Genomic DNA, 56,478 nt, shown 5'->3' on the forward strand with positions numbered 1-56,478 from the left:
GCCCACCCCCGCACCTATCAGCGAGGTCATAAACCGTCGCCGCCGCCAAAATACCCCTTCGGGAGTTATTTCAGAGTAAGGCTGTTGCCAGTCGGGGTGAGCTTTAAAGAAAACCATGCTCAAGTTTAAGGATGAGGGGGATGGGCCTGGCGATCGCTATCTTCCTCTATCCTTTCACAACCAGTTCCTCTGTGGATGAGGCCAGGGTGAGAAAGCTAGCGTCTGAACCGTCACTGAGCTGATTACGCCTGATCTAGCGAAAAATTTATGTAACGTTTCTATCTCTACCCCAGGGAATATACGGGCATTGAATCCAAAGATAGCCGGGAATTTCACATTTTCCTTGGAAGAAAAATAAGATTTCGGCGGTCAACCCGCCAGAAAGCAGATCGTTTGACTAAAAATTCATAGAGCTGTGGGTATTTCATGAATAAGCCGGAATCCTTTATGGCATAAGGGTTGGCCATAGGCCAAAACCTCTTTGGACGGCCTTGGTAGCCACTTCAGGCGTCAATTTTTCGCCACCGCCGCTACTGCTTTTGAGAATAGAATCGTCAGATTCTATACTGAGTAGGCGAGTCCAGGGCTGATCCGTAGTTCCGCTATTGTGAGCTTTCTCCCCTAACCTTAGGCTGATATCACGAGCACACCATCTTTCCATATGCCGCCTCGTAATCAACAGCGCCAACAGCGATTGACAAGGGCAGGGCAGCAGGTATTTGCCTGCGCCCATAGCCGGTAGTTCACCGCCTTGGTGCCAGGGTTACTCCACTTGGGGGCACAGTTCTCGGTTATCCAGTTGGATTTGACGTTTCCTGAAAACGCTATGGTCGCTACTTCTCGGTTTCACGCTAAAGGCAATACTCTAGAGCTGCTGCGGCAGTATCAAAGCAACCCTGATCTCAACTTACGCAACCAGCTGGTACAGCTCAACATTGGGTTAGTGCGCCGCGAAGCCTATCGCTGGCTACAGCAGACTACCGAAACCTTTGATGACCTGATGCAGGTGGGTAGCCTGGGGCTGATTCGGGCTATCGAGCGGTTTGATATGGCCAAGGGCTATGCCTTTAGCTCTTTCGCTATTCCTTATATTCGGGGTGAAATTCAGCACTACCTGCGCGACAAGAGCACGTCTATGCGTATTCCGCGACGGTGGCAGGCACTGCAAAGTCAGTCAACCCGCGTGATTCGCCAGATGCAAGCCGAACTGGGCCGAGGCCCTACCGATGCCGAAATTGCCGTTGCGCTTGAAATCTCGGTGGCTGAGTGGCAAGACGTAAAGCTGGCTAACCGCAACCGTTCGTTGCTCAGCCTCGATGCCCCAGTGCAAGATGAAGAATCGGCTTGCCTAGGTGATCTGCTGCCCGATCTCAAGTACAAAAGCTTTCAGCTGGCTCAGGAAGATCAAATCCGCCTACAGCAAGCGCTGCACCAGCTTGAACAACGCACTCGCGAAGTGCTGGAGTTTGTCTTTCTCTATGACCTGACTCAAAAAGAAACCGCTGAGCGCATGGGCATCAGCGCTGTTACCGTATCGCGACGGGTCAAGCAGGGGCTCAGCCACCTCCAGACCCTAATGGTCTCTAACGAAGATGAAATTGCTTAAATCACGCCGTATCGGTAGATAATGAACCGCATCAGCAGAATTGAGCTATCGTTGAGAAACATCGGCTCAGGAAGCAAGGAGGCTTGGCCATGGGGGCGATCGCGTTTTTAGTTTTATTTGTACTGGGTTTTTTGCTGGCTACCGTAGGCGGCATTGTTGGCCTGGTAGACGCGTTTCGAGTTAGCCCTGTATGGGGCCTGCTCTCGCTGTTTGTGCCCTTTGTTCTACTGGTTTACTGCATCAAGTTTTGGGGCCGCAAGTGGGCTCGCAACGGCTTGATCATGAGCCTGGGCGGTTTGGGAGTAATGTTGCTCTCCACACCGCTGCTTGGTGCTTTTATAGCTCAGCGGGCTGGTCAGATTGGCACATCCATCGAAGAAAACATTCCTACCGAAGGTGCCGTGATCGAGCCGGTGCCGGTGCCCGAAGATCAAGTGGCCACTGACGAAGAATTTGCCGAACCTCTGGTGCCTGTTGCGCCTCAGCTATCGCCCATTGCTCGGGCCGATTTGATTCAGTCTACGGACCCAAACGAGCGACTACAGCAGATCAACAATAACCGTATCGATCCCTTTGCGGCTGTGCCCATACCACCGCCGCCCCAGGTGGTGGCCCCACCAACTCCACCTGGTTCTCCCTCTCCTGTTGCCGCTAGCCCAGCAGGCGCTACTTCAGCTGGCGCTGGTGGTACCGCTGGTGGTGCTGGCTCACCAGTGGCAGCGGCTCCTGGCACTCCAGGTGGCGCAGGTACTGGGGCTGGCACCACAGGCGGTGCTGCTCCCGGTGCCCCAGGAGGCAGGACTCAGCCCGGTGGTACGCCGCCCTTGGCACCCCTGCCGGCCCTACCGCAGCCTACTCTGGCTGAAGCGGTGCTCGTGAGCGGGGTAATGACTATTGGCAACGAAAACTTTGCGGTGGTAGAAACCTCTGCTGGTAGTCAGTACGTCAAGGCTGGTCAGCGCGTTGCCAATGGGCGGGTGCTGGTCAAGCGCATTGAGGTGCGTGGTAGCGATCCAGTGGTAGTGTTCGAACAAAATGGAATTGAAGTATCTCGCCCGGTGGGAGCCGCCCCGGCAACCGCTGCCGACGAACAACCTTCGGCCTAGGCTAAGACCTGGCTCCTCCCACATCTAAATGTTTGAAGTAAGCCCTGGGCCTAGGCCCAGGGCTTTGCTATTGCTCTACAGCCCTGCACCCCGTATCAAGTCGTGTCAGAATGTGAATTGCTCGACTTGGTGTGAATATATTTATGCCGCTTGAAACGGTTGTTTGGCAGGGGTTGTGGGGCGCGATCGCGATTGTGATAGCAGAGGCCCTACGGGATGTTTACCACGTGGTCAGCCACTACTGGCCCCCGCTAATGCGGCTGCACAATTGGCACCATCGGGCCTACAAAAAAGACTTTACGCCCGTTAGCCCTACCCTCTATCGCCAGGCCCAGCTCTACAACGACGCCCCGGAATCCATAGTTATGGCCGGGGCATTGGCAGGATTAGCCATTTCCACGGGCATTGCTGGGCTATGGATAGGCTCGCTGTACGGCCTGAGCTTTTTGGTGGCCGCGATCGCTCGCTCTCAGGGCTGGTGGCTGACTACCGACCTCACCCATGAACCTGGCGAACTCACCACTATTCCTGGCAATTGGCGGGTCAACCGCACTTACCACTGGCGGCATCATTTTGACGATACCAACGCCTACTTCTCTGGCTACTTAACCTTTCTAGATAAGCTCATGGGCACTGCTGTTTCCCTCAAGGGCAAAACTGTTGCCGTTACTGGCGCTTCGGGCACGATGGGCCGTGCCCTACTGCAGGAGCTAGCCCGTCAAAAGGCCCGACCCATTGCTCTCACCACCTCAGCTGATGCGACCTTTGCCGATGGCATTCCCTGCTGGACGTGGCAACCTGGGGCTGAGGCTGAGCTGCGTGAGGCGCTCAAGAAGGTAGATATTTTGATTCTGAACCACGGGCTGAACGTGCACGGCGATCGCACCCCCGAGGCCATTCACACCTCCCTAGAGGCCAACGCTCTCTCGGGCTATCGCCTGATGGAAGTCTTCTTTAGCACGGTAGAAACGTCTCCCCAACGGGCCACGAAAGAGGTGTGGGTAAATACGTCTGAGGCCGAAGTTAACCCGGCCTTTAGCCCACTGTATGAGGTGTCTAAGCGGCTAATGGGCGACCTGGTCAGTCTGCGGCGGCTCGATGCCCCCTGCGTGGTGCGCAAGGTGATTTTGGGGCCGTTTAAGAGCAACCTCAACCCGATTGGAGTGATGTCTGCCGACTGGGTCGCCTGGGCGGTGGTGGCATTGGCTAAGCGGAACGTGCGCAATATTATTGTCACCATTAACCCGCTTACCTATTTGGTCTTTCCTCTCAAGGAACTGGGCCAGGGGCTTTACTTTAGGCTCTTTACTCGCCCTGATCAAGATTAAGTAGAGACTCTTGGCTAAAGACAAGCGGGAGTCTAACCCTTTCAGCTAGCTGCGGTTAAAGAACTCTACCTGGGGCAGACGGGGGTCATTGACCATACCCAACCCCTGAAAATCCCAGCGGCTGATCAAAGGCTTGAGGCTTGAGGTGGTAATGGTCTCGATCGCAAATTTGTCGCTGAGCTCAGGGGCGTGAGCATTTAGGTAGCTGAGGGCATCGTAGTCGGCGGTAAACACCAGCAAAAACCCAGTAGGCAGTGGCTGGTTAGGACTGCCGCCGTGGGGGCGGGCGACCAGGTAGCTGCCGTCGGCGCGCGATCGCAGCAGGTAGTAAAGCTGAGAAACCATAGGTCTAAGGCTGCCCTAGTTAATATCCGACAGGCGAATGCGCGGGTCTACAAAACTCAGGGCCAAATCGGCCAGCAGGTTGCCGATAATTAGCATAATTGCTCCAATCATCAGGCTGGCCATTACCAGATATAAATCCTGGGCCTGCACCGCTTCTAGAATCAGCCTGCTTAGGCCAGGCCAGTTGAAGTAGGTTTCAATAATAAACGAGCCCCCCAGCAGGCTGGCAAACTCAAAGCCCAGCAGGGTAATCAGCGGGTTGATCGCGTTGCGCAGGGCATGGACGTAAACTACCCGGTTTTCGGAAAGCCCCTTAGCACGGGCGGTCTGAATGTAGTTTTGCCGCAAAACATCGAGCAGTTGCCCTCTGGTGATGCGCTGTAGTCCAGCAAAGCTGGTAATGCTGAGGGCCAGAGTTGGCAAAATCAGGTGCCAGCCCACGTCGACAAGTTTGCCAAACCAGTTGAGGTCGTCGTGAATAATGCTGGTGCGTCCGCCAATCGGGAACAGGGGAGCCACGCTTTGAGCAAAAAATAGCAGCAGTAGGCCAGTCACAATAGTGGGCATGCCCTGTCCCAGGTAGCTCAGCACCCGCAGAGCTTTGTCGAGAAAACGATTTTGGTTGACGGCCCCTAAAATGCCCATGGGCAAGGCAACCAACCAGGTCACTGCGATCGCGGCCAAGGACAATAACAGGGTATTGGGCACCCGCTCCAACAGCAGCTCGACCACCGGCCGCTGGTAGGCAAAGCTGAGGCCAAAGTTACCGTGAAAAATGACCTGGTAGAGCCAGTTGAGGTACTGCCGCCACACCGGTTGGTCGAGGCCAAACTGGGTTTCAAGCTGGGCCAGGGTCTCAGGAGAAAACTGAGGGCTCTGGCGGTACTGGTCAAGGAAATTGCCTGGAGCCAGCTGAATCACAAAAAAGCTGAGGGCTGAAGCCAGCAGCAGCGTCAGCGCCGCTTGCAAAATACGCTTCACCACATAGAGTACGGTTTCGCTGGTGGCAAAAGTTACCAGGCGGTCCCAGGGGCTCACCAGCGGGCGGCGGGAAGTAGAAGACTGAGCCATTCCCAAAGCAAAAGGGTAAAGGATTATCTGTGGTGATTCTAAACCAATCGCGCCTGCTCTATCGATGCGGGTAAGTATCGGGTTTGAGAAACGCCATGGCTACACCAATGCCAACGACCGCCAGCCCCATCATGGGATAGAAAGCATAGGTGTAGCTGCCCAGCCAGTCGCGAATTTGACCGGCGCTCAGGGTGCCGACCAGGGCACCCACCCCGTAGGCGGTAAAGACCAATCCGTAATTTTGGGCGTACTGGTCGGGGTTAAACATGCGTAGGGTGAGGGTAGGGGCCATAGCTAGCCAGCCCCCTAGGCAGAACCAAAACAGGCAAAAGGCTACTAGATAGGTCACGACCTGGCCAGTTTGAGCGTGAAGCATCAGAATGCAGGCCACCACGATCAGACTGTAGGAGGCGATCGCCACATAGTGGGGCCGATAGCGATCGCTCAACCAGCCAAATAGCGGGCGGCTCAGCCCGTTGAAGATTGCAAACAGGGCTACACTACTGGCGGCTACCGTAGGGTCAAGGCGAATGATTTCTTCGCCCACCGGACTAGAGATGCCAATGGCGCTCAGACCCACCAGGGCACCAATGGCGTAGCAAATCCACAGTCCGTAGAAGGCACGACTTGTGAGCAGGTGGGTAGGGTAGGAGCGGTTGACCATTGCCTGGGCCTGGAGCGAGTTGGCCGAGGAGGGGTGCCAGCCTTGAGGAGGAAACCTGAGGGTAGTGGCGATCGCCAGAATTATGGCCGTAAACACCAGCCCAAAAATACGCAGCGTTAACCGCGCCCCAAAAGCTTCAATAAGGCTATTGGCCAAAGGGGCAGTGATCAGCGGTGATAGGCCAAACCCAATAATGGTTGAGCCCACTGCCAGCCCTTTGCGCTCGGGGAACCAGCGGGCCACCACCGCCATCGGCACACCGTAGGCAATGCCAACCCCAGTACCCGCAATGACGCCGTAGGCAAGGGTGATGGCACCAATGTGGGGGGCAATACTGGCCAGCACATAGCCTGCTCCCAGCACCAGGCCACCTAAAGTCATCACCAGACGCGGCCCCCACCGAGGAATGTAAAAACCAGCAACGGGCATCAGCCCGGCGTAAAATACCAGCGCCACGGTGTAGGGCAGCAGACTCTCCGTCGCGCCAATACCCAGTTCCAGTTCTAAAGGTTTTCTAAAAATGCTCCAGGCATAGACCGTACCCAAGCACAGCAGCACCACAATGCCCAGGGGAATCAATAGCCAGCGGCCCCGTTCTGCGGGCAGTCCAAACAGGGTTAATGGGGAGCTATGGGAGGTAGCAGCCATTAGTTCAGTTGGGTAGTTTAATTGGAAAGTTGAACGATACCCACGTTGAGGCAATTCCCACAAAAAACCCCAGCCGTCCAAAGCTGGGGTTGTAGGTTAAATGGCTGATTCAACGCTTTGATTTAAGGTTTTGATTTAAAGGTTTGATTTATGAAAATGCGTTAGCGCTGGCTCTGTCCTAGCAACTGCTTTTACCCGTCCAGGCTTGCCCGTAGGGTGAGTCAGTGAACTGTGACATTGTCAACACTGCATAAAGTGTATGTTAGCTCAACATCGCTTGCCGTTACAAAGACTACGGTTAAATGAATCAATAAAATAGCTGTGTTGGGTTCTGGCTACCATCGAAGCAGCAGCAATAACCAGCCATATCTGAAGTTTACAGATGGAGCTGTGGGTAGCATTTGGGCGCTGTTGCGACAGCAAATCGTTACAGCTCAGCGTGAGCAAAACTCTTAACGAATTTCGCGGGCGGCATTGTAGATTTTTTCGTTGGCCTGTACTGATTTATGCAGGTCTACGATGGGGCGCGGGTAGTCGACACCGATGGTTACACCAAAGCGTTTCTGCTCCACGGGCTGCAGTTTCCAGGGTTCATGTACCTTAGCGGCGGGAATATTTTCTAGCTCGGGCAGCCAGTGTTTGACGAAGAGGCCGTCTGGGTCGTAGTCCTTCGCCTGCTTTGGAATGTTGAAGTAGCGAAACCCGCGCGCATCGTTGCCGACGCCAGCGGTATAGTTCCAATTTCCATAGTTGCTGCACACGTCGTGGTCAATCAGAAGTGACTCAAACCACTCGGCCCCTATGCGCCAGTCAATGCCCAAATTTTTGGTTAAAAAACTAGCCACATTTTGTCGGCCCCGGTTTGACATAAATCCAGATCTAGCCAGTTCGCGCATATTGGCATCGACTAAAGGAAAGCCCGTTTCGCCATTTCGCCAGGCTTCAAAACGCGTCCAATCCTGTTTCCAATCGATCTGTAGCCCCCGTAAGCCAGAAGGATAAAAGACGCGATCGCCGTGCTTGGCGCAGATAAAGCGAAAGTAGTCGCGCCACAGCAGCTCAAAGATGAGCCAGTAGGTGGAGTCATTGCGAATGCGTTTAGATTCGTAGTCCTGTACCGTTTCGTAAACTTGCCGAGGCGACAGACAGCCCAGCGCCAGCCAGGCCGAGAGCTTGGCCGAATAGTTGGCCCCCACCATGCCGTTGCGGGTTTGTTTGTAGGTCTTGAGGCAGTCGGCTTCCCACACATAGTGGTTGAGGCGGTCTCGGCCAGCGGTTTCGCCCCCCGCAAAGCTGAGCACGGCGCGGCTGTAGGAAATAGGTGGCTCCAGGCCAAAATCAGCCAGTGTTGGCAGCGGACCAGGCTCTATTGGGGGCATCGGCGGCAGTTTGGCTGGCCGGGGCAGGGCCATATCTATAGTGCTGTGCTGCTCAACTTGTTTACGAAACTGGGTAAATACCTCGGGCAGACGCGCAATCTCGAAGGGTAGGTTATCAGGATGGTAGAGCGTTGCGCCCCAATACACCTCGGTTTTACAACTCATCTCCCCTAGCCTAACTTCCAGGGCTTGCTCGACCCGCCGTTCCTCACTGGTCACTTCCTCATGCCAGTAGACGGTTTCAACCCCATGGGCCTTTACCAGGTCTGGAATGATGTCTTCAGGTTTGCCGACTCGCACGACCAGATGGCTGCCTAGGGCTTGCAGCGATCGCCGCAAATCGGCCACGCTCTCCAGCAAAAACTGCGCTCGGTAAGCCCCCGTTTTGGGAAAGCCAAAGGATGTCTGACCAAACTGGCGCGGGTCAAAGCAGTAGACCGGCACAATCGGTTTTCCGGCCCGTAAAGCCTCATCGATCGGCTGGTGGTCATGAAGGCGAAGATCGTTGCGGAACCAGACGAGAGTGGACATATCCGTTGAGCATGAGGTGCTTTATTAAGTATTCTAAAGAACTATTAACCCCTGCGCAGGAGATTGGCATCTATGGCGATTCAGGTTGGCGATGCGGCCCCCGATTTTACGCTGCCTAACCAAAAGGGTGAACAAGTCACTCTGAGCAGCTTTCAGGGCCAAAAGACGGTGGTGCTATACTTCTATCCCAAAGACGACACCCCCGGCTGCACGGTAGAATCGTGCTCGTTTCGCGACAGTTATGATGACTTCGTCGCAACAGGGGCCGAGGTGATTGGCATTAGCAGCGACTCGCCCGACTCGCACCGGGCCTTTGCCAGCAAGCACAATTTGCCCTTTACGCTGGTCAGCGATGCCAATTCGGCGGTGCGAAAGGCCTATGGTGTACCTGCTACCCTAGGGCTACTGCCGGGTCGAGTGACCTACGTTATCGATCGCGAGGGTATAGTGCGCCACATCTTCAATTCGCAGTTCAACCCCAAAGGTCACATAGCCGAAGCTATGGGCATTTTGAAAACCTTACCAGCAGCTTGATATGGAACTTCAACCCCACCACAGCGATTTTGTCACCTGTTTGACGGCCTTGGAGGAGGCGATCGCCGGTCTCTGGTACCCGAGCGAAACCGATGCTCCCCTGGCGATCGCCATCTATGCTGACCCTAACCTAGATGCCACATCCCTGGGCAAGCAGCTAGGCACCAACGCTGACACCTTCGAGCACCGCTCTGCCGACGAATTCTTCCGGCGTATATTTGATAACTTTTACTGGAGTACACCTCAAGGCGGCAATCTGACCCAGCGGTATAAGCGTCTGCAAGAGGTGTTGCAAACGCACCTGCAAGATCTCAATTTTTACCGGGTGGGAGCGGTAGATGTAAATCTGTATCTGCTGGGTCGTCACCCCAGCGGCTGCTATGTTGGGGTTTATACCCATATGATAGAAACTTAGGAAAAATCACGGTGTGCTGCTTTGCCAAAAACCGTTGGATAGGGCAAGCTGGGACTCAAAGTTTTCCAGCCAAAATCTTTTGCTCAGGGTATTTTACCGTGGCCACTCCGCCCAGATGACGGTAGCCTAACGGTAGAAACCGAGGCAAAAATCCATGGCTTTTCAAACCCCGGACTGGGTGAAGCACGCTGTCTTTTACCAGATCTTTCCCGACCGGTTTGCCCGTACCCAGCGGCATCTCGATCACCCCGCCATGGCAGTAACACTAGAACCCTGGGAAACGCTCCCTACCCCCTTTGGCTATAAGGGTGGCGACCTGTGGGGCGTAGCTGAGCAGCTCGACTACCTAGCCGATCTAGGTGTTACTGCCATCTATATGACGCCGATTTTTCAGTCGGCCTCCAACCATCGCTACCATACCCACGATTACTACCAGGTTGATCCGCTGCTGGGGGGGAATCCAGCCTTCTTTGACCTGCTAGAGGCGGCCCACGCCAAAGACATGAAAGTAGTGCTCGATGGCGTGTTTAACCACTGCAGTCGCGGCTTCTTCTTCTTTAATGACATTCTCGAAAATGGCCCCAACTCCCCCTGGCTGGAGTGGTTTGCGGTAGAAGGCTGGCCGCTGTCGGCTTACGATGGAGCCCTGCCCGCTAACTACACTAGCTGGGTCGACAATCGCGCCCTGCCCCAGTTTAAACACGACCACCCAGCGGTGCGCGAGTACCTGATGCGGGTGGGCGAGTACTGGGTGCGGCAGGGCATCGACGGCTGGCGGCTAGATGTGCCCTTTGAGGTGAAGACCGAAGGGTTTTGGCAGGAGTTCCGCGATCGCATCAAGGCCATCAACCCCGACGCCTACATCGTGGGCGAAGTTTGGCTCGATGCCCGCCAGTGGCTCGACGGCACCCAGTTTGATGGGGTGATGAACTACTTGTTTACGGGGCCAACGATCGCCTTTGCGGCGGGCGATCGCGTTCGCATGGACCTAGTAGAAGATCCCCACTACTACCCCTACCCAGCCCTAGATGCAGCTGGTTACGCTGACAAAATTCAGCACTTGCTGGAGCTTTACCCCTGGGAGATTCAGCTTACCCAGCTCAATCTACTCTCCAGCCACGATGTCGCTCGCATTTACTCGGTTGTGGGTGAAGATGATGCCAGCATGGTGCTCTCAACCCTGCTGCTGTTTACCTTTCCGGGTGCGCCCAGCATTTATTACGGCGATGAAGTAGGTCTGCCGGGCGAGCTTGACCCCGACTGCCGCCGCACCTTTCCACCCGAAAAAGAGTGGCACCAGGATATGCTCAAAATTCACCGCGAGCTGATTGCCCTGCGCCACCGCTACCCGGCCCTGCACACCGGCACCTACGAGGTGCTGCATGCCGAGGGCATGGGCTATGTCTTTAGCCGCAGCCTGGAGGGCGATCGCGTCATTGTGGCGCTGAATCCTGGCTCCGACGATACGATTACCCTGTCCACTGATGCCCTCACCCCAGCGGTCAAGTCCGCTGAGCAGGTCTTCGCCTACCACGGCGCAACCTGGGCCAGCGACAGCCTGACGCTGCCCCCGCGATCGGCCATGGTCGTAACCGCAGAGTAACCAGGGATGCTGAACCAGCAGATGAACTAGCTACAAGGTAAGGTTCGGGCCTTTACTGCCCAAAGGATAAACACCAAAAGGTGACTTCCCTCATCGCCTTACCTTCCTTATCTCCTCTCCTTCCTTCAGCTTATCTCCGGCTTGGCGCTGGCGAATTTGGGCAATAAAAAATTCTTCCAGGGTGGGGCGAGCTTGCTGTAGGGTAACCAAGTGCCCCCCCGCCAAAGAAATTTGTTGCGTAAATCCGTAGGGGTCGCCCTTAATGTGGCCCTGCCAAAGGTCGCCCTGCACAGTTATCTGGTCGAGCCAGGGCTCAAGCTCAGCTATACGCCCACCACGCCCTTTGACCACATATTGGTCAGCGGTACCCAGCAGGTCGTCTAGGCTGCCTATGGCAACCAGTTCGCCCTGGTCGAGAATGGCAATGCGATCGCAAATGACCTCGACATCCGACAAAATGTGGCTGTTAAAAAAGATCGTCTTGCCCTCCCGCTTCAGGGCCAAGATAATCTCCCGCACCTGAAATCGTCCGGTGGGGTCAAGCCCCGACATCGGCTCATCCAAAAAGACCACGTCGGGATCGTTCATGAGTGCCTGGGCCATACCTACCCGCTGCAGCATACCCTTTGAGTACTGGCGCAGCTGTTTCTTTTTGGCAGCAGCTTGGGGTAGCCCCACCAGATCGAGCAGTTCGGTAATGCGGCGCTGTTGGGCAGCTCGCGAGAGGCCAAATAGCCCAGCGGTGTACTGCAAAAACTCCCAGCCGGTCAAGAAGTCGTAGAAGTAAGCATTTTCAGGCAAATAGCCAATCCGCTGCTTCACGGCGCTATCGCCGAGGGGATGACCCAGCAGCATGGCGCTACCGGCCGTAGGCCGAACGATCCCCAGCAAAATTTTTAGCAGGGTCGTTTTACCCGCCCCGTTTGGGCCAAGCAGCCCGAAGGTTTCGCCTTGCCGAATTGTCAATGAACAGTCTTTCAAGGACGTAATCTGTTGGTTCAGCCAAAACCCGGTGCGGTAGGCCTTACTTAACCCAGTCGTTTGCACCACGACCGGAGGCTGATCCGGTAGTGTGGTTAACTCATGCTGTGACAATGCCGCGCCCATAAACGATGCCCTCAAGACCATCCTGCCAATACTGTGCGCCTCAACACTGCGCGCCTCAAATGTATCCCTGAAGCAACTGTCATTCTATTGTGCCAATCCATTACGCTCAATCGCCTAATCAATAGGGAAAAAGCGGTGAAAATGGTCAGGCCAGCATTGGTCGGTTACTGTTCAGGATACCCACCTAATGGCACTATGGTACTAGCCTCTAGGCCCGGCTCCAATCCGCCAAGCCACGCCTGGATGCGCTAGGTTTAAGGTCGTCGCTTAATCCTGCTTCGTGCCCTCAAGTTCTTGCAACTCCTATGGATCGATCTAAGCTGGTCGCCGTTGTTACTGGCATCATTTCTTTGCTGTTAGCCGTGGGCTATTTGGTGCTGGTGCAGCTGCTCGATTTTCGTGGCGAAATGGTGCCTGCCCCCTTGTCTAGCCTGCTGTCCTGGTCGACAATTTTTTGTCTCAATTCCACGGTTTGCCCAGGTTTCTTCTAGGCCAGCAATCTACCCTAAAAAATTTCAATCTACGACCTTAAATACTCTCAATTTAACCGTTAAGACTGGCGGGCATTCACTATATCGATCGCTCAGGTTTTCTATATTTGCAAAAGCTTGAAAGTAGATCGGAAAGGCGAGGGAGAACCCCCCGATTGCTTGAATCAACCGCTATTGGCGCACAGCCGTTACCCGGTCTACTCATTAGTAATACTTATGAAAAAGTGGGAGATGACTCTTTTTTTCTATGGTGTTTATTGCTCTTTGGCAGGTGTTAACAGGCTTTTGGGCAGAATAACTTTGCTTTTATCCCTAAGGTGCCCCCAAAGGCCGTTGACTTTGGCATAGTATTATTGCGATCAATATAATATTTAGAAAGTTATCCGCTAATCAGCAGGAACCCATGGCTATGCAACAGCTTGAGACGATGTCGACCCTTGACTACCAGTCAGATCACTACAAGGATGCTTACAGCCGCATCAACGCTATTGTGATTGAAGGCGAGCAGGAAGCCTACGACAACTACTGCAAGCTGGCTGAGTCTCTACCTGACGCTAAGGATGACCTGCTGCGCTTGGCAAAAATGGAAAGCCGTCATATGAAGGGCTTTCAGGCCTGCGGCAAGAATCTGGCCGTCACGCCTGATATGGAATTTGCCGCCAAGTTTTTTGCTCAGCTGCACCAAAACTTTCAGCAGGCTTGGGCTGAAGGCAAGATTGTCACCTGCCTGCTGATTCAGTCGCTGATTATTGAAACCTTCGCGATCGCCGCCTACAACATTTACATTCCCGTAGCCGACGACTTTGCCCGCAAAATCACCGAAGGCGTGGTTAAAGATGAGTATAGTCACCTCAACTTTGGCGAAGAGTGGCTCAAAGCCAACTTTGAGTCGGCCAAGGCTGAGCTAGAAGTCGCCAACCGCCAAAACCTGCCCATCATTTGGGCCATGCTCAACGAAGTCGCCGACGATGCTCAGGTGCTAGGGATGGAAAAAGACGCCCTCGTCGAAGACTTTATGATTACCTACGGCGAAGCCCTGGCCAATATTGGCTTTTCTAGCCGCGAGGTCATGAAGCTATCAGCCCAAGGGCTAGCGGCCGTCTAACCGCCATAATATAGGCTGCGGCTGCCCCAAAACGGTCTACGGCGGTTCTTCGGGCTGCGGCTTTAAGGCCATGGCTCCCTTGTGTACCGCTACCTACTTGCTGCCCAGTGTGCTATTCAATCCAGCACTGGGCAGTTTATCGTAGGTGAATTGTTAACCTGCACCATACTTCCTGGCGCACTATCCCCAGTAACCTAGATTTGCGATGTTTGGCCTAATCGGACATTTAACCAGCCTTGACCATGCCCAGCTTGTAGCCCGAGATCTGGGGTATCCAGAATATGCCGACCAGGGACTTGACTTTTGGTGCAGCGCCCCGCCCCAAATTGTTGACACTATTAAGGTGACCAGCGTCACGGGCCAGCAGATTGAAGGTCGCTACGTCGAGTCGTGTTTTTTGCCCGAAATGCTAGCAGCAAAGCGCATCAAAGCGGCTACCCGTAAAATCATCAACGCCATGGCTCATGCTCAAAAGCACGGCATTGACATCACGGCCCTAGGTGGGTTTTCGTCAATTATTTTTGAGAACTTTAACCTCAATCAAATTCAGCAGGTGCGCAACGTCACTCTAGAGTTTGAGCGCTTCACTACCGGCAATACCCACACGGCCTACATCATTTGCCAGCAGGTGGTCGCGGCTTCAGCGAAACTAGGCATTAATCTATCTGATGCCACTGTGGCCGTGTGTGGTGCTACTGGCGACATCGGCAGTGCCGTCTGTCGCTGGCTCACGGCTCGCACCGATATTAAAGACCTATTGCTCATTGCCCGCAATCAAGAACGCCTACATCGCCTGCAAGAAGAATTGGGCTGTGGCATAGCGATGGATCTTGATACCGCTCTGCCTAAGGCTGATATTGTCGTCTGGGTAGCGAGTATGGCCAAGGGCGTTGAGGTCGATTCCAACACGCTCAAACGCCCATGCCTCATGATTGACGGCGGCTATCCCAAAAACCTTGATCAGCACTTTAACTATGACGGTGTTTACGTGCTCAAGGGCGGCATTGTTGAGCACTCTCTCGATATTGACTGGCGCATTATGAGCATTGTGAACATGGATGTGCCCGCTCGTCAGCTGTTTGCCTGTTTTGCTGAGTCGATGCTGCTGGAGTTTGAAAAGTGGTACACCAATTTTTCCTGGGGACGCAACCAGATCACCCTCGAAAAAATGGACATGATTGGCCAGTCATCTCGGCGACACGGGTTCCGCCCGCTGCTTGACCTCAATGTGACTCCTCTGGCCGCTGAACTCTCCTAGGAGACATTCCCCTTCCGGCTGGGTTGGGCTCTAACCTTAGGCGATGGGGACGTCATCTTGGTATTCTAAGAGACGGATGGATCAGGATTCCCTGCCCAATGGCGGAAAAGTCTTTGCTTTACGCTAACTTGTTTATGTTTTTGTACACCCCTGGCTATGGCCCCACCTGAGCGCAAGTCGATTTTGCTGTCGTTTGAAAAGCCCCTGGTCGAACTAGAGGCTCGCATAGATCAAATTCGAGATCTGGCTGAGGAAAACGACGTTGATGTCTCGGCTCAGCTGCGTCAGCTAGAGGCTCGCGCTACCCATCTGCGCCAGGAAATTTTCTCAAATTTGACTCCGGCTCAGCGCTTGCAGGTAGCTCGTCACCCCCGCCGCCCCAGTACCCTCGACTATATTCAAGCTATTACCGATGAGTGGATTGAGCTGCACGGCGATCGCAGCTCCGGCAAAGACGATCCTGCCCTAGTCGGTGGCGTAGCCCGCCTAGATGGACGCCCCGTGGTGATTTTGGGCCATCAAAAGGGACGCGATACGAAAGACAATGTAGCCCGTAATTTCGGCATGGCCTCGCCTGGAGGCTACCGCAAAGCGATGCGGCTGATGCGTCACGCCGATCGCTTTTCAATGCCAATCATTACGTTTATTGATACCCCAGGGGCCTACCCTGGCTACGAAGCCGAAGAAATGGGTCAGGGCGAAGCGATCGCCTACAACCTGCGAGAGATGTTTAGTCTCACGGTTCCGATCGTTTGCACCATTATTGGTGAGGGCGGCTCTGGCGGTGCTTTGGGTATTGGGGTGGGCGATCGCCTGATGATGTTCGAGCACTCGGTGTACACCGTCGCCAGCCCCGAAGCCTGCGCCGCCATTTTGTGGAAAGACGCCGCCCGGTCTGGAGAAGCCGCCGAAGCCCTCAAGATTACCTCCTGGGACTTAAAGCAGCTGGGGCTTTTGGACGTACTGCTGACCGAACCCGTGGGTGGAGCCCATGCTCACCCAATTGAGGCAGCAGATAGTCTTAAGCAGGCGCTGATCCAGCAGCTAGCCGATTTATCTCAGCTCACCCCAACGGCGCGACAGCAGCTCCGCTACCAAAAATACCGTCAGATTGGCGTTTTCGCTGAAGCGGCTTAGGGGCACTTTAGGTTCAACAACTGCAGCGCTGTTGCCACAGTTAACACAATTGTTGGCATCTACCCGAGCAGGAGTTAATCGTCTACTCATTTGTCTGTCTGGGGCTAGCGCTAGGGTGAAAAAGTCCCGGTACTGGACAGCGATAACTACGTTAATAAACCGTTTACATTTGTTAACATAGTTGATGGGGTTGTTTTAGACCCTTAGTTGGGCTTCCCTCAGCCCTAGTGACCCTGGGTATTAACTACCCTAAGTTCTTTGTTAATGGGTACTTTCTATTGCAGACTTCTACGTTTCCTGACCTGCCGCGCCGCGCCCTGGTAACCGGGGCTAGTCGTGGTCTTGGCCGTGCGATCGCTCATGCCCTGGCCCAGTCGGGGTACGACGTGGCCTTAATTAGCCGTTCCTTGGACTCGCTCCAGCCGGTGCAGGAGGAATTAGCGGCCTGCGGGGTAGTGGCTAAAGCCTATGCCGTTGATCTGGCTCAGATGGAGGGGTTGCAGGACCGGATGGCAGAGGTGCTAGCTGATTTTGGCCCCCTTAGCGTAGTGGTTAACAACGCCGGAATGGGCTATACCGGCGCGATCGCCACCATGCCTTTGGCCGATTGGCAGCGGGTGATGGATTTAAACGTGACCAGTGTGTTCCAGTGCATTCAGTCGATTTTGCCAGCGCTGCGGGCGGTTGGCGGTGGCACCATTGTCAACATTGCCTCCGTTGCCGCCAAGTCCGCTTTCCCTGACTGGGGTGCATACACCGTTAGTAAAGCTGCCCTGGTGGCGTTGTCGCGGGTATTGGCGGTAGAAGAACGGGCTCATGGCATTCGCGTGGTGACTGTGTCTCCGGGTGCCGTCAATACGTCTATTTGGGACACCGACACCGTGCATGCCGATTTTGATCGCTCCTCCATGCTGTCTCCAGAGGTAGTAGCGCAAACCATTTTGCACACTATTCTCTTGCCCCCCCAGGCGGTGATTGAAGATCTCACCCTGATGCCTGCTGGCGGAGCCCTGTAGCAAGTTTTTACCCTGTAGCAAACCGGCTAACTCAGCGAGTGGCCTCAATTCTGTTGAACCTTTAGAGTGTTTAAAACCCCTATGACTATTGCATCCTCAAATAACCTTAACGACAAAGTTGCCGCCAATGGTGGCCCCAAAATCGCCCAGCCTGAAGTGCGCCCCGATCGCACCCGCAGCTACCGAGACGATGCTGATCAGTATCCCATTCCTGAAACCAGCCACGAAGATATGGCCGACGCCGTGCGCACCATGCTGCTGTCGGTGGGCGAAGACCCTGAGCGTGAGGGGCTGCTCAAAACGCCTAAGCGGGTCGCCGAAGCTATGCGATTTCTGACCAGTGGCTACCAACAGTCCTTAGAAGAGTTGGTCAATGGGGCTATTTTTGACGAGGGCCACAACGAGATGGTGCTGGTGCGCGACATCAATTTATTTAGCCTCTGTGAGCACCACATGCTACCCTTTATGGGGCGAGCCCACGTTGCCTACATTCCCAATCAGCGAGTGGTTGGGTTGAGTAAGCTGGCCCGCATTGTTGAGATGTACTCTCGCCGCTTGCAGGTGCAGGAGCGCCTCAACCGCCAGATTGCTGAGGCTGTGCAAGAAATTCTTGACCCCAAAGGCGTGGCCGTGGTGGTGGAAGCCAGCCACATGTGTATGGTCATGCGCGGGGTGCAAAAACCCGGTTCCTGGACGGTAACTAGCGCCATGCTGGGGGTATTTCAAGAAGACTCTAAAACGCGGGAAGAATTTCTCAGCCTGATTCGCCACCAGCCTTCGTTCTTCTAAACCAGCATCCGGCTTAGGGAAACCCGATTCAAACAATGGCACCTGTAGGGGCAAACAACCGTTTGCCCCTTTCTTTACTAGTCAAGGGGTTATCCAGCTAAAGACTTCGCACAGTAGGGCTAAAACCCCGGTTTCTTTGTCGCTGCCCTAACGGCATGACGGGCCTGTTGGCCAAGAAACCGGGGTTTTTTCTCGGCGCTCTAGTCTCGCCCAGTCAGATATCCCCAGGCGTAGGCGGCGTCGGCCATGCTTTGCATGACGGTGAACTCGTTGATGTTGGGCACAAAGTAGATATCGAAGTAAGTCTCGATGGAGGGCCACTGGCGAGCGGGGGGGACCGCCACCGATTCCAGCACGCCAAAGAACCACTCGTCACCGTAGAAACCTGTGTCAATGGGGCCGTACAGCGTGATGCCTGGTAACAGGTCGCCAGTAATGCGCTGGTCGACTATCAGCGGGTTCTGGGGTGATTTATGGCCCAAGCCAGTGGTATAGGTCATGTTGTCAGGGTTGGCCCCAGCGGAGAACTGGCAGGCCAATAGGGCGGCCTGAAGGTAGCGATCGCTGTCGGTCAGGGCATGAGCCCGCAATAGGGTACGCGCTTTAGGTGCGCCCAGGCCATCGCCCCAGCCGACAGGAGTGGAGGGAAGGAGCTTTGTCCAGCCAAAAGCTGTGGTTTGGCCAGTGTTCAGCGCTGCATCAGCTTCGGCGAGCAGCGCTGCTCGTAGCTCGGCTTGCAGGTCGGCATCGACCTGCTCGTCGGGCAATCGGCTGTAGAGAAAGGCGATTTCCCGCTGGGGGATGGCAATGCGGTAGTCATTTATAGCCTCTGCGGGAATGGCCGATTGCGCTGCCACAAAGCGATCGTGCCAGGCGCGATCGCCCGTCAGATGGTAGATCTCCAGGGCGGCCAGGGCGCGATCGGCCTCAATTCGATGCCGGGGCCACTCCTGGGCCTTAATGCCGCTCTCGTGACGGGCTTCGGCCCAGTCCATAGCGGCTAGGGCGCTGTCGCGGTAGCTTTGGGATTGGCTAGGGGCATAGGTACTCATCAGCCTGGCGGTACGGGCGGCTACCCCAGCGTAAACGTAGCTGCTCCAAGGGTCTGGGGCATAGGCCATGATCGGCAGTGACTCCTGCCAGCTGGTCTCACCTCGACGGGGGTGCTCGGATGACTCAATGCCGCCGCGCACGCCACCCTCAGGGGTTTGAAGGCGGCGAAAGAAGTCGACTCCCCAGAGCACTTCATCGAGCAAATCGGGCAGATCGTTATCAGATTCTGGAATGTTGAGGGCCAGATTTTCCATCGGCTGGGGAAATAGCTCTAGCAGTTCTAGCAATTGGCGAGCTACCTCAAGGTGCTGAATCCGACGGTCCCAATCGCCTGCATCAAAGTAGCCGCCCCAGGCGTTGGCTACAGTCGTATTAGTTCTGCCCCGCACCAGGTTGGCAAAGTTGCCTTGGTCGGTGCCCTGGGCATTGAGGCCGTTGCCGGTATCCATCAGCCCGGTCGACGATTGGTAAACGGTAACCCCGTCGTCGGGGTGAAAGGGACGGGGGCGAACCACATCGGTGTAGGGATGCCCTAGGGCAACACCGCTGCGCTGGTGGTAAAACCCTCGAGCGGCTAGGCGAAAAGCCTGCTGCCAGGCATCGTTCGCTACCGCAAAGGTGCTAGAGCAACCGACCGTGTCTACACAGAGGCGATAGCGTCCGGACTGGTTGAGGGTGCTAAAGTCGAGCTGGTCAACATCGGCAAGCGTGTAGGTGCGATCGCGACCGTCTTCAACATCACCGCTGCGGTGGCGGCGGCTCGCTTGCCCAGTGAACACTATTTCTTGGTTGGCCTCGTCAATCACCTGAAATGACAGCCCTTCTGGGTAACTTAGCCCCCCACCCGTGCCCATCCAGGTCGACAAAAAGCCCACTTTTAACGGGTCGTCGGGGCGAAAACCGACGGCGGAGATGTGTACGGCCTCGCTAAACTGGCGATCGGGCTGGTAAGTAAAGGTAAGTGGTGGTAGCTCTTGCTCTGTCAGCTCAATTTTGTAGGTTTTCCCTGGTGTCAGGGCCGTGGGCAACCGCAAGTAAAAGCGATGTTCCATAGCCCAGCGCAAGTCGCCGTTCCGACCCGTGCGAGCGAGATCCACCGGCTTGCTTTTGCGATGGACCTCGGCAGGGGTAGCAGGCTGTTGGTAAACAGGGTCGTCTTGAGACTGAATGCGATAGCTGCGGGGCTGGCTGGCGCGATCGGCATTAAAGGGTGTTTCAGTGTATTGATCAAACCCATAAAGAATGTTCTGGTCAGGGCTAACCAGCGTACCTAAGGCTTGCCCCTGCCGTATCACCCAGGTATCGCTGCCTGAGGTTTCTAAACGGTCTTGGGGTTCAGGCTGGTAAGGTACCTGGCGAGCGTGGGTTATTTCGCCCTGGTGCAGCATAACTACTACGACTTCAGGGCTAATGACGGACGCTGTCATATCAGGTTGCTCAGATTTGGCAGTGGGCATATGGCCCAAGGTACCGGCAGTACAAGCCACGGCAAAAGTCAGTATGCCAAGCCAGAGCGCTGCTTTGCGAGGCCAGCAATTGAGCTTAAACAACATCTTTTTAGATCCCCTTTTCGGCAATTTACCCTGACGCTATTGGGTCTGGCCAATCCTGATGACTCAAGCGGTTAACTTGATACCCTCGGGCCATAGTAGCGACTCTGAAGGAGGGTGTGTGGGTAGGTTCTTTAAGGGCTGCCAAAGTTTTACGGCAGCTAAACAATTAAGGCTTTACTTCATTAAAAGTGAGCTAATATCTAAGCCGATTCAGCCGCTCAATCTTTGCTTGAATGGCCATTTTTGAGCTTTAGGGCCAGTTTCTAAGGCTTTATGTTGGCCGGTCAAGGGAACTAGAGCTGGCTCGGTTGATGACCAGCGATCGCACTGCGATCGCTGAAAGGGTGAGCTAAATTCTGTGGTGCGTGGGGAGATCAGCCCAATTGCGGCTAAGGCAGTTATTTTCTGGGGTGATTGGCGTGGCCGGAGTATGTCTATTGGGCAGCCTCCCGGCCAAGGCCAGCGCACGTCTACAGGCCTGGCAGTTTGACACGGGCCAAAACCGCCTAATCTTCACTACCGAGAGCGGGGTAGAACCTCAGGTTAGTTTATTGGCGAACCCTCATCAGCTGGTCATCGACCTGCCAGGGATTGTGTCGAATGATGCCCTAGGCAATCAGGTTGTCGGTGGGCCAGTTCGAGCGGTGCGGGTGACTCAGGCCAATGCCCACACCACCCGGATGGTGCTAGACCTCAGCCCCGACTACAATCTTGACCCCAAGCAGGTCAAGGTGTGGGGAATGACCAACCAGCAGTGGGTAGTGCAGTTGCCCACTGCAACTCAGGCTAACGCCCCCATCGACACGTTTCCCAATAGCCCTTTAACCATTCCCGATCTTTCTAAAGCCTCAACCTCGCGACCTCTAACCACAGTGGGTATCGAGCCTCTACCTTCACTGATTAGCCGCAATCAGGTAAATACGGTTGCAGTTAGGGCTACAGCCACGGTGCTGCGAGGCGTTCAGGCTGCCGCCGAAGGTTTTTTTATTCCCACGGCTGGGGCCGCACCCCAGGTGCAGGTCTACCGAACCCGAGATACGAACCATTCGCGGCAGATTGTCATTGACCTACTGGATGCGGCCATTGCCCCAGGGTTATCGGCTGAGGCGCTGCCCCAGGGCCGCTACGGCATTTCTCGCTGGAGCCTAACTCAATTTGCGACGGCCCCGCCTGCCATTCGCGTTACCCTAACCTTGGATGAGCACAGCCCCGACTGGCAAATCACGCCCCTGGCCAGCGGCGGTATCTGGGTAACGCCGATCGGTGTGTCCCCCAGCCAGATTGCCACGCCGCCGACCACGGTGGTGCTGCCGGTTATTAATGCGGTAGTCGCGCCGCCGCCCGTCAATCGAACCGTAGCTCCCCCAGCGGTGGCTACCCCAGTGCCGCAGCCCACGGTTACCCCCAGTTCACCTCGTGGCCAGGTACTGGTCATGCTCGACCCTGGCCACGGCGGGGTTGACCCAGGGGCTGTAGGCATTGGTGGCCTTCAGGAAAAGGGCGTGGTACTGGCGGTGGCCCAGCACACGGCGGCGGCGCTACAGTCTCAGGGCATTGCCGTGCAGATGACTCGCCAAAGCGACCAAACGGTGGATTTGCAGCCCCGCGCCACTATGGCCGAGACGGCTCGGGCGACGGTGTTTGTCAGCATTCACGCCAATGCGGTCAACATGCAGCGCCCTGAGGTGAACGGCCTAGAGACTTATTATTACTCCGATACGGGGCAGGTGCTGGCCACAGCCCTGCAGCGGCAGGTGTTAGGCACTATGGCCATGAACGATCGCGGCGTACGCCAGGCCCGGTTTTTGGTGCTGCGTCGCACCTCCATGCCTGCGGCCCTGATCGAAATTGGCTTTGTGACTGGGGCTACCGACGCGCCGAAGCTACGCGACCCCCGCTGGCAGGCTCAGATGGGCCAGGCGATCGCCCAGGGCATTCTCAACTACCTGAACGGTCGGCCCTAGGTACACAACATTGCTAATCCAATATCACCTTAGGCGCGTTTTGAGGGTTTGGCTGGGAAATGCAGTACCAGAATGTTGGTATCCCAGTTGGCGCGGGTGATAGCCTCGGGCTCTCGACCCAGGGCCGACTGGCCGACAATGTGGGTACTGGCGATCAGAATCAGCAAGGTATTGGGCTGCACCGCCTCTGATACGTGCTTAACGGTGTTGCCATGCACAGGCTGTACGGCAATACCCTTTTCCTGTAGCAGGGTGGTGAGCTTGCGATCGCGACCCGAGCCTACCGTCATTTGCACGACGTGGAGGGGGGCCTTCAGCTCTTCCGCTAAACACTGGGTAATGGTTAGAGTCTGCTTAATTTGCCCCAGGTTGGCCTGCCTGCCGGTAATGGCCAGCACCACTTTCTCGGTATTCTCAATTGGCTGTGGAAATCGGCTGATTAGCACCGGAATGGTTGCCGATCGCACAATGGTGTCGATGACGCTGCCAAAGAAATTTTCGCGATAGGTCGAAAAGCCCTTCCAGCCGCAAATCAGCAGGTCGGCATTGCGTTCTTGAGTGGTGCGCAAAATGCCCCAGGCAATAGAGTCGTCAATCCGGCCAATGGTTTCGACCGGAATTGTAGCGGCGTGGGCGATGGTTTCGGCGGTTTCAAGCAGACGGTTTTGTCGGGTTCTGTCGGCCTCGGCGATGGGTTGATTGCGATCGGGCAGCACGTGCAGGGGCAGCAGGGTACCCCCCACTCGCTTGGTCAGAATAATCGCCAGCTGCAGCAGGTTGTCTTCGGTACTGGGGTTCGCCACCGGAATTAAAACGCGCTGGCCCAGAGCCGGAGCTGTCGGTGTAGCCTGATCACCGACCGGGGCAGCTTCGGCCTCAGCGGGCTGAGTTTGGAGCTGAGCGCCCCAGCGCGCTACGACCCACGGCGACAGCACGCAGCTGACCAAAATCATCGCGATGATAGCATTCACCACCAGTTCATCGACGAGACCAATATCGAAGGCAATGGTGATAGCCGCCAGGGTAGAGGCCGCCTGAGCCATCGATAGGCCAAACATCACCATGGCGCTGGGCAGCTTCCACTTAAACCAGCGGGCCGAGCCCCAGGCCGCCACAAACTTGCTGGCCAGTTCGACCGCCACAATGATCACCGCAATTAGCAGACCCTGGGGCTCGCGTAGCAGGATCAGCGGGTCAACTAGCATGCCTACCGAAATCAAAAATATCGGCACAAAGAGCGTGTTGCCGATAAACTGCACCCGGTTCATCAGCGGGCTGAGGCGAGGAATAATTTGGGTGATCGCTACCCCAGCCAAAAATGCCCCCACAATAGGCTCAATCTCAATCAGGCTGGCCAGGTACGACGCTACGAACAGCGTGGCCAGCACAAAGGTAAACTCTGCCCCTTCGTCGTGACCAAACTTTTTGAAGAACCAGCGGCCCAGCTTGGGTACCCCCCACAGCACCGCAAAGGTATAAATCGTCAGGGCCGGAATTAAAAACAGCCAAAAGCCTAGGGTTAGGTCGCCCTGGTCGGCTTTGACCACCACCGCTAGCACCAGCAGCGCCAGCACGTTGGTGATCAGCGTGCCCCCCAGAGTGGCAATGGAGGAGGGATGGCGCATGATGCCCAGTTTGGTCAGCACCGGCAGCGCCACCAGGGTGTGAGAGGCCAGACAGGAGGCCACCAGCACCGACGCCCAAAAGCCATAGCCCAGCACGAGCATAGCTCCGGTGCCCATCAGCATCGGCACTACAAAGGTGGCCAGGCCAAAGATAATTGGCTTATCAGCGTCTTTTTTGAGATCGTCTAGACTGGTCTCGAGTCCGCCTAAAAACATCAAAAACAGGAGACCCACGGTGCCCAACAGCACAATGGTAGGGTCGCGATCCAAGATTCCCAAGCCGTGGGGACCCACCAACACCCCGGCTAAAATCAGGCCGATAATGCCTGGCAGCCGCAGTCGCTCCACCAGCAGCGGGGCGACCAGCATAATGGCCAGAATCGTGAGAAAGATTGCTACTGGGTCAGTGATGGGCTCTTGTAATAGCTGACCCAGGGGTAAGGGTACTGCCCTATCTAAAGCCGACGCGGCGATCGCCGCGTGAAATTTCAGCCCAAAGTAAGTCATGGCCTATTAGGTAGGGGGTTAATTTACTAATTGCTTAATCTATAACATCACGCTCGGGCTGCGCCCCTCAGCCTGCCTAGGGAGATTAATCCAGGGAGATGGGGCGAAGTGCTAGGCCGCCCAAGGGGCAGTTGAAAATATCTTTATCTTGGCCCGCCAGGTTTCGAAGCTTTTGACCGCCACCCTCGACCTCACCCCAGTTAGCTCACCGAAACTTGGGCTAATTTACTGCCATCGGTACCTTCACTGGCGTCTTTACCCAGATCCTGAGCGGATTGATCGGACAGTTCTGCTAACAGCGCCAGCAGTTCACGTTCAAAGGCCACCTGGGCACGGTTGGTTCTGCCCCCCACATAGACGGTGCCATCCTGCTCCAAGGCCCACACCTGGGAATGCGAGACGTAGCTCATGATGACTCCCAGCATGAGCAGGCCAAAGCCACCGTACACCATCGGAATACCGGGGTCGGCCTTGATCTGGAGGCCGGTACTGCCCACGACATCCACTAGCGTTAGCCTGACTCCATTCACCTCTGCGGCCATGCCCTTGCGAACGGTGGAAACAAGTTGCCCCGCGTTGTCATAGATCAGCACCGACCCTTGCAGGTCACTGGCCAGTAGGGTGACACCCTCGCTCATATCGGGCTTGGTGGGTAGCCAGGTACCCCAAAAGCGGGGGCCGTCGTTTTCGAGCGGCTGCATGGGCAGCTGCAAAACGGGGCTGTTGTTGAGCTTGATCCGCACCGCCGCAATGCCCCAGTCGGCCTGGTAGAGCGTCACGCCCCGATGGCGCAGGGGTTCATTGACGTGAATAGTTTTGCGATCGACTTCGGCCCCGGCCTGATTTAGCACCGATAGGTCAGAGTAAAACTGGTCGATCTTGCCCTCGGGCGTGTAGTCGATCCAAAAGCGGTTTACCCGCACTGCCCAGTCTTTAGGGATTTGGGGCTCAGCCCAGGGACCCGCATCAAAAATATTACGAATTTGAAAGGTCTCGCCGCTGGGCACCAGTTCCTGGGCAAAAAAGCCGGTCATAGCCCCCCAGATCGCTCCCAGCAAAATCAGGATCATGCTGGCGTGAACCACAATCGGGCCAATGCGGCCCACAATTCCCTTTCGCCCGTAGAGCTGAGAACCATCCTGAAACACTCGATAGCGCCTTTTGCCTAACCGGCTAGACAAAGCGGTTAGATCGGTCTCGGTGAGTTCGGCACTGAGGGCCAGCTTTTGAAACTGACGCGGCTGGCTGTAGTACTTCCAGTTTTGAGCCGCGCCCAACGCCGGAAACTGGCGGGTAAAGGTGCAGGCAATCAGGCTGGCCCCAAAAACAATCAGCAGCGCTAAAAACCACCAGGTGCGGTAGACGTGGTCGAGCCCGCTGATCAAAATGACCTTCCAGCTCAAAAAGCCAAACAGAGCCGGATCGTCGGGGTAGTTGGTCTGATAAAACTCCAGGGTTTGACCCTGCTCGATTACGGTACCGCTGACGCTGAAGGCCGCGATCGCCAGCAGCAGCACGATCGCCAGCCGCAGATCCGCCAGCAGCGGCAGCAAGTCTCGTCGAAAGTAAGCGCTCACTCCCTTCAACAGGGAGTCGCGGGGATCGTCAGATGGGGCCATAGTACCTTTAGTATCCCTCGAAGGTCAGCACAAATACACCCGTCACTATTGCACTAGTCCTTTAAATCTAGACGCTTAGACTAAGGTAGACGGCAGCAGTCGCGACAGCAGTGAAAAGACCCCAAACCCCAGCAGCAGCGCACCGCTAGCCGGAGTAACCCAGCTCGACCACTGACGCAGGTTCAGCAGGCGCTTGAGGCTGGCGGTGAAGGTGCCTGCCAGCACTAGGGGAGTCACATAGCCCACCGCATAGGCCAGCAGTAACGCACTGCCCAAAACAGGATCTTGCGTCGCCGAAATCCAGGCCAGTAAGGTAGCCAGCACCGGGGTACTGCACGGCGACGCCACAATACCAAAGGTAAGGCCCAGGGCGTAGGCCCGTAGCCAGGGCGGCAAATTCCAGCCTTCGAAGGTGGGGCCTGCACCGGCAGGTAGAGCGAGGGGAACAATGCCCAACAGATTTAGCCCCATGACAATGGCCACCAGGCTAACCACTACTGGCAGACCCCAGGCTACCTGGCCGTAGACGTAGCCAAAGAGCCCGGCGATCAGCCCTAATACCGCCAGGGTGGTGGCTAGGCCAAGGGCAAAGGCAAGCGATCGCCCTACGGCATCGCGGCGGCGATCGCTCTCATAACCTCCCATATAGCCCACCATAATGGGCAACATCGATAGCAGGCAGGGCGACAGACTGGTCAGCAAGCCTGCCAACCCTACCACCGATAGGCTGACCCAAGATATGTGAGTCAGCTGGTCGTTGACTAGCTGGTTGGCCCACTGGGCAATGTCATACAAATAAAGCTGAAGGCTTTGGAGCATTGCCGAAATAGTGAAATGTAAAAGCAATCCCTATTGTAACAATCTCGCAACCCGCCCTCAGATTTCAGTTTTAAAAAAGTTTCAAGACAAAAGATTGCCGCCGTCTAAGACTCGTAGAGATAATTGTTCCCGATCCCCAAGTTTTGACCTGCGCCGTAGGGGAACTGGCGCTTCCAAATTAATTTCCCGCGCTGCCCGTACTAGCAACCCCGCCGTAACCAGACTAGCAACCATCGAGCTACCGCCGTAGCTCAATAGGGGAAAGGGTAATCCCGTCGTAGGTAGTATTCCTGTAGCCACGCCCATGTTCAGCAGCGACTGCCCCACCAATACCACCATTGCCCCTACGGCTACTAACCGATGTAGGGGCTGCTTCAACCGCAGTGCTACCAGCAGCGCTACAGAAGCATAAACGCTTAAAAGCATTAGCAATACCAGGCAGCCCACGAAGCCAAATTCTTCAGCAAATACCGCAAAAATAAAATCGGTGTACTGAATTGGTAGTGAATACAGCTTTTGCTGAGATAGGCCAAACCCCTGCCCCCAAAAACCGCCCGAGCCGATGGCCAACAGGCTCTGCACCAGCTGGTAGCCCTGGTCACCAGGGTCAGCCCAAGGATTTAAAAACGAAATAATGCGCTGGCGCTGGTAGGTCTTAAGACTAATGCTCACTCCCGCTGCCAATAGTCCGCTGCCAGCAGTTAGCAGTAAATAGCTGTAGGGAATACCCGCTGCCAAAGCAATTAGCCAGAGGGTGAGACCACAGATAGCCGCTGTACTCAGGTTAGGCTGAATCAAAATCAGCCCCAAAATAGCTGCAAAAATGCCTAGCCAGGTGAGGCGCGTTGGCCAAGTGAGCTGTGGCCAGCGGCCAAACAGCCGCGCCCCCTGCAAGACTAGGCACGGCTTAATAAGTTCTGAGGGCTGAATCATAAACGGTCCCAAGGGCAGCCATCGGGTCGCCCCATTCACCGTCACGCCGAGGGAAGGAATTAGGGTAAGCGCCACCAACCCCACCAGCACCAGCAGCACAATGCCTGACCCTTGAATTAGGCGATCTAGAGACGTATGAACAATGCGATTAAAAATGACTAAACCGATGGCTACCCAAAGCACCTGCACCATAACGTAGTGCAAACCATAGCCGTGCTCTACCACCGCTAAAGCATAGGAGGCCGAAAACAGCACCAGTAGCCCGCCTCCCAACCATAGAAAAGTTAACCACCGCAGCCAACGCGCTTCTGCCGACCACTGACCTACTGTGGAGTCAATCCATGGAACTAATCGAGCAATGTTCACACCTATACCCCGCGTGCCCAAGGGCCAACTCTTTTCAGGGCCAAGTATAGCGGAGTGAACTATTTTTGTGATTTTTGATCAAGCAAATAAGCATAAAAATATCTCTTTAAAGCACAACGGCAGGGCTAGCTCTTTGGCCGACCCTGCGCGTATAGCAGCATTAAAATGCAGTAAAAATCTTTGTCGGATGCCTTTTTAATCTTTTTTGGGGCATCTTTTAGGGCTAAACCATTAGAGCAAACCAGTATTGGATCCTTGCCGACCGGTGGCCAGTTCAACCTTAACGATTTTGCCGCCCATTTTTTGAATTCGCTGCTGCTCTTTGAACCAGTTATCGTAGGGAACGAGCTTAGTAAAAAAGGTATTTTGCAGTTCCCGCTGGGTACGGATCCTGGTTTGGCTAGGAACACAAGCGGTGATCTTAAACATGCGCATGGCCGAAAACTCTCCTGCTATCTCACGGGACAGATGTGAATCCAATCCAAGTCCAGAAATGGTTTTTTGCCACCGGCAAAAACAACAGATCTTGAGATTGACTTGTTAAAAACACTGAAAAGCCAGAGTCGAAAGCCAATGCTATGGACAGCAGGAAGACAGTACAGCACAACCTAGTGTCCTCAACACTCACCCCTGACTCTGGCCTAGATTCGCTTTAGCTAATGGCCAAAGCGCAATGGATGAGCCTGGACTAGCTCAAGCCAGAGCAGATGTAGTCAAAGTAAACGCCCATTTCCTTACCAGCGTCAGCGCCTACTAGGCTGGCGGTGACTTCTTTCATGGCTTGGATGGAGTTGACGGTAGCGCCGATGGGTACACCCAGGGAATTGTAGGTTTCCTTGAGGCCGTTGAGCACCCGCTCATCTAGGATGGAGGGATCCCCAGCCAGCATGGCATAGGTAGCGTAGCGCAGGTAGTAGTCGAGGTCGCGGATGCAGGCCGCATAGCGACGGGTGGTGTACATGTTGCCACCGGGACGGGTGATATCGGAGTACAACAGGGACTTAGCCACAGCTTCCTTCACGATTTCAGCGGCGTTGGCGCTGATGGTGCTAGCGGCACGAACCCGCAGTTCACCGGTTTGGAAGTAGGCCTTGAGCTTGTCGAGGGCAGACCCATCCAGATACTTGCCCTGCACATCGGAGGAGTTGATAACAGATGTAATTGCGTCTTGCATTGGTGAAGCTTCCTTAGAACTGACGTAATCTCAACAACGAATCGACGGAGTAGCGCAGCTGCGACTACTGCATAGCGCCGACAACATAGTCGAAGTAGGATGCGGCTTCAGCGGCATCATCGCTGGACAGCAGCCCGGTTGCAACAGCTTTCATGGAGCGCACAGACTCAGCCACAGCGGGAATGGGGGTGCCCAGGGAGTTGTACATTTCACGCACACCTACCAGACCAATTTCCTCGATGGGGGTGATATCACCAGCAACCACACCGTAGGTGATCAGGCGCAGGTAGTAGTCCATGTCGCGTAGGCAGGTAGCGGTCATTTCTTCGCCGTAGGCATTGCCGCCGGGAGAAACAACATCGGGGCGCTTTTGGAAGAGCTGGTTGCCAGCTTCCTTAACGATGCGCTCGCGGGATTCGGTCAGTACTTGAGCAATCCGCAAACGGCGCTCGCCAGAGGTAACAAAGCCCTTGATGCGATCCAGTTCACCGGGGCTGAGGTAACGAGCCTCAGCATCGGCATTCACGATTGACTTCGTGACAATACTCATTGATGGATTCCTCCGAAAAATATGACCAGATAGTATGAAACTGGCATTTAAGGGTGCAGGGCCAGAGCTAACGCTATACAGAACCTTAGTTCTGAAGGCCTTCCCGATTAATTGTCCGGTATCGTGTCAGCCTTCTTCAAAGTAGCGAAATATTTTGTAACAGTTTTCCTCAGATTCTCCAAGGGTTGATAGCAACGCCATCTTGGAGGCTGAATAAGATGCCTAAAACCTCAAAAAAACTATAAGCCGGATGCAACTTAGAGTCAGGCTTTAATATTTCGCAACAAGTTCAGGTAGCTTTGCGACCAGGACAATGATCTGTTTAAAAGACCAGTTTGTTCTTAATCGTCAAATTATGCCGTTGCACCAGTTTTAAGGGGATGGCCCAAACCATCCCCTTAAAGTTGTGGCGTCTAGACGCGGCGATAGGGTACGCCCTGCTCGCCAAAGTAGCGCAGATACTCAGCAGAGTTGAGCATGGCTTCGGCGACGGCCATAGACCCCTGCTGGTCTGCGATCGCCCCGTACTCACCATCCTCCAGGCTGCGGCCCAGCAGCTGACGGCCCATGATGGCCACCAGCTTGGCGGCTGGGTAGGCTGCCACAAACCGCTCCTGATAGGCAGGAGACTGCACGAGATGACGAATAAACTCGCGCAGGGTGATGCGATCGCCCTGTAACAGTGTCTCAGCCTCGGTCAGCCGCCATTCAGCCGGGATCTCTCCTGTAGGCAGCACCATCACCTGACGATAGACCGCCGTGAGGACCTGGTTGAACTGTTCAGGGCTGGCCCCTGGTTGGTGACGATAGAACCGCGTCGTCGGTCCGGCGACGGGCACCTCAGCTTCGACCGAAGCTCGCCCCACCGTCGCGGCTAGCTCAGCGGAAGTGGTCGCCTGAGAGGCTACTGCACCGGCCATCAAGGGCATGTCAGCGACATCCATGCCGGTATTCGCGCTGGCAAAGCTAGGTACGATGAGGTCGCGATTTTGCTTAGTCAGGCGGTTGTAGAGCTTCTCCGTATTGGGGAAGTTGGCCGCTGGCAGGGTAGGATAGCGCCGGTAGGGCACCGTGTCTTCGCCAAAGTTTTCGGCATATTCGGGGGTATTGAGCATGGCTTGAATAAACCCGCGAATCCCTTCGCTCGCCAACACCTGATTGTATTTGCGAATTTCTGCCTGGTCCATGGGCGCACGTCCTAAGAAGTGCTTGGTACCAAACTCAATCACCTGAGTATTGGGGTAGGGTGCGTAAAACTCTTTAATGTAGAGCGTTGAACAGCCCAGTCCCGCAATGAACTCTTTCAGGTTGATTTCACCGTTGCCCAGCTTGCTCTCCAGCGCCGTAAACTCGCTCTTCACGATGTAAGGGGCGATATCGCGCTCAAAGATTTGTCGGTAGGCGGCGGCGGTAACCAGCTTGAGATTGGGCTTGTCGGCCAAGGAGGTGAGCTTAAACACCTTAGTCTGCTGGCGCTGACGATTGACACCCTGGGCCAGACGCCGCTGAACCTCAGGAATCGCCCGGTCTTCGGTGACTGCACCCAGTTCCACAAAGCGGGGGATGCTGGTATCGGCCACGGGAACCATGCCTCTCTCCGCCAGGCTACCGGCCCGCATGCTGCGCAGGGCAAGTCCCTTGGGCGTTAGATAACGCTCGTAGGGGACGGTGTCTTCCCCAAAGGCTTCGTTGTACTCCTGGCTGTCGATAATTGAGTCGACCAGAGCATAAAAGCCTTTTTTGGCGCAGATGTCGAAGTAGGCGTTGGTTTCATTGCGGCCATAGGTAGGCCGTCCTAGCAGGCGACGGTGGATATATTCCACCGCTTTCATCACGTACAGCGATGACCAGTAGGTCTTGCGGAAGGCTTCGGATTTGGCGATCGCCCGAATGAACTCCTTCATCGAGATTTCGCCGTTCTCCAGCTTGATCTCTGCGACTTTAGAGCGCTGACCCGAGTACACCTCGCGGCCAAACACCTGCCGGTAAGCAGCGCTAATGATCGTCTGAGTCGAGCTTTCGGAGTATCGTACGCTGTTCTGAGTATTGCCAGTCCTGGGAATTTGATCCAGCTTGAATACCTTAGCCCCCAGCGAACCTGGATTCTCAGGCCGAGCCGCAGGGTTGCTCAACTGGTTGTTGATGCCAGCACCCCGATGAATCAGAATGCGGCGGGTATCCTTGTTAAAAAACGCTGGCGTAGCGCTGACATCGCGGGTTTCTTTGGGAAAGATCGCTCCAAACTGAATCTCTAGCGGATCGTTGCCCGATCCGTAGGGATGCTGGTCGGGCAGAGGCTGCTCATAGGACGCAAACAGCGTAATAAACTGCGGCTTCTTGCGGAAGGGAGCGCTGTAGTTAAACAGCTCAAACTGCGGCCCCCAGTTGCGGCATTCTTGGGCTTCTTGACCCAAACCGCGCAGGTAGGGCACCGTCTCTTCGCCAAAGTAGTCGGCGTACTCTTTAGAATCGACCAGAGCGTCGATCAGGGCGGCCAGACCGCCGCTAGACACAATGGAGAAGTAGTCGCGCACTTCTTCACGGGAGCTAGGCGCGCGACCGAGAATGTGGCGGAAGGCCAGTTCCAAAGCGCGACTGTTGATGTAAGGGTCGTAAAAATTCTTGCGATAGAGCGGCGACTTGGCCAGACGACGCACGAACTCCTTCATGGAGATTTCGCCGTTCTTCACCTTCGACTCCAGGTCAGAAACTGAGAGGGAGTAGGCCCGGGTAATATCGCGCTCAAAAAGCTGACGATAGGCGGCTTTCACCACATCATTTTTCTCTACTGCCGATAGCCCTGGCTTCATCGCGTACTTGGGCCGACGCTCAGCGGCGTTGAAGTAAATCTGAGGCAGCTCCAGCCCTTGCAGGTCGTTAGAGGAACGCTGGCGCAGCTTATTCGACGGGGTTGGAGCCTTAAACTCGCTCAGCAGCACGTCGAAGTACTGATCCACAATGGCTTGGGCATCGGGGTCGCCATTTAGGTAGCGCAGAGATCCTGCCTTCATGGTTTGAATGGCCACGATCGTCGCCGCTGAGGAGCAGGCACTCTCAATGATTTCCCGCAGGCCGCGCACGTTGACCGAAATAATATTGGGGTCGCCCGCCACAATGGCGTAGGTTACGTAGCGCAGGAACCAGCTCATGTCGCGCAGCGACTTGGTCATGTTGCTGGGGCCGTAGCGAGACACGCTGATTGGGCGGAATCCAGGGGGAACCGGCCCAGAAGGCGTAGAGCTAAATAGATTTTGGAATAAGCCGCCGCCACTCTCGATGAAGGTTGAGGTGCCCAACCGGGAAGCCTCTGTTTCATCTAAAACGGTGCCAGCCCGAGTTTTTTCGACTGGCGACTCGTTTTCAACCCGCTCCAAATAAGCCAGGGGAGACCCACCGGTAAAGATGCGGTTGGCCGCCTGGGAGACAATCAATTCGGAGTAACGGGTCAAGATTTCGGCGATCTGTACCCGTTTCAGGCCGGAATTAAAAAAGCCCGATAGCTCTTCTAACTCACCCCGACCCATGTAGCGATCTTGCTGCTCGGCCTGGGAAATCGTGGCCACCGGCAGAGTTTGGTAGAGCTGGGGCCGCGCTGGTGCACTTCCACCACTTGCTTTAACACTCATGCGTTTTCAAAGGCTCCCTATGCGGACAATGACGGCATCAAATCGAATTTCAAAGAATCTATCAATCGGTTAGAGGGCGCAGAATTCTGCTCTGGCAGAGGCACCGTTCAGGAATGCTCCCTGAGCTAGCGCAAAATCACTGAACCCGCTTGAAGGTAAAGCGTTGTTAACCTCACCTGCCGGGCACCCAAGCTGGGCACCGAATGCGGTATCTATGAATGGCGGGCTGTTCGCTGACCTGGAATCAGATTAAACCGTTTCAGGACAGCAACACAGATTATTAAAAACTGTGAAACATCCGACCTGGCAAATGCCTTTGGTCATCATAGATGATGGTCACTACACCCCTGAGAGGGCAGATAAGTTTTGTAACGTTTCGTGATAAAGCTGAGATCTTGAAGGCTCTAAAGCCTCTTCTGGAGAGGGTTTGATTGGATGGCTCTCTGTAACGGTAGCAAGGAAGCCAGCCGTTACGTCCCCATGTCGATGGTTGCGATCGCCCAGATGCGATCGGCGTAAGTATTGTGGGGGCAGTCATAACCTCTAGCGGGTCGCCTCTCTCAATTGAATATTTGCTTGATGTAACTGCTGTGTAACGTGAACTGACAGATTAGCTATGGACGACTCGACAACCACCCAGGTCGTTAGCGATGCGGTAGCTCGCCTCTATAACACCTATCCCTTTCCGCCTGAACCGATTCTCGACGAGGCCCCGCCGGGGTATAACTGGCGCTGGTACTGGCCTACAGTACATAGCTTTTGTACGGGGGCGACCCCAGCCTCACATTCAGTGCGCGTGTTAGATGCAGGCTGTGGCACTGGGGTGAGTACTGAATATATTAGTCACCTCAACCCTGAGGCCAAGGTATTGGGTATTGATTTGAGCGAGCGGGCGATCGCCACTGCCACCCAGCGCTGCCAATCGTCTGGGGCCAACAACGTTCAGTTTCGCCAGCTCAGCATCTACGACGTTGACCAGCTTGAGGGTGAATTTGACTGGATCAACTGCGTTGGTGTTATCCACCACATGCCCGATCCGCTTAAGGGTCTACAGGCGCTAGCCACCAAGCTGGCCCCTGGTGGGTTTATTCATTTATTTGTATATGCCGCCATTGGCCGCTGGGAAATTTCGCTGATGCAGCGGGCGATCGCTCTGGTTCAGGGCCGCCAGCGGGGCGACTACCGCGACGGCGTGCAGGTGGGTCGGCAAATTTTCGCTACTCTGCCCGAGGGTAACCGTCTCAAGCAGCGAGAGCGCGATCGCTGGGCAATGGAAAACCACCGCGACGAGTGCTTTGCCGATATGTATGTCCATCCCCAGGAAGTCGATTACACCCTTGATAGTTTGTTTGAGCTGATCGAGGCATCGGGGCTGGAGTTCGTGGGGTTTTCAAACCCCCAAGTCTGGCAGATCGATCGCCTGCTAGCCTCAGACCCCGCCCTGCTAGCGCGCGCCCAACAGCTTTCAGAAAAAGACCAGTACCGCCTAGTTGAACTGCTGGATCCTGAAATTACTCATTTTGAGTGGTTCCTGGCTCGTCCCCCGTTCCCTCGCACTACCTGGGAGAATGATGCCGATCTGCTAGCGGCCATTCCCACCCGTAATCCCTGTATGGAGGGCTGGCCCAGCCAGAGTATTTTCGATTGCAACTATCAAATCATTTCGTTAGACACAAAGGAGTTTGAGTTTTTACAGGCCTGCGATGGTCAAGTGTTGACCCTGGGGGGCGATCGCCCAAGCCCTGTTCCCCATCAGCCTCCTGCGACAGTCGCAGACCTGCTCAGCCAAAGCGAGTTAAGCCTTGAAGACGTGCGCCAGCTGCACCAGCGTCAGTTAATCTTGTTGCATCTGCCACAGCACAGTCCATAAAGTTAAGCCGAAGATAGCAGATTTACTTTTGGGAAGCGTCTATTAAGTATTATTGCCGTGATATGATCTCCCATGGCCTGCATGTGCAGGTCAAACCCTTTAACGGCTAAGGATTAGGCGCTTTCGTGGCCCCATTGCCCTCCGAACACACTGACCCTACTGCTCCAGCTGAGGCAGACCAAGACCTGGGTCAAACCGACGGTCAAGATCTTCCTCCAGCTTCAGCAGATGCCATGGCAGAGTACTACCAGCTGCAGCAAAATTTGCTGCTGACCACTCTGGCATTCAGTGGCGTGATTTTTGTTTCTGTCTGGCTGGCCTACTCGCTACCAATTGCTCTGAATTATTTAATAGGAGCGTGCGGTGGTGTGGTTTACTTGAGGATGTTGGCAAAAAGCGTGGCCAGCATCGGACGTGGAAGCGTCAAGCTAGGCAGCGGCCGATTGGCTCTCGTGGTCGGATTGGTTCTGGTAGCTACTCAATGGCAGCAGCTTCAGGTCGTACCTGTTTTTCTGGGTTTCTTGACCTACAAGGGGGCGTTAATTGCTTACACCCTCTGGACTGCGGTGCTGCCAAAATCATCGTCGGGGTCATTCCAGGAACCTGGCTAACCCTAGATCGGTGGTTCCCCAGCATAGCATGCTTTTTCCTAGTAGGTCTTAAGGAGAAGTTGATTTAAGAGATGGCGCTCAATATGTTAATGATTCATCCCTTAGTCCTGGCAAAGCTAGAGGTTGGCGAGCATTTGTACTGGCAGATCGGTGGACTTAAACTCCACGGCCAGGTATTTCTCACTTCCTGGTTTGTCATCGGTGCTCTGCTGCTGGTGTCGTTTTTGGCCACTCGCAATATTCAGCGGATACCCTCTGGCCTCCAAAACTTTATGGAGTATGCCCTGGAGTTCATTCGCGACCTGGCCAAAAACCAGATTGGCGAGAAAGAGTATCGGCCCTGGGTGCCTTTCGTAGGCACTTTGTTCCTGTTCATCTTTGTCTCTAACTGGTCTGGGGCGTTGATTCCGTGGAAGCTGATTCACTTGCCGTCAGGTGAACTAGCTGCTCCCACCAACGACATCAATACCACCGTGGCGCTAGCGCTGCTGACGTCTTTGGCCTACTTTTACGCTGGGTTTAGCAAGCGTGGGTTGGGGTACTTCGCCAAGTACATCGAACCAACGCCAATCTTGCTGCCTATCAACATTTTGGAAGATTTCACCAAGCCTCTCTCCCTCAGTTTCCGTCTGTTTGGAAACATCCTGGCCGATGAACTTGTGGTCGCCGTGCTGGTTTTGCTGGTACCTCTCTTCGTACCGCTACCGGTTATGGTCTTGGGTCTGTTTACCAGTGCTATTCAGGCGCTGATCTTTGCAACCCTAGCTGCGGCCTACATCGGCGAGGCCATTGAGGGGCATGGTGGTGAAGAGCATGGATGACCCCTAGGGGCATTCAGTTTGGTATTGGCTGGTGGGGCAGGTGCTGCCAGCCGACGTGGTCTTAGGGCCGTACCGAAAGAAACGCCTATTGAGCGTTGTCTACGACCTGATTAACGAGTTGTTGATTGTCCAAATCGAGGTAAGACATGGATTCTACTATTGCAGCCGCTTCCGTAATTGCAGCCGCTCTGGCCGTTGGTCTGGCAGCGATCGGCCCTGGTATTGGTCAAGGTAATGCAGCTGGTCAAGCGGTAGAGGGGATTGCCCGTCAGCCTGAGGCTGAGGGTAAGATTCGCGGCACCCTGCTGCTGAGCCTGGCTTTCATGGAAGCACTCACCATCTACGGTCTGGTAGTAGCCCTAGTGCTATTGTTTGCCAACCCCTTTGCGTAGATAGTCTTCGGCGGGCTAGGGAGAGGTTCTATGCCTTTCCCTGCCTATCGATATTCACGGTTTTCTGTGGAATTCCACTCTGTAGTGCTGGCCCTGGGCCGGGTTAAAGGGCATACCCACAATGATGAATTTTGTTTGGTTGTTAGCGGTTGAAGCCGCTGAAACAGTTGAGGAGGGTGGTGGTCTGTTTGACCTCGACGCCACTCTGCCGCTTATGGCGGTGCAATTTGTGCTGCTGGCGGTAGCCCTCAACGCGCTGTTCTACAAGCCTTTAGGTAAAGTTTTAGACGAGCGTGACGGTTATATTAGCTCCAATCAGGTTGATGCGGCAGAGCGTCTGGCTAAGGCTGAGCAGATTGCTAAGCAGTATCAGCAAGAGCTGGGTGAAACTCGTCGCCAGGCTCAAACGGTAATTGCCGAGGCTCAGGAAGAAGCGCAAAGGATTGCGTCTCAAACGGTTGCTGCTGCTCAACAGGAGGCCCAGGCCCAGCGAGAGCAGGTGCAGCGGGAGCTAGATGAGCAAAAGAGTCAGGCAATGACCACCTTAGAGCAGCAGGTGGATGGCCTGAGTCAGCAAATTTTAGACAAGCTGCTAGGTTCTTTGGCGGCCTAGACTATTGGTAATGACGGGGTGGTTTAGCCCCCTAGCGTTGCCCGCGTCGTTGACGGAAAGTAGGGATATGATTATCGGTTGGTTATTGGCGGCGGAAGCAGGTGGTTTTGGTGTGGATTTCAACATCCTAGAAACTAACCTGATCAATTTGGTCATTATTATTGGCGTGCTGTACTACTTTGGCGGCAAGTTTTTAGGGAAAACCCTATCGACCCGCCGAGCGGCGATCAAAACAGAAATTGTTGAGGCCGAGCAGCGTAAGCAGGAAGCCGCCGCCGCGTTGGCAGAGCAGCAGCAAAAGCTGGCTCAGGCTCAACAAGAGGCGAAAAAGATTTTGGCTGAAGCCAAAGTGACAGCAGATCGCACCCGTGATGAGATCTTGGAACAGTCTCAGATCGACGTAGAGCGCATGCGGGCTAACGCCGCTCAAGACCTCACTTCCCAGGAGGCTCGGGTTATGAGAGAGCTACAGCAGCGCATTGCCACTCTGGCCATTGAACGTAGCGAAGCCGCTCTGCCTGGTCAGCTAAACGACGATTTGCAGCGGCGTCTGGTTGACTCCAGTATTGCCATGCTTAAAGGAGAGTAGCTATGAACGACACAACACTGAGTTCTGAGATCGCCGGTCCCTACGCCAAAGCCCTGATGTCGGTGGCTGACGATAATAATGCTGTCGACCAGGTAGGCGGTGAAGTCGCCAATCTGCTGGAGGTGCTGGCCAGTTCTGAAGAACTGATCGCATTTATGTCCAACCCACTGATGGCTCCCGATTCTAAAAAAGAAGTGCTCCGCCAGATTGCTGACGGAAACGTGAGCGGCTTCCTGCTGAACTTTCTAATGCTGCTGGTTGATAGAGGTCGGATAGCATTCTTGACGCCTGTGCTTCAGCAGTACCAGGCCCTGCTGCGAGAGCGGAACCAGACGGTTTTGGCCGATGTGATCTCTGCTATTGAGCTAACTGACGATCAGCAGAACGCGATTCGCGATCGCGTCAAAGCCATGACCGGAGCCAACAGTGTCGATCTGTCAATCCAGATTGATTCATCTCTGATTGGGGGGCTAGTCATTAAGGTGGGCTCACAAGTCATTGACGCCAGCCTCAAGGGTCAGCTTCGTCGCATTGGTATGCAGCTAGCAGCTACCGCCTAGCCCCATCGATTCAGCTTGCCCCTTGGTTGGGCAGCTTCTCTGACGTCTCGTGTTTATGTAGGTTTATCCAGAGCAAGTCCTATGGTTAGTATCAGACCTGACGAAATTAGCAGCATTATTAAGCAGCAAATCGAGCAGTACAACCAGGAGGTCAAGGTCTCCAATGTGGGTACGGTGCTGCAGGTGGGTGACGGTATCGCCCGCATCTATGGCCTCGAAACCGCCATGTCTGGCGAGCTGTTGGAGTTTGAAGACGGTACCGTCGGTATTGCCCTCAACCTGGAAGAAGATAACGTAGGCGCGGTGCTGATGGGCGACGGCATCAACATCAGAGAAGGCAGCGCTGTTACCGCCACCGGCAAAATTGCCTCGGTTCCAGTGGGCGAGGCCCTGCTGGGTCGCGTGGTCGATGCTCTGGCTCGCCCCATTGACGGCAAGGGTGACCTTCAAACCAGCGAAACTCGCCTGATTGAATCTGCCGCCCCCGGTATTATTGCCCGTAAGTCGGTGTACGAACCGATGCAGACCGGCATTACCGCTATTGACGCGATGATTCCCATTGGTCGTGGCCAGCGGGAGCTGATTATTGGTGACCGTCAGACCGGCAAGACCGCGATCGCGATCGATACCATCCTCAACCAAAAATCCCAGGATGTGGTTTGCGTCTACGTGGCGATCGGTCAAAAGGCCTCTTCCGTAGCTCAAATTGTAGACGTGCTGCGCGAGCGGGGTGCTCTGGAATACACCATTGTGGTAACAGCCAGCGCCAACGACCCTGCACCGCTTCAGTATCTGGCTCCTTACACCGGTGCTAGCCTGGCTGAATACTTTATGTACAAGGGCAAAGCTACCCTGGTGGTCTACGATGACTTGACCAAACAAGCTCAGGCTTATCGCCAGATGTCTTTGCTGCTCCGTCGTCCGCCTGGTCGCGAAGCCTACCCTGGGGATGTGTTTTACCTGCACTCTCGCCTGCTAGAGCGGGCTGCCAAGCTGAGCCCCGAACTGGGTGAAGGCAGCATGACTGCTCTACCGATCATTGAGACCCAGGCGGGTGACGTGTCGGCCTACATTCCCACCAACGTAATTTCGATTACAGATGGTCAGATCTTCCTCTCCTCTGACCTGTTTAACTCGGGTTTGCGCCCTGCCATTAACGCTGGTATCTCGGTGTCTCGGGTCGGCTCTGCGGCCCAGATCAAGGCGATGAAGCAGGTGGCCGGTAAGGTGAAGCTAGAGCTAGCTCAGTTCGACGAGCTGCAGGCTTTTTCGCAGTTTGCCTCTGACCTAGATGCTGCTACCCAGAAGCAGCTGGCTCGTGGTACGCGCCTGCGCGAACTGCTCAAGCAGCCCCAGTACTCTCCCCTGCCGGTAGAAGAGCAAGTGGCCATCATTTACGCAGGCATCAACGGCTACATGGATGAGGTACCCGTAGATCAGGTGACGGCTTTTGCCAAGTCTCTGCGCGACTACCTTCGCAACAGCAAGCCCAAGTTTGGTGAACTGATTCGCAGCGAGAAAAAGCTCGGCGACGAAAGCGAAGCCATTCTTAAAGACGCGATCGCTGAAGCCAAGCAAGCCTTCATGGCAGCCGTCTAAGCCTGTTTTTGGCCCTCTGTTCCAGCCGGGGTGGTGTTTGTACAGCATCCCGGCTCTCGACGACCCCTTAGGGATCCACTATGCCTAACCTAAAAGCGATTCGAGACCGCATTAAGTCTGTTAAAAATACTCGCAAAATTACCGAAGCGATGCGTCTAGTGGCTGCGGCTAAGGTGCGTCGCGCTCAGGAGCAGGTGATTGCCACCCGGCCCTTTGCCGATCGCCTAGCTCAGGTGCTCTACGGCCTGCAAAGCCGCCTCCGATTTGAGGAGGCCGATCTGCCTCTGCTGAAGCAGCGCGACGTTCAAACCGTGGCTCTGCTGGTCATCTCCGGCGATCGCGGCCTCTGCGGCGGCTACAACACCAACGTCATTCGCCGAGCCGAAATCCGCGCTCAGGAACTGGCGGCTGAGGGCTTGAACTACAAGTTTGTTATCGTCGGTCGCAAGGCCAACCAGTACTTCAAGCGCCGCGAACAGCCAATTGAGTCTAGCTTTATCGGTATGGAGCAAATTCCAACCGCTGCAGAAGCATCGACGATTGCCGACGAGCTGCTCTCGCTGTTTCTGTCTGACGAAGTTGATCGCGTTGAACTGGTCTATACCCGATTTGTGTCGCTGGTCAGCTCTCGTCCGGTGATTCAAACGCTGCTGCCCCTCGATCCCCAGGGTCTAGAGGTATCGGATGACGAAATTTTCCGACTCACTACCCGAGCTGGAGTTTTTCAAGTGGAGCGTGAGAAGGTGACTGGGCCGACTCCAGCGGAGTTTCCCCAGGACATGATCTTCGAGCAAGATCCGGTGCAAATTTTAGATGCGCTGCTGCCTCTATATCTGAACAACCAGATTCTGCGGGCGCTGCAGGAGTCGGCGGCGAGTGAACTGGCCGCCCGAATGACTGCGATGAACAACGCCAGCGACAACGCGAAGGAATTGGCTAAGTCCCTCAACCTGACCTACAACAAAGCGCGTCAGGCCGCTATTACCCAGGAAATTCTGGAAGTGGTAGCAGGGGCTAACTCTCTGTAAGCCTGGAACAACCTACATTCACGATTCGAAAGCCCGCCACAGTTGTGACGGGCTTTTCTTTTTTATAGGGTTTGTGGGAGCCTTAGGGACTGGGTGAGGTCTCTGGGGGGCAAGCTGATCCGTTCGCGAAGCGTCTCCGCCACCAAGGACAGATTCTCTAGCCGTGGCGGGTTTGGTGCCAGGCCCAGGCGTGGGTCAGAATGGTGTCAATGTCGGCGTACTGCGGGTTCCAGCCTAGGACGCTGCGGGCGCGATCGCTGCCTCCCACCAGCGCAGGTGGATCGCCGGGGCGGCGTTCAACTTCCACCACCGGGATAGTCTTACCTGTTACCCGTACCGCCGCATCAATCACCTCTCGCACCGAGAAGCCGCTGCCGTTGCCCAGATTAAAGACATTGCTCTCGCCACCTTTTAGCAGGTACTCCAAGCCCAGAATATGGGCATCGGCGAGGTCGCACACGTGGATGTAGTCGCGGACGCAGGTGCCGTCGGGGGTAGGGTAGTCGGTGCCAAAAACGCTGATCGACTCTCGCTGCCCCAGAGCTGTTTGCAGCACCAGGGGAATCAGGTGGGTTTCGGGATTGTGGTCTTCGCCCAGTAGCCCGTTGGGATGGGCACCCGCCGCATTGAAATAGCGAAAGCGTACCGATCGCAAATCGTAGGCTTTGTCGTAGTCGGTCAAAATGCGCTCAACCATTAGCTTGGTGGCACCGTAGGGGTTGATCGGGTTTTGGGGATGGGACTCTGTAATCGGCATTTCCTGGGGCACGCCGTAGGTAGCGCAGGTCGAAGAAAAGACGACGTTTTTGACCCCGGCTTCCACCATGACATCGAGCAACGACAGTGTGCCTACAACGTTGTTTTCGTAGTATTTGGCAGGGTTGCTGACCGACTCGCCCACATAGGCGTAGGCCGAAAAATGCATGACGGCGCTGACGTCGTAGCGGCTAAAGATTGACTTGAGCAGCTCTTTGTCTAGGGTACTGCCCTCAATTAGTTCAGTTTTTAGCACATTCTCGACTAGGTCACGATGGCCATAGACCAGGTTGTCTAGAATCAAAACTCGATAGCCTTCCTGCTGAAGGGCCATCACGGCGTGGCTGCCGATGTAACCAGCCCCCCCTGTCACCAGGATGGTTTTTGCCTCAGTTGTCATAGGAATTATCTCTAGGGTATTCAGTACTGTTTAAGCTGCGGACTCGGTGCAGTACTGTTGGTGCTGGCCGAGTGATGCCATTTTAGCTTTGGCCCCCGACCCACCCTGATGTCTAATGGTGGGGTTACTAACTTTTTATCTCTAAGCAAGGGTGCCTTACAGAAAAAAAATGCTGAGGGATTGCATCTGCTAGCGCCGCCCTGGCCTCACTTAAATAAGCTTTAACCAAAGCTTACCGCCCACTTAGTCCTCCCATGAAGCTTTGCCGTACGCAATGGCCGAAGATAGCTCCGTAGCAATGACTACAAGATGTAACCCCCAAGTGTTATCTATGGCTGACTTCAAGCTCCAACTCTTTCATGCGGCCGATCAAGAGGGTAATATTTCTGCCCTGGATGATGCTCCTCGATTTTCAGCTGTATTAAACGCTCTAAAAAACCAGGATATTGATGGTGACGGCGTCGCTGGATTTGCTAATACTCTAATTTTGTCTTCTGGAGATGCCTACATTCCCGGCGTATTTTTCAGCGCCAGTGGTGAGGCGTTCGGCGGAGCTGGCAGAGGCGATATTTTAATTCAAAACGCCCTGGGCTTTCAGGCGATCGCCTTTGGCAACCACGAGTTTGACCAGGGTACCGGCCTAGTGGCTAACCTGATCAGCGCTGGAGAAGATGATCCTGAAACTGCGATCGACGAGTCTTTCCCGGGCACTGCGTTCCCCTACCTGAGCAGCAACCTCGACTTTAGCACCGATGCTAACCTGGTCGACCTGGTGGTGCCCGATGCCCAGACACCTCTGCCCAACAGCATTGCGGCTTCTACGGTGATTGAGATCAATGGCGAAAGAATTGGTGTAGTGGGGGCTACGACCCCGACCATCAGCAACGTTAATGTGCGCATCTCTAGCCCTGGCGACGTGACGGTGCTGCCCCAGCCGTTTGACAGCAGCCCTACCCCAGCACAGCTCGATGCGCTAGCGGCTGAAATTCAGGCTGATGTGGACGCGCTGCTGGCAGCTAACCCCGACATTAATAAAGTCGTGCTGCTGGCCCACATGCAGCAGATTGCCATTGAGCAAGAGCTAGCTCAGCGCCTGTCAAATGTAGACATCATTGTGGCTGGCGGCTCGAACACTCGTCTGCTTGATGAAACCGATCGCCTCCGCGCTGGCGACATCGACCAGGGGGTCTATCCCATCGTTCAAACCGGGGCCGATGGCAATCCCGTAGCGGTGGTCAACACCGACGGCAACTATAAGTATGTGGGCCGCCTGGTGATTGACTTTGATGAGAATGGGATACTGCTGCCAGAAAGCTATAATCCCGCAATCAGCGGTGCCTACGCTACCGATGAGCAGGGCGTTGTCGAGGTTGGTGGTGTAGGATTGGCCGATCCCAAAATTGTGGCCATTACTGATGCCCTGCGCGAGGTAATTATTGCCACCGAAAGCAATGTCTTTGGCGTTAGCGAAGTCTTTTTGGAGGGGCGTCGCGGTGAGGTTCGTACTGAAGAAACTAACCTGGGCAACCTAACTGCCGACGCCAATCTAGCCGTTGCGCGCGAGGTTGACCCCACTACGGTCATTTCGCTCAAGAATGGCGGTGGCATTCGCAACCCGATTGGGCAAGTTGTGGTGCCAGCTGGCGGCACAGGAGAGGCTGAACTGTTACCCAATGAAGAAATTCCTGGAGTGAAGCCTGCGGGCGGTATTTCCCAGACCGACATTGAGAACACGCTGCAATTTAACAACGAGCTATCGCTTGTCACCGTCACCGCTGCAGAATTGGTAGCGCTGATTGAGCACGGCGTTTCGGCCAGCAGCCTGGATGACAGTGCCACCCCTGGTCAGTTTCCTCAAATTGGTGGATTTTCCTTTAGTTTTGATGTCACTGCTGAACCGGGCAACCGTGTTCAGTCGCTGGCGATCGAATCTGAAGACGGCACCGATCTTGATGTCGTGGTACAAAATGGTGAGATTGTCGGTGACCCCAGCCGCACGTTCCGTATGGTAACGCTGAGCTTCTTGGCTGGCGGTGGCGATGGCTATCCTTTTCCTACGAGTGAAGCAGCCAACCGAGTAGACCTAGTGGATGAAGATGCGCCTACTACGGGAAATGCGACCTTTGCCGCCGACTTTTCTGAGCAGGATGCGCTGGCAGAGTATCTGTTCGACAACTTCGGGGCAGCAACCCCCTTTGCCGCTGCTGAGACCGATCGCAGTCTAGACACCCGAGTCCAGAATCTGGCCTTCCGCAGCGATACCGTTATCGACGCCAGCACCGGTGAACCCATCCTACCTCCCGTCGATGGGCCTGATTTCTCCGGTGGTTTCGACGGACCCTTTGCCCAAATCGGCAGACTAGACCTCGCCGATGGGGCCGAGATCAACGCTTACGATCCCGGATCTAAGAAGCTCTTCGTGGTTTCTGGCGAACCCACGCTGCAAGTCGTTGATCTCAGCGACCCCACTGCTCCGATCGCACTGCCGCTGATCGACTTGAGCGCCTACGGCGGGGGCATTAACAGCGTTGCGGTCAACAACGGCTTATTGGCTGTTGCAGTGGCAGCTGACTCAGCCACCGATAACGGCGTGGTCGTCTTCCTCAACGCTGAGGGCACTGTGCTGAACAGCCTCACCGTGGGGGCACTGCCCGATATGGTGACCTTCACCCCCGATGGCACCAAAGTTCTGGTGGCTAACGAAGGTGAGCCCAATGCTGACTACACCGTCGATCCTGAAGGTTCAGTTAGCATTATTGACCTCAGCAATGGCGTAGACAATGCAACGGTTGCAACTGCCGGGTTTACACAGTTCAACGATCGCGCCGATGAGCTAAAGGCGGCAGGTGTTAAGCTGTTTGGCCTAAACGCTACGGTGGCCCAAGACGTTGAGCCGGAGTACATCGCGGTTTCGCCCGATGGCACCACCGCCTGGGCCACGCTGCAAGAGAGCAATGCCTTTGCCCTGATTGATATCGCTAGCGCCACCGTTACAGATATCTTGCCCCTGGGCTTTAAGGATTACAGCACTGGCCCTAAGCTTGATGCCAGCAACGAGGATGGCGGCATTAACCTCCAAAACTGGCCCGTATTTGGGGTTTATCAGCCTGATGCGATCGCAAGCTACGCCGTTAATGGCATGACCTACTACGTCACCGCCAACGAAGGCGATGCCCGCATCCGCCCCGACGGTGACATCGAAGACGAAGCGGGCAACGTCATTGTTGAAGAGGGTGTCTTTTTTAACGAAGAAGCCCGCATCAAAGATGTTGTGCTTGACCCTACAGCCTTTCCCAATGCAGCTTTCTTGCAGCAGGACGAAAATATAGGCCGCCTCAACATTACTACGGCTCTGGGAGATACCGATGGTGATGGTGATTTTGATGAGCTCTACAGCTTTGGCGGTCGCTCCTTCAGCATTTGGGATCAAACCGGCAATCTCGTCTTTGATAGCGGCGATGACATGGCCAATATCACCGCGCAGCTGACCCCAGAACTCTTCAACGCTAACGACGGTGACCCTGCGGAGTTCGACCAGCGTTCTGACGACAAGGGAGCCGAACCCGAAGCGCTGACTGTTGCTAAGGTTGGTGATACAACCTATGCTTTTGTTGGTCTTGAGCGGGCTGGTGGAGGCGTCTTGATCTACGACATCAGCAATCCCTTTGCCCCCACGTTTGTGCAGTACATTCGTGACGATCGCGATGTTGCCCCTGAAGGTTTATCCTTTATTGCAGCGGCAGACAGCCCCAACGGCAACCCGCTGTTAGTAGTGGCCAACGAGGCCAGCAGCACCATTACTGTGTTTGAGGCCAGCGCTCTGATCGGGGAACCTGAGCCCGAAGTACCTGGCGTATTCCTCGACCTGCGCGACATTACCGGTGATGTGGACACCACCTTTACGGTTAACCGGGAAGCTGCCTTCGATAACTTCGTCGGCTTCTACCAGGTGACCGACACCAATGGAGGCATCGACCTAGACGGTGATGGAACTGCCGACGTTGCTCCCGGTCAGGCGGGTTACACCAAGGCGGCCCTGGCTGCTCGCGCTGAGTCTGTGGCGTTAACCACAGCTAACTTAACCGAGTCTGTCTTTGAGACAACCGTGGCTGGGGGCAGCCTCTACGCTCCCTTCTTGATCGTCAACGGCACTCCAGAGGACTTTAGTGCTAGTCAGGTGTACTTTGCCTTTGGGGCCGCCAACGCCGATGGCATTGAGCATGTGCGCGTTGCCGATGGGGCGATTGGGTTTGAAGACCTGTTTGGCGGTGGCGACAACGACTTCAATGACATAGTTGTCGCGTTCTCGTCGCTGGCCTAGGCACTAGGGCAACCGGTGGGCATGGCTTACCTCTGAGCCATGCCCACCGCTAATGCTGCGATCGCAGGCCCAGCCACTGGGTCTGCTTTTTAGATGGCCAAAAGGTGCGATCGCATGATTGTTTTCTGTCTATCAAAAATTGGCGATAGCAAAAACTACTAAAAAGTGGAGGTCTTAGAGAAAACTAACAATAACGTTATAAAAAGCAAGTAATCTTAGCCTGCTTAATTAAGTTTGGCCTTATGAAGACTTAGTATTGTGTCTTAACTGCGTTGTCCAAGGCTTCGGTTCCTGCTTAATATGCCAATTAAAATGGCTGTGCTAAAGTGATTTGGTGATCGATTGACAATCCTTAAAAGCTCATCAAATAAGGATTTAGAGAAAGTAGGTCACAAAAGAAAGCGCCGTTCTAGGCCTATCTTATTCTGGACATACCCTACTTAACTGAGGCGCTATTCCTGATTACTTTCTAATAGCCAAAGGGCAACATTACTGTAGAGGCTTTCGGTTACTTTAAAAATTACCGTTGATGAAATCTCTGGACACCCTTGACGTTAGTCAACTCTTTGACTTCAACACCGCTGCCCTAGCCGTTCTGACCTACCTTCACGATCGGCTCGGGTTTGACTTGTGGATGGTTACCCGCACCGAGGGCAACGATTGGATTGTCTTGCAGGCCAACGATCAGGGTTATGGGGTAAAAGCAGGGGATGTCTTTAGCTGGACTGATTCGTTTTGCTCACGCATGATTCAAGGCGAAGGCCCCCGCATTGCCCCCTGCTCCGATGAAGTCGCCGCCTACGCCGAAGCGCCCATTGGCCAACAGGTCAAAATTGGTGCCTACGTGGGCGTTCCCCTAGTCAATGAAAATGGCTCGTTGTTTGGTACCCTGTGCGCCATCGATCCAGCCCCTCAGCCACCGACTATTCAGCAAGAATTACCCTTGATTGAGCTGATGGCCCAGCTGCTCAGCCGCATTCTCCACGCCGATACTAAAGCCGCCGAGCAGGCGCGTCTGGCTGAACGACTGCAAACTGAAGCCCTTACCGATGGGCTGACCGGCCTGTATAATCGCCGCGGTTGGGACCAGCTGCTCGACAGTGAAGAAGAGCGCTGCACCATCTATGGCTATCCAGCCTGCATTATCGTTGTCGATATAGATGGCTTAAAAACCATCAACGATAGCCATGGCCACGCGGCAGGCGATCACCTCTTGCAGCAGACTGCCACTGTGCTGCGGCAGATTACCCGCAAGCAAGATGTAGTCGCTCGCCTTGGCGGTGATGAGTTTGCCATGCTGTGTGTTGAGTGTTCTTTAGATGAAGGCGAACCCTTAAAAACGCGTCTAGAGCAAGCTCTGGCCGCTAGTCAACTACAGGCTTCGGTGGGTATTGCCGGACGTCACCCGAGCCAGGGACTGCGGTGGGCCTGGGCGAACGCCGATCGCATGATGTATGGGTACAAACGTATTCGGCAGACACTGTCTCCTTAACGGATGAATAATTTGATTAGATTTGGTTAGATCAGAGTGCCCCCATCGGTTTAGAATAATTGAGAGGCGTGACAGTCAGGACTCGCTTGTCTCGGGCACCTTGCCTAAACATCTAGTCCATAGCTGACAACCCCAAAAATGAAACTTGGTTTGACAAGGGTTTCCCCTTTATCTATACTGAGAATCGTTGAAAAAACCAGGCCCCCATCGTCTAGAGGCCTAGGACACCTCCCTTTCACGGAGGCGACGGGGATTCGAATTCCCCTGGGGGTATAGTTAAGACATCACGATAGCATTAGCCCTGTAGCGCTCAAAAGCCTACGGGGCTTGCTTTTAGGAACACACTTAGGAATGTGTATCAACTCTAATGCACCATAATTAACCCGCTTTTTTAGGCCAAATATTAGGCTACGATTTAGGCCGATTTATAACGGTAATACTCGAAACCCTTGCAGGGTGGTCTTTGCAGGGCCAGGGCCAGCGGTTTCGACCCCTGGGGGATCGTAAAAATGCCAAAGCCCTGTAGCTACTGCTACAGGGCTTTGGCGTTTAAGCTCACTACTCTAAGAACTATCGAATAGGCCGATGACAAGCCTAGGTACATCCGGTAGTGTAAGGGTTACCCGGAGTGTGCAGTACAGCCCTTTGTAGGGGGAATCTATGGCCTTTTTTACCTTGTTGGCAACCGCCGTGGGGATTGTCTCTGTGCTGGGGTTGGTGATAGTAGGGTTGGTGGAAGCCCCGTGGCAGGTGCTGTTGTTGGGGCTCTTAGGTGCTCTCTACGCACTACAGCGGCAGATTGGGGCTAGCGAATCGGTAGCTCAATCCAGCGATGCCGATATTTCACCCGCGATCGCTCCTGATTCAACTTTGGTCAATACCTTAGTCAAACCAGAGTCGACGGAAGCTGATCAGTCAAACTCAATCGACGGCACAGAGGCAGCTAACGATAGTTATGAGTTAACCTATCGCGGCATTCGATACCGCTCGTCTCACGCTGCCCCAGATGCGTCTGCCGCCGATCAGTCTACCGACTCTGATCAGTCGGCTGCTAAGACCGAGGGCATCTATCGCGGACAGCGGTGGCAGCGCTAGAGGTAGCTAAATTGGTGCTGTATGTGAGTGCATGGACTATTTTAATCGGCTACTCTGACTGGGCAAAAATGCGCTCGTCTTGGGCAAAGGCCTTAAACTCCAGGGCGTTACCGCTGGGGTCGGTAATAAAGAGGGTGGCCTGTTCTCCCACCTGACCTACAAACCGCTGGTACGGTTCAATCAGAAATTTAACCTGAGCCTGACGCAGGCGATCGGCCAGGGTCTGCCATTCTGTCGGCGTTAAGATGACTCCCCAATGGCTGACTGGAACCCCGTGCCCATCGACGGCGTTAGTGGGTAAAGCTGCTCGGGCTTCATCCACCAGATGGGCGGTAATCTGATGGCCAAACAGGTCAAAGTCAATCCAGCGATCGGCGGTTCGCCCTACTGGACAGCCCAATATTGTTTCGTAAAAGTGACGGGTGTTAGTCAGGTCGTACACTGGAAACGCCACATGAAAGGGACGAAGCATCATGTCCTCTAGGGTTACGACAGATGGGGTTACGACAGATGGGATTACGACAGGGCTGAATGTCGGGAGTCTTAGCCTTGCCATGGAGGCCCGCTATCCCCGCTATGCCCTTACCAACTGTACCCTCTACACAGGGCATCAAGTTCTGCAAAACCATGCCCTCGTAGTAGAGGGGGCTAATATTGTTGGCCTAGTACCCGCTGCCCACCTGGCCCCAGATTTGCCCCGGCTAGATGGTTGTGGTTGGGCGGTGGCTCCTGGGTTTATCGATCTTCAGCTCAATGGCTGCGGCGGTGTCATGTTTAATGATGCGATTACTGTTGATACCCTAGACACCATGCACCGTACCAATTTGCAAAGCGGTACGACCAGCTTTTTGCCTACGTTAATTACGACGTCCGATGGGGATATGGCTGCGGCGATCGCACTGGTAACTGAGTACCGTCGTCGCCATCCTCAGCGGGTTTTGGGGCTGCATTTAGAAGGCCCCTACCTGAACCCCAAGCGGGGCGGCATTCACAATCGGGCCTACATTCGCTCAGCCGATGGTGCGATGGTTAGCCGCCTGGTCGAGGCGGGACCAGAGGTGATTAAGCTGGTCACGCTGGCCCCTGAAATGGTGCCCCCAGAGTACATTCAGCAGCTGGCTCAGGCGGGCATTTTAGTAGCTGCCGGGCACACAGATGCCAGTTTTGAAGTTGCTTTGGCCGGTTTTGAGGCAGGAGTTGGCATGGTGACGCATTTATTTAATGCAATGTCGGCCTGGCAGGGACGCAGCCCAGGTCTGGTGGGGGCTGTCTTTAGCCAACCCGACGTTTACGCGGGCATTATTGTAGACGGTCACCACGTTCACTATGGGTCTGTTGGCCTGGCAAAAAGCATTAAGCAAGATCGCCTGATCTTGGTCAGCGATGCCACGCCTCCGGTGGGTACTGCCCTGGAGTCGTTTGTGATTGGCGGTCAGCAGGTGTTTTATCGCAATGGTAAGTGCGTATCGGCTGACGGTACCCTGGGGGGCGCGGCGCTAACGCTCATGGAAGCTGTGAGTAACTGCGTGCGCCAGGTGGGTATTCCTCTAGCAGAAGCGCTGCGAATGGCGACGTTGTACCCAGCGCGGGCGATCGGGGTAGATCATTGCCTGGGGCTACTGTTGGCGGGATACCAGGCCAACCTGACTCTATTTGACTCGGCTACGTTTAGGGTTAAAGGATGTATCGACCAGGGCACTCTCGCCTGGGCCAGTGCTGATTTTGAGCTGGTCTAGAGGTGGGGGCGGGGCAGTCCAGCGATCCGCTGCTGCAAAAGCTGAGCCGCCATCATCTGGCTGCGTAGGCTAATCCACAGGCTGCATTGATCATCGGCGATCGAGACCAGCGCCCCGGCCTGCTGTTCCGAAAACTTGCAGGCTAGATGGTACAAACGGGTGCGTTTGCCTGCTTCAACGGTCAACGCCCGATAGTACAGCTCATTAGCGTAGTGAGTGCCGTCCTGTAGCGCGCCATTGAACCAAAATTTAAACACCTGAATTCGACTCTCGGGCAAAACCTTGGGCAGCATGGAGGCTCTCTCTTAACCTAGTTTCAGCATACCCAGTTGGTTTAGCAAATGCTGATGCCAAGGTGGATAGGGTGTATTACCCGGCTAAAATCACCTACTTTAAACTCGGTTTTTTCTCAATACTGTTAATGGCAGATACTGCGGGCAAAGGCTGACTCTACTAGCGATCGCAAAATATCCATGCTCAGAGGCTGCACCAGCAGGCCGTCTACCCCCGGCGTGTCTTCGCTGTAGTTCCACTGGGGGCTGGTGGAATCGGTGAGGGCCACAATGGTCATATCAGGCGAGTGGCTGTACTGCCGCAGCTGCTTGACTAACGGCTGCGACCAGGCCTGAAAATTATTGCCCACCAAAATGACGAGGCAAGGTGCCCCTTGACTAACCCGATTTACCGCTTGCTCGGTGGAACTGGCCACAAACACAGGATATTGCAGGGTAGTCTCCAGGGGGTGAGTGTCTTCACTGTGAAGACGCTCTGGATCAAGCACAAGGATATAGCCTCGGGTCAAAGTCATGATTAGAAACGACGCAGTTGACTTCTATATTACCTAGGCCAAAATTTGTCTTGAACCCCTGTATTAATGCTCTTTTGGCCTGTAGGTTAGGGTTTTCGTGGTATTTCAGTGAATCAACTCAAATCCATTCTTTTGTTTTTTTTAGCCTCTCTAAAGGCTTTCCAAAGCCCCTTCTTTTCAAAAGCCAAACTATATTTAAGTTATGCAAACTATTGATCTGAAAATAGTCTACTGACTACTGTTGGTAACGTTTTGTCCCGATGGCATTGTCCTGAAGGCTTTCGCTCGACCTTGGGGTTGGGTAACCCTAGCTACAAAACCCCTTCAAGGGCTTTGCTATGTTTAACAAATAAAAATTGCTGTTTATGACGAAACCCAGTGGGCTCTGTATCTGTACAGATTATTGAGGGCAACCCCCATTTGCGATCGCTCCTAGGCTGGCATCTTCAGCAAGCTGGCTATAGAGTCTTCCAGTCGTCAGATATAGTTCGCACCCGCGATGTTTTTCAGAACCGTCAGCCCGACTTAGTAATTTTGGACTCGCAGCTGCCCGATGGCGATGGGGTAGAACTGTGCAGGTGGCTGCACAGTCAGGGGCAACCGCTGATTATGATTCTCTCAGCCTGTAATACCGAAACCGACATTGTGACTGGGCTGCGGGCCGGAGCCGACGATTACCTAACTAAGCCCTTTGGGATGCAAGAATTTTTGGCCCGAGTTGAGGCGCTGACCCGGCGAGTGCGGTTGATGAGTGCCCCGGCATCGCTGACCTACGGCGATCTCAATATTGATCTGGTACAGCGGCGGGTCAACTTTCGCGGCGACTATATCGATCTAACACCCCAGGAATTTAGCCTGCTATATGTACTTACCCAGGCGGCGGGTGCCCCCCTTAGCCGCACCGATCTCTTGCGCCGCGCCTGGCCCGATGCGATCGACAATCCCAGAACGGTCGATACCCACATTCTTTCCCTGCGTAAAAAAATTGAGGTTGACCCGAGACAACCCAATATTATTCAAACAGTGCGCAATGTGGGCTATCGCTTTAATGTTGAACGCGCCTCTGCTGAATCTAATGGCCACAGCCCACGCGTTAGCCCGAGCTTGGCCTCCTCCTCATTGATCTAGTTTTTGAAGTTGAGCTGAATACGCTTGAGGGTTATCCGTAGATGTGGCTGGGGCGGCTGCCAGGGGCTTGGTTGCGATGGCTAGGTTTGAGGCAATAATCTGTCCTATGGCGGAGGTGAAATGCCCCCGTTAGACTAGCCATAGTCAAAGGCTGCTCCTACGCTGTATTTCTTCTGCCATGCTCGGTTATCTGCTCAAGCGCCTGCTGGTTGCGATTCCAACGCTGCTAGCTATCAGCGCGGTGATCTTCTTTATTCTGGCGCTGGCCCCCAGCAACCCATTGGGCGATCTGGCGACGAATCCAGCCATTACACCGGAGGTGCGGGAGAATATTCGGCGATCGCTCGGCCTTGACCAGCCCATTCCCATTCGCTACCTGAAGTGGACGGTGGCACTGTTTAGCGGCAACCTGGGCTACTCGTTCACCAGTCGTTTGCCAGTGGCAGAGTTGATCGCCCAGCGCCTGCCTGTAACCCTGTGGATCATTGGGGTAGCCTACCTGCTGAGCGTGATCCTGGCCTTGCCTTTAGGAATGATGGCGGCCCTGCGGCAAAACACCTGGGTCGATCGCACCATTACCACCGTGGCCTTTATGGGCTTCTCGACACCGCCGTTTTTTTCGGGGCTGGTGCTGATTATTGTGCTGAGTGTGCGCCTGGGCTGGCTGCCGTTTATCTACGACAACACCCTGGTGGTGAACGACCTGAATAGCCTGGGACAGTGGCTGCGGCAGTCGATTATGCCGATCGCCACGCTAGTGCTGTTTCAAACGGCGGTGCTGCTGCGGTTTGTGCGGGCCGCCATGCTCGAAGAAATTCCGCAGAACTACGTAAAAACGGCGCGGGCCAAGGGGCTGGGTCGCTGGCGCATTGTCACCCTGCACATGCTGCGCAACGCCATGATTCCGGTGATCACCCTGGTAGCGCTAGATATTCCTACTATTTTTACCGGGGCGCTGGTGACAGAGCAGGTGTTTCGGGTGCCGGGGATTGGGGCGCTGCTGATTGAGTCGATTTACCGCAGCGACACGCCGGTGGTGATGGGCATTGCCTTTATCTACGCGGTGCTGGTGGTGGCCTTTAACCTGGTGGCCGATGTACTCTACGGCATTGTTGACCCCAGGGTGCGCTATGGCCACTAATGCAGTAGTGCCTCAACCAGTTGCTCTAGCGGGCAGCAAAAATCGAGCCTGGCAGCGCTTGTGGGGCGATCGCACCGCTCGGCTAGCCCTGATTGGGCTAGGAATTTTGGTGGCTGCGATCGCCCTTGGCCCGCTGCTTTACCCAGGCTCTCCGAGCGCCATCGACTTTGCCCGCGCCCTACAGCCTCCCAGCGTCGCCTACCCCCTGGGCACCAATGACCTGGGCCAAGACCAACTCGCCCGGTTGCTGGTTGGGGGCCGCATTTCTCTAGCGGTAGGGCTGGCGGCTACCCTGGTTGGCATTAGCTTAGGGATGGGTATCGGTGCGGTAGCTGGGTTCTGTGGTGGCTGGCCAGATGTCGTTTTGATGCGGGTTACTGACCTGTTTTTGGCGTTGCCTCAGCTGCCCCTGGTGCTGCTGGTAGTCTATCTGCTGGGCGATCCGGTACGGCGATCGCTGGGTCCAGAACGGGGCATTTTTTTGCTGATTGTGCTGCTGATTGGCGGACTGAGCTGGATGTCGGTGGCGCGGTTGGTGCGGGCTGGGTTCTTGAGCCTCAAGCAGCGCACCTTTGTGGAAGCTGCCGTTGCCCTGGGCGCGAGGCCGTGGGGCATTGTTAAAACCCACCTGCTGCCGAATATTCTCGGTCCTGTGATTGTGGCCGCTACGATTGGTGTTGGCAATGCGCTGTTAGCTGAGTCTACCCTGAGCTTTTTGGGCGTTGGCTTTCCGCCCGATGTGCCCACCTGGGGTCGGATGCTCTACGATGCTCAAAACTATATCGAGAGTGCGCCTTACCTGGTGCTGGCTCCCGGTCTGGCTATTTTTCTCACAGTCCTTTGCATTAATACGCTGGGCGATCGCCTCCGCGATAGTCTAGATCCCACCAGCCGCTAACCCCCATGGCTCTTCCCCAGCAGCAGTTGCTCACCCAGGTCGCCCGGATGTTTCCGGATGCGCTGTTCTACGCCCCCACCCAGGCGCGGCTTGTGGCCCTCACCATTGATGATGTGCCGACACCGGGCGATCGCAAGGATGCCTCTACTCGCCTGATTCTCACCGCCCTCGATCGCTACAACCGCACCGCCGAGCACCCGGTGCGGGCCACCTTTTTTGTGATTACCGACCATCTCAATTTGGGCAGCATCATTCTGCAAGAGATTTTGGCCAGCGGCCACGAAATTGCCAACCACGGCACCACCGACACCACCCCTGCCATTTTGCAGCCAGCCCAATTTGCCCGCCACTTTCAAGAGGCCCACGATCGCATTACCGACTTAATCCAGCAGCCCCTGCGCTGGTACCGCCCCGGACGCGGCCTCTACAACCGGGCTATGGTCGACCACATTCGGCTCACCCCCGGCTACGAGTCACTGGTGGCCCTGGCCTCAATGGTGCCGTTCGACACCCTGCGACCCCTTAGCGCTCCCAACCTCAACACCTGGTACCTGTCTCGATTCATCTTCCCGGGAGCTATTTTTGTCATGCACGGCGGGTCAATGGAGCGCTGCGTGCAAACGGCTCAGGCGCTGCCAACGCTGCTTAACCTCATAGACCATCAGGGGTTTCGGGTGGTTACGCTCTCAGATCTATAC

The 56,478-nt window shown here is 55.0% G+C and carries 47 protein-coding genes, 1 tRNA gene and 1 pseudogene; 31 read left to right on the top strand and 18 right to left on the bottom strand.

Annotated elements, in window-relative coordinates; translation table 11 throughout:
* Positions 1 to 826: 826 nt before the first annotated feature.
* The 3 genes from IQ273_RS02440 (at position 827) to IQ273_RS02450 (ending at position 4,040) form a co-directional block, all read left to right on the top strand.
* Complete coding sequence (locus IQ273_RS02440) at positions 827 to 1,606, top strand: RNA polymerase sigma factor SigF (RefSeq protein WP_194021593.1); 780 nt, start codon at positions 827 to 829, stop codon at positions 1,604 to 1,606.
* An 89-nt stretch (positions 1,607 to 1,695) separates the two neighbouring features.
* Complete coding sequence (locus IQ273_RS02445) at positions 1,696 to 2,712, top strand: hypothetical protein (protein ID WP_194021594.1); 1,017 nt, start codon at positions 1,696 to 1,698, stop codon at positions 2,710 to 2,712.
* 143 nt (positions 2,713 to 2,855) lie between these two features.
* Positions 2,856 to 4,040 (top strand): bifunctional sterol desaturase/short chain dehydrogenase, encoded by a 1,185-nt coding sequence (locus IQ273_RS02450; protein WP_194021595.1) that lies wholly within the window; start codon positions 2,856 to 2,858, stop codon positions 4,038 to 4,040.
* A 45-nt stretch (positions 4,041 to 4,085) separates the two neighbouring features.
* Here IQ273_RS02450 and IQ273_RS02455 read toward each other — a convergent pair whose 3' ends face one another.
* The 4 genes from IQ273_RS02455 to IQ273_RS02470 form a co-directional block, all read right to left on the bottom strand.
* The gene (locus IQ273_RS02455) at positions 4,086 to 4,385 is read right to left on the bottom strand and encodes a hypothetical protein (protein ID WP_194021596.1); all 300 of its coding nucleotides are present in this window, start codon (positions 4,383 to 4,385) and stop codon (positions 4,086 to 4,088) included.
* A 15-nt stretch (positions 4,386 to 4,400) separates the two neighbouring features.
* Entirely contained in the window at positions 4,401 to 5,456 is a 1,056-nt protein-coding gene (locus tag IQ273_RS02460) for an ABC transporter permease (RefSeq protein ID WP_228052238.1), read from the bottom strand.
* 58 nt (positions 5,457 to 5,514) lie between these two features.
* Entirely contained in the window at positions 5,515 to 6,768 is a 1,254-nt protein-coding gene (locus IQ273_RS02465; RefSeq protein WP_194021597.1) for an OFA family MFS transporter, read from the bottom strand.
* Positions 6,769 to 7,220: 452 nt separating this feature from the next.
* Positions 7,221 to 8,678 (bottom strand): DASH family cryptochrome, encoded by a 1,458-nt coding sequence (locus tag IQ273_RS02470; RefSeq protein ID WP_194021598.1) that lies wholly within the window; start codon positions 8,676 to 8,678, stop codon positions 7,221 to 7,223.
* A gap of 72 nt (positions 8,679 to 8,750) precedes the next feature.
* On the opposite strand from IQ273_RS02470, the gene IQ273_RS02475 reads away from it, so the two are divergent.
* The 3 genes from IQ273_RS02475 (at position 8,751) to IQ273_RS02485 (ending at position 11,230) form a co-directional block, all read left to right on the top strand.
* Entirely contained in the window at positions 8,751 to 9,212 is a 462-nt protein-coding gene (locus IQ273_RS02475; RefSeq protein ID WP_194021599.1) for a peroxiredoxin, read from the top strand.
* 1 nt (position 9,213) lies between these two features.
* Positions 9,214 to 9,627: a nuclease A inhibitor family protein gene (locus IQ273_RS02480; RefSeq protein ID WP_194021600.1), complete on the top strand. Its 414-nt coding sequence runs from the start codon at positions 9,214 to 9,216 to the stop codon at positions 9,625 to 9,627.
* Between the two features lie 154 nt (positions 9,628 to 9,781).
* Positions 9,782 to 11,230 (top strand): glycoside hydrolase family 13 protein, encoded by a 1,449-nt coding sequence (locus IQ273_RS02485; protein ID WP_194021601.1) that lies wholly within the window; start codon positions 9,782 to 9,784, stop codon positions 11,228 to 11,230.
* A 90-nt stretch (positions 11,231 to 11,320) separates the two neighbouring features.
* Here IQ273_RS02485 and IQ273_RS02490 read toward each other — a convergent pair whose 3' ends face one another.
* Complete coding sequence (locus IQ273_RS02490) at positions 11,321 to 12,337, bottom strand: ABC transporter ATP-binding protein (RefSeq protein ID WP_194021602.1); 1,017 nt, start codon at positions 12,335 to 12,337, stop codon at positions 11,321 to 11,323.
* A gap of 305 nt (positions 12,338 to 12,642) precedes the next feature.
* Here IQ273_RS02490 and IQ273_RS02495 point away from each other — a divergent pair, with 305 nt between their 5' ends.
* The 6 genes from IQ273_RS02495 to folE all read left to right on the top strand — a co-directional run bounded on the left by IQ273_RS02495 (position 12,643) and on the right by folE (position 18,133).
* Positions 12,643 to 12,828, top strand: coding sequence for a hypothetical protein (locus IQ273_RS02495; protein WP_194021603.1), 186 nt, complete (start codon positions 12,643 to 12,645; stop codon positions 12,826 to 12,828).
* Positions 12,829 to 13,237: 409 nt separating this feature from the next.
* Positions 13,238 to 13,933 (top strand): aldehyde oxygenase (deformylating), encoded by a 696-nt coding sequence (locus IQ273_RS02500; protein WP_278000521.1) that lies wholly within the window; start codon positions 13,238 to 13,240, stop codon positions 13,931 to 13,933.
* A 205-nt stretch (positions 13,934 to 14,138) separates the two neighbouring features.
* Complete coding sequence (locus IQ273_RS02505) at positions 14,139 to 15,191, top strand: long-chain acyl-[acyl-carrier-protein] reductase (protein ID WP_194021605.1); 1,053 nt, start codon at positions 14,139 to 14,141, stop codon at positions 15,189 to 15,191.
* A 156-nt stretch (positions 15,192 to 15,347) separates the two neighbouring features.
* The gene (gene accA, locus IQ273_RS02510) at positions 15,348 to 16,328 is read left to right on the top strand and encodes an acetyl-CoA carboxylase carboxyl transferase subunit alpha (protein ID WP_194021606.1); all 981 of its coding nucleotides are present in this window, start codon (positions 15,348 to 15,350) and stop codon (positions 16,326 to 16,328) included.
* A gap of 278 nt (positions 16,329 to 16,606) precedes the next feature.
* Entirely contained in the window at positions 16,607 to 17,344 is a 738-nt protein-coding gene (locus IQ273_RS02515) for an SDR family oxidoreductase (RefSeq protein ID WP_194021607.1), read from the top strand.
* Positions 17,345 to 17,425: 81 nt separating this feature from the next.
* The gene (gene folE / locus IQ273_RS02520) at positions 17,426 to 18,133 is read left to right on the top strand and encodes a GTP cyclohydrolase I FolE (protein ID WP_194021608.1); all 708 of its coding nucleotides are present in this window, start codon (positions 17,426 to 17,428) and stop codon (positions 18,131 to 18,133) included.
* A 200-nt stretch (positions 18,134 to 18,333) separates the two neighbouring features.
* On the opposite strand, the gene IQ273_RS02525 is transcribed toward folE, so the two are convergent.
* Complete coding sequence (locus IQ273_RS02525; RefSeq protein ID WP_228052239.1) at positions 18,334 to 20,613, bottom strand: glycoside hydrolase family 9 protein; 2,280 nt, start codon at positions 20,611 to 20,613, stop codon at positions 18,334 to 18,336.
* Between the two features lie 545 nt (positions 20,614 to 21,158).
* Between IQ273_RS02525 and IQ273_RS02530 the strand changes: the two genes are divergently transcribed.
* Positions 21,159 to 22,703 (top strand): N-acetylmuramoyl-L-alanine amidase, encoded by a 1,545-nt coding sequence (locus IQ273_RS02530; protein ID WP_194021609.1) that lies wholly within the window; start codon positions 21,159 to 21,161, stop codon positions 22,701 to 22,703.
* A gap of 29 nt (positions 22,704 to 22,732) precedes the next feature.
* Here IQ273_RS02530 and IQ273_RS02535 read toward each other — a convergent pair whose 3' ends face one another.
* From IQ273_RS02535 to IQ273_RS02570, 8 genes are all read right to left on the bottom strand, one after another.
* Positions 22,733 to 24,835, bottom strand: coding sequence for a cation:proton antiporter (locus IQ273_RS02535; protein ID WP_194021610.1), 2,103 nt, complete (start codon positions 24,833 to 24,835; stop codon positions 22,733 to 22,735).
* Between the two features lie 200 nt (positions 24,836 to 25,035).
* Positions 25,036 to 26,454: a cytochrome c biogenesis protein gene (locus tag IQ273_RS02540; RefSeq protein ID WP_194021611.1), complete on the bottom strand. Its 1,419-nt coding sequence runs from the start codon at positions 26,452 to 26,454 to the stop codon at positions 25,036 to 25,038.
* Between the two features lie 75 nt (positions 26,455 to 26,529).
* Positions 26,530 to 27,273 carry a cytochrome c biogenesis protein CcdA gene (locus IQ273_RS02545; protein WP_194021612.1) on the bottom strand — a complete coding sequence of 248 codons (744 nt, stop codon included), beginning with the start codon at positions 27,271 to 27,273 and terminating at the stop codon, positions 26,530 to 26,532.
* 81 nt (positions 27,274 to 27,354) lie between these two features.
* Positions 27,355 to 28,572 carry an FtsW/RodA/SpoVE family cell cycle protein gene (locus IQ273_RS02550; protein ID WP_194021613.1) on the bottom strand — a complete coding sequence of 406 codons (1,218 nt, stop codon included), beginning with the start codon at positions 28,570 to 28,572 and terminating at the stop codon, positions 27,355 to 27,357.
* Positions 28,573 to 28,803: 231 nt separating this feature from the next.
* A complete protein-coding gene (locus tag IQ273_RS02555) occupies positions 28,804 to 29,007 on the bottom strand; it encodes a phycobilisome linker polypeptide (protein WP_194021637.1) in 204 nt (67 codons plus the stop codon).
* A gap of 253 nt (positions 29,008 to 29,260) precedes the next feature.
* Positions 29,261 to 29,746: an allophycocyanin subunit beta gene (gene apcB / locus IQ273_RS02560; protein WP_017299911.1), complete on the bottom strand. Its 486-nt coding sequence runs from the start codon at positions 29,744 to 29,746 to the stop codon at positions 29,261 to 29,263.
* Positions 29,747 to 29,810: 64 nt separating this feature from the next.
* A complete protein-coding gene (gene apcA, locus IQ273_RS02565; protein WP_194021614.1) occupies positions 29,811 to 30,296 on the bottom strand; it encodes an allophycocyanin subunit alpha in 486 nt (161 codons plus the stop codon).
* 413 nt (positions 30,297 to 30,709) lie between these two features.
* Positions 30,710 to 33,922 carry a phycobilisome rod-core linker polypeptide gene (locus IQ273_RS02570; protein ID WP_194021615.1) on the bottom strand — a complete coding sequence of 1,071 codons (3,213 nt, stop codon included), beginning with the start codon at positions 33,920 to 33,922 and terminating at the stop codon, positions 30,710 to 30,712.
* Between the two features lie 616 nt (positions 33,923 to 34,538).
* Here IQ273_RS02570 and IQ273_RS02575 point away from each other — a divergent pair.
* From IQ273_RS02575 to IQ273_RS02615, 9 genes are all read left to right on the top strand, one after another.
* On the top strand, positions 34,539 to 35,792 hold the full coding sequence (locus tag IQ273_RS02575) for a bifunctional 2-polyprenyl-6-hydroxyphenol methylase/3-demethylubiquinol 3-O-methyltransferase UbiG (RefSeq protein WP_194021616.1): 1,254 nt from the start codon (positions 34,539 to 34,541) through the stop codon (positions 35,790 to 35,792).
* 233 nt (positions 35,793 to 36,025) lie between these two features.
* The gene (locus tag IQ273_RS02580) at positions 36,026 to 36,403 is read left to right on the top strand and encodes an ATP synthase subunit I (RefSeq protein ID WP_228052241.1); all 378 of its coding nucleotides are present in this window, start codon (positions 36,026 to 36,028) and stop codon (positions 36,401 to 36,403) included.
* Positions 36,404 to 36,474: 71 nt separating this feature from the next.
* The gene (gene atpB, locus IQ273_RS02585; protein ID WP_106919763.1) at positions 36,475 to 37,224 is read left to right on the top strand and encodes a F0F1 ATP synthase subunit A; all 750 of its coding nucleotides are present in this window, start codon (positions 36,475 to 36,477) and stop codon (positions 37,222 to 37,224) included.
* A 146-nt stretch (positions 37,225 to 37,370) separates the two neighbouring features.
* A complete protein-coding gene (gene atpE / locus IQ273_RS02590; protein WP_194021618.1) occupies positions 37,371 to 37,616 on the top strand; it encodes an ATP synthase F0 subunit C in 246 nt (81 codons plus the stop codon).
* Between the two features lie 121 nt (positions 37,617 to 37,737).
* The gene (locus IQ273_RS02595; RefSeq protein ID WP_194021619.1) at positions 37,738 to 38,229 is read left to right on the top strand and encodes a F0F1 ATP synthase subunit B'; all 492 of its coding nucleotides are present in this window, start codon (positions 37,738 to 37,740) and stop codon (positions 38,227 to 38,229) included.
* A 67-nt stretch (positions 38,230 to 38,296) separates the two neighbouring features.
* Positions 38,297 to 38,818 (top strand): F0F1 ATP synthase subunit B, encoded by a 522-nt coding sequence (locus IQ273_RS02600; RefSeq protein ID WP_194021620.1) that lies wholly within the window; start codon positions 38,297 to 38,299, stop codon positions 38,816 to 38,818.
* 2 nt (positions 38,819 to 38,820) lie between these two features.
* Positions 38,821 to 39,378, top strand: coding sequence for an ATP synthase F1 subunit delta (atpH, locus tag IQ273_RS02605; protein ID WP_194021621.1), 558 nt, complete (start codon positions 38,821 to 38,823; stop codon positions 39,376 to 39,378).
* A gap of 81 nt (positions 39,379 to 39,459) precedes the next feature.
* Complete coding sequence (gene atpA, locus IQ273_RS02610; protein ID WP_194021622.1) at positions 39,460 to 40,977, top strand: F0F1 ATP synthase subunit alpha; 1,518 nt, start codon at positions 39,460 to 39,462, stop codon at positions 40,975 to 40,977.
* Positions 40,978 to 41,057: 80 nt separating this feature from the next.
* Entirely contained in the window at positions 41,058 to 42,005 is a 948-nt protein-coding gene (locus tag IQ273_RS02615; protein WP_194021623.1) for a F0F1 ATP synthase subunit gamma, read from the top strand.
* A gap of 157 nt (positions 42,006 to 42,162) precedes the next feature.
* Here IQ273_RS02615 and galE read toward each other — a convergent pair whose 3' ends face one another.
* Positions 42,163 to 43,161, bottom strand: coding sequence for a UDP-glucose 4-epimerase GalE (gene galE, locus IQ273_RS02620; protein ID WP_194021624.1), 999 nt, complete (start codon positions 43,159 to 43,161; stop codon positions 42,163 to 42,165).
* A 340-nt stretch (positions 43,162 to 43,501) separates the two neighbouring features.
* On the opposite strand from galE, the pseudogene IQ273_RS02625 reads away from it, so the two are divergent.
* The 4 genes and pseudogenes from IQ273_RS02625 to IQ273_RS02640 all read left to right on the top strand — a co-directional run.
* A pseudogene (locus IQ273_RS02625) lies at positions 43,502 to 47,482 on the top strand (choice-of-anchor I family protein); the annotation flags it as partial.
* Between the two features lie 529 nt (positions 47,483 to 48,011).
* The gene (locus IQ273_RS02630; RefSeq protein WP_194021626.1) at positions 48,012 to 48,974 is read left to right on the top strand and encodes a sensor domain-containing diguanylate cyclase; all 963 of its coding nucleotides are present in this window, start codon (positions 48,012 to 48,014) and stop codon (positions 48,972 to 48,974) included.
* A gap of 200 nt (positions 48,975 to 49,174) precedes the next feature.
* Positions 49,175 to 49,247: transfer RNA gene (locus IQ273_RS02635), tRNA-Glu, on the top strand.
* Between the two features lie 387 nt (positions 49,248 to 49,634).
* Entirely contained in the window at positions 49,635 to 50,069 is a 435-nt protein-coding gene (locus IQ273_RS02640; RefSeq protein ID WP_194021627.1) for a hypothetical protein, read from the top strand.
* A gap of 49 nt (positions 50,070 to 50,118) precedes the next feature.
* Here IQ273_RS02640 and IQ273_RS02645 read toward each other — a convergent pair whose 3' ends face one another.
* Positions 50,119 to 50,544, bottom strand: a complete 426-nt coding sequence (locus IQ273_RS02645) for a VOC family protein (RefSeq protein ID WP_194021628.1) — start codon at positions 50,542 to 50,544, stop codon at positions 50,119 to 50,121.
* Between the two features lie 79 nt (positions 50,545 to 50,623).
* Here IQ273_RS02645 and nagA point away from each other — a divergent pair, with 79 nt between their 5' ends.
* Positions 50,624 to 51,805 carry an N-acetylglucosamine-6-phosphate deacetylase gene (nagA, locus tag IQ273_RS02650; protein ID WP_194021638.1) on the top strand — a complete coding sequence of 394 codons (1,182 nt, stop codon included), beginning with the start codon at positions 50,624 to 50,626 and terminating at the stop codon, positions 51,803 to 51,805.
* On the opposite strand, the gene IQ273_RS02655 is transcribed toward nagA, so the two are convergent.
* Both IQ273_RS02655 and IQ273_RS02660 read right to left on the bottom strand, forming a co-directional pair.
* Positions 51,802 to 52,098 (bottom strand): hypothetical protein, encoded by a 297-nt coding sequence (locus IQ273_RS02655; protein ID WP_194021629.1) that lies wholly within the window; start codon positions 52,096 to 52,098, stop codon positions 51,802 to 51,804. The genes nagA and IQ273_RS02655 overlap by 4 nt on opposite strands.
* Before the next feature lie 125 nt (positions 52,099 to 52,223).
* A complete protein-coding gene (locus IQ273_RS02660) occupies positions 52,224 to 52,613 on the bottom strand; it encodes a two-component system response regulator (protein ID WP_194021630.1) in 390 nt (129 codons plus the stop codon).
* Positions 52,614 to 52,991: 378 nt separating this feature from the next.
* Here IQ273_RS02660 and IQ273_RS02665 point away from each other — a divergent pair, with 378 nt between their 5' ends.
* The 4 genes from IQ273_RS02665 to IQ273_RS02680 form a co-directional block, all read left to right on the top strand.
* Positions 52,992 to 53,741, top strand: coding sequence for a response regulator transcription factor (locus IQ273_RS02665; protein WP_194021631.1), 750 nt, complete (start codon positions 52,992 to 52,994; stop codon positions 53,739 to 53,741).
* 178 nt (positions 53,742 to 53,919) lie between these two features.
* On the top strand, positions 53,920 to 54,882 hold the full coding sequence (locus tag IQ273_RS02670; RefSeq protein WP_194021632.1) for an ABC transporter permease: 963 nt from the start codon (positions 53,920 to 53,922) through the stop codon (positions 54,880 to 54,882).
* Positions 54,872 to 55,780, top strand: coding sequence for an ABC transporter permease (locus IQ273_RS02675; protein ID WP_194021633.1), 909 nt, complete (start codon positions 54,872 to 54,874; stop codon positions 55,778 to 55,780). Before IQ273_RS02670 ends, IQ273_RS02675 begins: the two co-directional genes overlap by 11 nt.
* 5 nt (positions 55,781 to 55,785) lie before the next feature.
* Positions 55,786 to 56,478, top strand: a 693-nt coding sequence (locus tag IQ273_RS02680) for a polysaccharide deacetylase family protein (protein WP_194021634.1), incomplete at its 3' end; no start/stop codon positions are given.

The sequence above is a fragment of the Nodosilinea sp. LEGE 07298 genome, from assembly GCF_015207265.1.
Lineage (GTDB): Bacteria > Cyanobacteriota > Cyanobacteriia > Phormidesmidales > Phormidesmidaceae > Nodosilinea.

Coding starts and splice junctions, on each gene's coding strand:
- IQ273_RS02655 (WP_194021629.1), bottom strand. CDS start 52,098: ATGCTGCCCAAGGTTTTGCCCGAGAGTCGAATTCAGGTGTTTAAATTT.
- IQ273_RS02535 (WP_194021610.1), bottom strand. CDS start 24,835: ATGACTTACTTTGGGCTGAAATTTCACGCGGCGATCGCCGCGTCGGCT.
- galE (WP_194021624.1), bottom strand. CDS start 43,161: ATGACAACTGAGGCAAAAACCATCCTGGTGACAGGGGGGGCTGGTTAC.
- IQ273_RS02570 (WP_194021615.1), bottom strand. CDS start 33,922: ATGAGTGTTAAAGCAAGTGGTGGAAGTGCACCAGCGCGGCCCCAGCTC.
- IQ273_RS02465 (WP_194021597.1), bottom strand. CDS start 6,768: ATGGCTGCTACCTCCCATAGCTCCCCATTAACCCTGTTTGGACTGCCC.
- atpH (WP_194021621.1), top strand. CDS start 38,821: ATGAACGACACAACACTGAGTTCTGAGATCGCCGGTCCCTACGCCAAA.
- IQ273_RS02600 (WP_194021620.1), top strand. CDS start 38,297: ATGATTATCGGTTGGTTATTGGCGGCGGAAGCAGGTGGTTTTGGTGTG.
- IQ273_RS02630 (WP_194021626.1), top strand. CDS start 48,012: ATGAAATCTCTGGACACCCTTGACGTTAGTCAACTCTTTGACTTCAAC.
- IQ273_RS02450 (WP_194021595.1), top strand. CDS start 2,856: ATGCCGCTTGAAACGGTTGTTTGGCAGGGGTTGTGGGGCGCGATCGCG.
- apcB (WP_017299911.1), bottom strand. CDS start 29,746: ATGCAAGACGCAATTACATCTGTTATCAACTCCTCCGATGTGCAGGGC.
- IQ273_RS02440 (WP_194021593.1), top strand. CDS start 827: ATGGTCGCTACTTCTCGGTTTCACGCTAAAGGCAATACTCTAGAGCTG.
- atpA (WP_194021622.1), top strand. CDS start 39,460: ATGGTTAGTATCAGACCTGACGAAATTAGCAGCATTATTAAGCAGCAA.
- IQ273_RS02540 (WP_194021611.1), bottom strand. CDS start 26,454: ATGGCCCCATCTGACGATCCCCGCGACTCCCTGTTGAAGGGAGTGAGC.
- IQ273_RS02470 (WP_194021598.1), bottom strand. CDS start 8,678: ATGTCCACTCTCGTCTGGTTCCGCAACGATCTTCGCCTTCATGACCAC.
- apcA (WP_194021614.1), bottom strand. CDS start 30,296: ATGAGTATTGTCACGAAGTCAATCGTGAATGCCGATGCTGAGGCTCGT.
- IQ273_RS02490 (WP_194021602.1), bottom strand. CDS start 12,337: ATGGGCGCGGCATTGTCACAGCATGAGTTAACCACACTACCGGATCAG.
- IQ273_RS02645 (WP_194021628.1), bottom strand. CDS start 50,544: ATGATGCTTCGTCCCTTTCATGTGGCGTTTCCAGTGTACGACCTGACT.
- IQ273_RS02525 (WP_228052239.1), bottom strand. CDS start 20,613: ATGACAGCGTCCGTCATTAGCCCTGAAGTCGTAGTAGTTATGCTGCAC.
- folE (WP_194021608.1), top strand. CDS start 17,426: ATGACTATTGCATCCTCAAATAACCTTAACGACAAAGTTGCCGCCAAT.
- IQ273_RS02500 (WP_278000521.1), top strand. CDS start 13,238: ATGCAACAGCTTGAGACGATGTCGACCCTTGACTACCAGTCAGATCAC.
- IQ273_RS02660 (WP_194021630.1), bottom strand. CDS start 52,613: ATGACTTTGACCCGAGGCTATATCCTTGTGCTTGATCCAGAGCGTCTT.
- IQ273_RS02480 (WP_194021600.1), top strand. CDS start 9,214: ATGGAACTTCAACCCCACCACAGCGATTTTGTCACCTGTTTGACGGCC.
- IQ273_RS02495 (WP_194021603.1), top strand. CDS start 12,643: ATGGATCGATCTAAGCTGGTCGCCGTTGTTACTGGCATCATTTCTTTG.
- IQ273_RS02675 (WP_194021633.1), top strand. CDS start 54,872: ATGGCCACTAATGCAGTAGTGCCTCAACCAGTTGCTCTAGCGGGCAGC.
- IQ273_RS02505 (WP_194021605.1), top strand. CDS start 14,139: ATGTTTGGCCTAATCGGACATTTAACCAGCCTTGACCATGCCCAGCTT.
- IQ273_RS02455 (WP_194021596.1), bottom strand. CDS start 4,385: ATGGTTTCTCAGCTTTACTACCTGCTGCGATCGCGCGCCGACGGCAGC.
- atpE (WP_194021618.1), top strand. CDS start 37,371: ATGGATTCTACTATTGCAGCCGCTTCCGTAATTGCAGCCGCTCTGGCC.
- IQ273_RS02595 (WP_194021619.1), top strand. CDS start 37,738: ATGATGAATTTTGTTTGGTTGTTAGCGGTTGAAGCCGCTGAAACAGTT.
- accA (WP_194021606.1), top strand. CDS start 15,348: ATGGCCCCACCTGAGCGCAAGTCGATTTTGCTGTCGTTTGAAAAGCCC.
- IQ273_RS02670 (WP_194021632.1), top strand. CDS start 53,920: ATGCTCGGTTATCTGCTCAAGCGCCTGCTGGTTGCGATTCCAACGCTG.
- nagA (WP_194021638.1), top strand. CDS start 50,624: ATGGAGGCCCGCTATCCCCGCTATGCCCTTACCAACTGTACCCTCTAC.
- IQ273_RS02580 (WP_228052241.1), top strand. CDS start 36,026: ATGGCAGAGTACTACCAGCTGCAGCAAAATTTGCTGCTGACCACTCTG.
- IQ273_RS02545 (WP_194021612.1), bottom strand. CDS start 27,273: ATGCTCCAAAGCCTTCAGCTTTATTTGTATGACATTGCCCAGTGGGCC.
- IQ273_RS02475 (WP_194021599.1), top strand. CDS start 8,751: ATGGCGATTCAGGTTGGCGATGCGGCCCCCGATTTTACGCTGCCTAAC.
- IQ273_RS02615 (WP_194021623.1), top strand. CDS start 41,058: ATGCCTAACCTAAAAGCGATTCGAGACCGCATTAAGTCTGTTAAAAAT.
- IQ273_RS02460 (WP_228052238.1), bottom strand. CDS start 5,456: ATGGCTCAGTCTTCTACTTCCCGCCGCCCGCTGGTGAGCCCCTGGGAC.
- IQ273_RS02555 (WP_194021637.1), bottom strand. CDS start 29,007: ATGCGCATGTTTAAGATCACCGCTTGTGTTCCTAGCCAAACCAGGATC.
- IQ273_RS02575 (WP_194021616.1), top strand. CDS start 34,539: ATGGACGACTCGACAACCACCCAGGTCGTTAGCGATGCGGTAGCTCGC.
- IQ273_RS02485 (WP_194021601.1), top strand. CDS start 9,782: ATGGCTTTTCAAACCCCGGACTGGGTGAAGCACGCTGTCTTTTACCAG.
- IQ273_RS02640 (WP_194021627.1), top strand. CDS start 49,635: ATGGCCTTTTTTACCTTGTTGGCAACCGCCGTGGGGATTGTCTCTGTG.
- atpB (WP_106919763.1), top strand. CDS start 36,475: ATGGCGCTCAATATGTTAATGATTCATCCCTTAGTCCTGGCAAAGCTA.
- IQ273_RS02445 (WP_194021594.1), top strand. CDS start 1,696: ATGGGGGCGATCGCGTTTTTAGTTTTATTTGTACTGGGTTTTTTGCTG.